Genomic DNA, 53,257 nt, shown 5'->3' on the forward strand with positions numbered 1-53,257 from the left:
ACCCGGTCCACTACACCGGCATGGCCCTGACGAACGCGATCCACCGGACGGCGCCGCTGATCACGCCGGCAGAGCTGGTGCGGCGGCGAGCCGAGGGGGAGCGGATCCAGGTCGTCGACGTGCGCTCCGCCAAGGACCGCGCCCGATCGGTGGTGCCCGACTCGGTGCACATCCCGCTCAAGGAGCTTCGCCGGCGGGCGGGCGAGCTCGACCCCGCCCTGCCCACCGTGACCTACTGCAACAAGGGCGTCACCGGGAACGCCGGCCAGAACGTCCTGCGCAACCTCGGGTTCGCGGACGTCGCGAACCTGTCGGGCGGCAACCAGAACTATCAGTCGTTCGAGGCGCCGTCGGCCTGAGGAGCCTCCGCGGCACGAGGGCCCCCAGCGCCCTCCGCAGCAGCCGCGGCATCGGCCAGCAGCCGCGCGAGCTCGGCCGGCCGGGTGAACATCGGCCAGTGGCCCGAGTCGAGGTCGACGAGGTCCACGTGCTTCGCACGCTCCAGCTCGGGCACGTCACCGGAGTCGATCCACTCCCGCGCCTGCGCGGGGGAGAACTCCGCGCACACGACGGTGACCGGGACCTCGAACCTCCGCTCGTCCGCCAGGTGCACCACGCCGCGGGCCACGCCCTCGGGCACCGGGATGGCCTTCGTGGCCATGGCCTGGCGGGTGCGCTCGTCGAGGTCCGCCGAGTTTGGTCCGTCGAACGGGCCCCAGCCGGGGAACGGCATGACGCCGTCGGTCACCTCGAAGAGGTCGGCATACGTCTTGCCGTCGTCCCAGGGGAAACCGGCGACGAGCACCGCTCCGGCGACCCGCTCCGGCCGGGCGTCGGCCGCCAGCCACGCCAGCGTGCAGGCGGCGGAGTGCCCCACCACGAGCGGCTTCCCGGCGGCGGCGTCGACCGCGGCGAGAACCGTCGCCACCTGGTCGTCGAGGGTGGCCGACGTCGTCCCGGCGCCCTGGCCGGGGAGCGTGACGGCCGTCGCCCGGTGCCCGAGCGCCTCGAGCTCGGGAACGACGTCGTCCCAGGCGGAGCCGTCGAGCCAGAGGCCTGCGATGAGGAGGATGTCCATGATCAGTGTCTTTCTCTCGTGCGGTCCGGAGGTCCTTCAAGGTCTACGCTAAAGGCGATTCCGGACGATCTACTTCCGGATCCCTAGAAAGTTGCCCTAACCTCGGAACATGGCCGCCGAGCTCAGCCCCACAGCCCGCGCGCTCCGCGCGCTCGAGCTGCTCCAGAACCGCCCCGGCACCACGGCGGACGAGCTCGCCGTCCGCCTCGGTGTGACGGAGCGGGCCGCGCGCCGGTACGTCGGCATCCTTCGCGAGGCGGGGATCCCGGTCACCTCGACACGCGGACCCCACGGTGGCTACCGGCTCGGTCGCGGTACCCGGCTGCCGCCGGTCGTCTTCACCGAGAACGAGGCGCTCGGCCTGGTCATGGCTGTGCTCGACGGCCACCCGTCCGCCGCCGACGTCGACGACCTCGTCGGGACCGCCCTGGCCAAGGTCATCACGGCCCTCCCCGAGACGGTCGGGCGGCAGGCAGCGGCGCTGCGTGAGCACGCCGCTGCTGCACCGGCCCGCTACGCGGCCCACGCGGATCCGGCGATCACCAGCGCCCTGGTCTCCGCGGTCGCTGCCCGACGGCGCGTTCTGGTCACCTACCGCAGCGAAGCGGGCGGCGAGTGGCAGGGCGAGGCCGAGCCGTGGGCCGTCGTCGTCCGCTACGGGCGCTGGTACCTGCTCTGCCGCTCGCTGCGCGCGGACGCGGTCCGCACGTACCGGATCGACCGGGTCCTCGACGTCCAGCAGACCGACCACGCCTTCGAGCCGCCGCCGGGCCTCGACCCCGTCGCCGCGCTGGAGGAGAACCTGGGCTCCGGGTGGCGGTACGCCACGCGGGTCGTGTTCGACGCCCCGCTCACCGACGTCGCGCCGTGGATCCGCCCGCCCATGGGCCGGCTCGAGGCCCTCGGCGACGGGTGCGTGCTCGTCGGGAGCACGCGGAACCTCGCGATGTACGCCCAGGAGTGGCTCGCGAGCCTGCCTTTCGTCTTCCGAGTGGAGGGTGGTCCGGAGCTGCGGGCGGAGATGGCGGCGCTCGCAGCGCGCCTCACGGCGTCGGTGGCCGACGACGTCCCGCCCGGGTCGTGAGCCCGGGCGCCGGCCGGTCCTTGCTCGGTGCGGCCGGCTGCTCAGTGCCTGCAGGTGGGCCCGCCGGGTTCCGTCGTCGGACGTGCCGGCGTACTCCTTGATGAGCTCCCGGAGCAGCGGGCCCACGCCCAGCGTGGACGGCTGGTCCACCGCCAGCGGGTCCAGCCCCCCGGGGAACCCCGACCAGGTGCAGCTCGACCCGGCCGTCAAGGAGCCCGTGTAGCGAGTCCCGCCGGTTCCGTACCTCTGTGGGCTCGGGCGGTGCTGCGCCACGCGAGCCAGGCGAGCGGGAGGAAGAGCCAGAACCCCGAGGCCGGCGTGAGGACGACGCCCCACACCCCCGTGGCCGCCAGGGCGCCGGCGAACCCGCGGGGCGCTCCCTCGCCGCGCCGCTCGGCTCGTAGCACCATCACGCCGACGAGCCCGAGGAACAGGCCGACGGTCACGTACCAGAAGGCGGCGCCGCGGAGCGTCGCCAGCTCGGGATCCTTGTCGAGCGCCCCCAGGACCCCGGCCTCGAGGATGCTTCGGAGGGAGTCGGCGTAGAACAGCGGGGCCGTGCTCACGTGGACTACCGCGAGCAGCACCGTCCAGAACCCTGAGCATCTCGCGAGGGACATCGTCTGCTCCGTTCGATCGGGGTCTCACCTAGCCACCACCGTACCATACCGTATGGTACGGTAGTCGTCATGGAGACCTTGGCGACGAGATCGTTCCGCTTGCCCGACCGTGCGCACGCCGACGCTCCGTGGCGCATCCACGAGATCGCCCCCGACTTCGACCTGGAGGACGTCTGGGCGCTCCCGACGCCCGGCGGTCCCGGAGACCTCGGGAGGCTGGTGCGCCAGTTCGCGTCCGACGACGACGACGAGATCTCGTCCGCCTTCGCCGTCCGCACCCTGTTCGCGATCCGGTGGCGCCTGGGATCCGTGATGCGCTGGGACGGCGAGCGGTCCGGCGTCGGCTCCCGGGTCGTGTCGCTGCGCGACCGGCTTCCCGACGACCTGCGCGACGGCACGAGGGGCCCGGACCTGCAGGCCGTGCCCTTCAGGTCCGTCTACCAGACCGACACGGAGTGGGTCGCCGAGCTCGCCAACCGCACGGTGCACGCGCTGCTCCACGTCGGATGGGTACCGTCGGGAGACGGGTACCAGGGCCAGATGGCGTCCCTCGTCAAGCCCGCGGGCAGGTTCGGCCGCACGTACATGGCAGGCATCAGGCCGCTTCGCCGCGCGATCGTGTACCCGCAGCTCATCCGTTCGATCGGGCGCAACTGGCCGAGGTACGCATGACGGCGCGGCGCAGGTGGCTGGACGAAGGGCTCGAGCTGCTCGCCGAGTCGGGCCCGGGCGGCCTGACGATCGACGCGCTGTGCGCGCGGCTCGGGCTGAGCAAGGGATCCTTCTACCACCACTTCAAGGGCATGGCCGGCTTCAAGACCGCCCTGCTCGAGCACTATGAGGAGCGCGGCGCCCAGGTCTTCATCGACCTGGTCGAGTCCCTGCCGATGGCTGACGGCGCCGAGAAGCTCAAGCGCCTCGTCGAGGCCGCGGTCACGGACGAGACACCCGACGAGGTCGAGACGCAGCTCCGCGCGTGGGCCAGCAAGGACGCCGAGGCCCGGGAGCACCTCGAACGCATCGACCGGAAGCGCACGGAGTACGTGCGGCGGCAGTGCCGGGCCGTGGTCGAGGACGCGGACCTGGCCGACGACGTCACCCAGCTGATCTACCTCGTTCTCGTCGGGGCGGGCTATGCCGTCCCGCCGCTCCCGGTGCGCGAACAGGCCCGGCTCTGGAACCGGCTCATCGCGTATCTCGAGAGCGAGGCCGGCCGTGCGCGATGAGGTGCCGCACACGGGTCCCGAGGAGCCCTGAAGTGCGAGCACCCGCGAAGAGGGACATGCTCGACATAACGCAGCGCGATGGTGCGCTGCGACAACAAAGGAGACTCAGATGCCTACGTGGCTCATCCTCATCCTGGTCGGCGTGGTCCTGGTCATCCTGGGAGTCGCTACCGACATCGGCCAGTTCCTGATCTGGATCGGCGTCATCGTGCTGGTGGTCAGCCTGATCATGGGCTTCATGGGCCGCCGCAGGACCTAGCCGTGAGGTGAGCGGGGCCGGGCCCCGAGCGGGTCCGGCCTCGTTCTCGTCGGGGTGGTCGCCGCGCGCGTGGCCTTCCAGCAGGACGAGCCGGTCGACGAGGTCGGGCCGGGCGCTCGCGGTGAGGAACGCGGTGTGCGCCCCCATCGACTGGCCGACGAGGCGCACCGTCTCGCCGGGGAAGAGCTGCTCGACGACGGCGACCACGTCGCCGACGAACGCGTCCCGGGAGAGGTCGCCGGGGCGGCGCGTGCTGAGGCCGTGCCCCCGCTGGTCGACGAGGAGGACGCGAAAGCGGTCGGAGAGCGCGTCGGCGGTGGGGAGAAGCTCGCGGGAGCTGCCGGCCAGTCCGTGGAGCAGCACCACGGGCGGGCCGTCACCGCCCCCGTCGACGACGGCGATGCGGGTGTCCCCGCGCCGGATCTCCGCGGTGGAGGAGGTCACGGGGTAGTTCCTGCCGCCGCGTCACCGTGCGGGGCTCCGCCGGCGCCCCTGCCGGAGTCGCCCCCGGACTCGTGGGCGTAGATGTCCCGGTACAGGCGGAGGGCGTCGTCCCGCAGCGCGGCGTGCTCCCGGCCCTCGAACCGGTCGACGGCAACCTCGCGTGGCAACGCGGGTCCGTCGGTGAGCGCGTCGGCGAGGGCGCGGGCGGCGCCGGCCGCGTGCGTGACCCAGATGGCCTGGGCGACCCATACCCCGGGCAGGTCCGGGTGTGCCCCGAGGAACGGCAGGTTGTCCGGGGTCATGGCGAACACGCCGTTGACCTTGTGCGCGGCGTCGAACCGTGCCTGCGGCCGGAGCAGCTGCTGCGCGGCTGTGATCGACGCGTCGAAGTCCGGAGACCAGGGCAGGCCTGCCCCGTGCGTGAGGGAGTCGTCCTCCACGGGGACCGGCAGGTGGTCGTACGAGCCGAGGCCGAGGCGGTCGCCGTGGACGCGGGCGTAGACATGGTGCTCCGGCCAGCGGACGAACGGCCCCGAGAGGAGCCATGGGTCCGACGCCGAGTAGACGTAGGGATGGGCGACGGGGAACAGCGGCAGCTCCAGGCCGACCAGGCGGGCCAGGTGGGCGCCCCAGACGCCGCCGGCGAGCACCACGTCGTCGGCGTCGAGCCGCTCGCGGTCGCGGTCGCGGTCGCGCTCGGCGTCGGCGTCGGCGCCGCCGCGGCCCGGGCCGGGGCCGCCGACGACGGTGAACCCGCCGTCCCGGTTGCCGACGCCGGACACCTCGTGCCCGGCCACGAACACCGCTCCGGCGGACTCGGCCTGTGCCCGCAGGGCGGCGGTCAGCTCCGTCGGCGCCGCGACGCCGTCGTCGGCGAAGTGCGTCGCCGCGAGGATCCGCGACGTGTCGACGAACGCGTCGACGCTCTGGGGGAGCTCCGTACGGGACACGGTCCGGGCGGTCAGGCCGGCTGTGCGTGCTGCCTGAGCCCGGCGCTCGATCTCGTGAGCACCCGCGTCGGACGTGGCGAGCTCCAGTCCGCCCGGGCGGGAGAACCCGGCTCGGACCGACTCGTAGACGCGTGCCGAGGCGCGCGCCAGCTCGGTGAGCACGGGGGTGTCGTTGTAGAGGCCGACGAAGCCCGGCGCGAACGTGGTGGAACCCCTGGGGCGGCCCTCGTCCCGTTCGACCACGGTCACCCGGACGCCTGGGCGCCCGGCCAGCTCCCGCGCGATCGACACGCCGACGATCCCCGCGCCGATCACCACCACCTTGCGTGCCACGACGACGACCTCCTTGTGCCTCGGCCGGCTCGTGTCCTCCGGGCCGGCTTGTGTCTCTCGGGCCGTCCACACCGTAGACGACGTCGGGACAGTTCGTGAGATTGGGGCTTGCCATGCGGGAAACCGGTTACTAGAGTCTGGGAAACCGGTTACCCGAGGTTTTTGTCTTATCTGAGTGCATCGCTCCAGCGCCGGGGCGGGCAACTTCCGCACGGCCGCTGTCGTCAAGGCCCTGGGGAGACCGGTACGGCGGACCGTTCGCCGAGACATGCATGGAAGCGCAACCACAACGTCCCGCATTCAACGAAGAGTGAGGCAACTCATGAGAACACGAGTCGGACTACGCGTCCTCGCGGCGGGGGCCACGCTGGCCCTGGCCGCCACGATCGGCATCACCACCCTGGCGTCGGCCCCCGAGGCGCAGGCGGCAACCGGTAGCGCCACGGGCTTCGCCACCGGCAACGGCGGCACCACCGGCGGCGCCGGCGGTCAGACGGTCCGGGCCACCACGGGTACCGCGATCCACGCGGCGCTGTGCGCCCGCCCCACCACGAGCACCCCGATCATCATCCAGGTCGAGGGCACCATCAACCACGGCAACACGACCGCGGTCTCGGGTCCGGGCTGCAGCACCGCCGCGGGGGTGATCGAGCTCAAGTCCATCAGCAACGTCTCGATCATCGGCGTGGGCGCCGGAGCGGTCTTCGACCAGCTCGGCATCCACATCCGCGACTCGCGCAACATCATCATCCAGAACGTGACCGTCCGGAACGTCAAGAAGTCGGGCTCGCCTCTCTCCAACGGTGGCGACGCCATCGGCATGGAGAGCAACGTCCGCAACATCTGGGTGGACCACTCCACGCTCGAGGCGTCCGGTGGCGAGTCGGAGGGCTATGACGGCCTCTTCGACATGAAGGCCAACACCCAGTACGTGACCCTGTCGTACAGCATCCTGCGCAACTCGGGCCGTGGCGGTCTCATCGGCTCCAGCGAGACCGACCTCTCGAACGGCTACGTCACGTTCCACCACAACCTGTACGAGAACATCGACTCGCGCGCGCCGCTGCTGCGCGGTGGCATCGCGCACATCTACAACAACTACTACGTGAGCCTCAACTCGTCGGGCATCAACTCGCGCGCCGGTGCCAAGGCCAAGGTGGACAACAACTACTTCAAGAACTCGAAGGACGTGCTCGGCACGTTCTACACCGACCAGGCCGGCTACTGGCAGGTCAGCGGGAACATCTTCGACAACGTGACCTGGTCGGCCCGCAGCACCGACAACAACCCCGCCGGGCCCAACCCGACGTCGACCACGACCGTCAGCATCCCGTACGCCTACTCGCTCGACGGTGCCAGCTGCGTGCCCAGCATCGTGGCCGCCACGGCCGGCGCCAACAAGGGCCTGCGGGTCTCGGACGGCAGCTGCACGCCGACCACGCCGTCGCCCACCCCGACGCCGAGCCCCACGACGCCGAACCCCACGCCCACGCCCACTCCTACGCCGACGCCGACCCCCACCCCGACGCCCACCGCGCCGACCGGCCCGAACCTGAGCCTCGGCGCCGGCGCCGACGGCTCGAGCAAGGCCGACGGGTCGAGCTACGGCAACGTGATCGACGGCTCCATGAGCACCTACTGGTCGCCGTCCAGCTCGACCGGCACCGTCTCGGTCAAGTGGTCCTCGGCCAAGACCGTCTCGAAGGTCGTCATCCGTGAGGCCTCCGGCGCCACCGGCCGGGTCGGCGCCTGGCGCCTCGTCAACTACGGCACGGGTGCCGTCCTGGCGTCCGGTACCGGCGTCCCGGTCGGCACCATCAGCTTCCCGGCGACCTCGCTGAGCAAGATCAGCTTCGTGATCACCAGCTCCAGCAGCACGCCGCGGATCGCTGAGTTCGAGACCTACGCCGGATAACGACGTCTGTCTCCACCGACGGCTGTGGGTGGTGTCCTGGGAGAGTGCGGCGCTGCCTCTCCCGGGACACCACCCACAGTCTTGTTCAGCGGTATGCGCGCCGATGAATTACTCCGAAAAGGGCCTTTCCTCACCTGGTCGTCGGGTGAAATGATCCGCGCTCCACAGAGCATTCCTGCACGTTCGCGCTTCCTCGCCTACGTTTCTCAGTGCAGGGGGGCGCATGGAACATCACGCAGTCGATGTGGGAGACGTCTTCAGCCCGCGGGGGCGGGGGAGCAGCTCGGGCGGCGGCGTCGGGTCGCCGGCAGTCCAGACGGAACGGTGGGGTCGTGTCGTCGGCCGCGAGCGCGAGACCCGGGTCATCCGGGCGTTCGCGGCAGGCTTCGACCTCGCGGCCCTTGTCGTGTCCGGCCCCGCCGGGATCGGCAAGACCGCCACCACCGTCGCCGCGCTGCGAGACCTTCACCTGCCCGGCCCGACCGTGCGCCTCGGGGGCCTGAGCGCCGGGCGGCCGCACGTGTTCAGCCTCAGCCGCCACTACGGCATCGACCTGACGGGCTGGCCGTCGGTGCGTGCCAGCACCGACGGGCAGCTCCTGACGGGGATCGACGCCGACGCCTTCCTGAGCAGGCTGGCCCGGGAGGTCGAGCGCAGGGGCGAGCGGGACCGGGCCAGGCTGCTGTTCGTCGACGACGTGGGGCACCTCACCGCCGAGAAGGAGGACGCCCTCGACACGCTCGGCGAGCAGGCCTTCGCCCACGGCTGGCGCGTCGTGGTCGCCGCGCGCGGGCGGACGAGCCAGGTCGAGCGAGACGACCTGCGGGTCCTCGAGCTCGATCCTCTGGACGGCAGCGCCGTGCGTGCCCTGCTGGCCTCGTACCTGGAAGCCCCCGTCGCGACGGACCTCGCCGACCGCGTGGCCTGGTGGAGCGCGGGCAACCCGCGACTCGCCCTGGAGATCGCCGAGAATCTCACGCCGGCGCAGCTCCAGGGCGGGGCGCCGTGGGCGCCGACGACGGTCGGCGAGGCCGCGCGGCGGGCGTACCGGCCGGTGCTCGCGAGCCTCGCCGCCGACGAGGTCGCGGTGCTGGCGGCGGCCGTGCCCGTCGCCGACTCCGGGGACGTGCCGCCGGTGGACGACGACGCCCCCGGGATCGCGGTACTGGCCGCGCGCGGCCTCCTCGAACGGAGGGAGAGCGGTTGGGCGGTGACCCACCCGCTCCTGGCGCTGCTCTGCCGACAGCGCGCCGTCGTCGGCCGGCGCGCCCGGGGCGGCAGCGCCGTGGGCGCCGTGGCGTCGCTCGCGGCGGTCACCACCCCGGCCGACGTCACCCAGGTGGTGCGCGGCCTGCACCTCGACGCGCTCGGGCCCGGTGCCCTGGCGGAGCTCGCCCGCGCCGGGTCGCCGACGGCGTACGCCCTCGCCTACCAGGCCGCTCTCCTGACCGGACTACCCCTCACGGGCGACCTCGACCTGTTCCCGGTGCTCGACCGGTCCGCCTACGACGGAAAGGGCGACGGCTGGCCCGACCAGGTCTGGTGGCGCGACCCCGGTCTCGTCGAGCCGGGCACACGGGCGGCGGGTCGGCGGCTGGCGGCCGCGCTCGCGGGACTGGAGCTGACCGGGCTGACGGCGGACCAGGGACGGCTGCACGCTGACCTGCGGGCGCTCTCCGGCACGCCCGGGCAGGACTGGGCGGGGATGCATCTCCGGGTCCGGGCGTTCCTCGCGCTGGGCGACCTCGAGGGCGCGGTCACCCTGCTGGCGGACACCGCGCGGCCGGCCGCCGGGCGAAGCGTGCTGGAACGCGTCGCCCGCGAGCTCGCCCGCGCGATGGTCGCCGCCGTGCAGTGGCGGTCGGCCGACGCGCGCCGCCACGTCGAGGCGGCCGCGATGCTCCGGCCGGCCGTGGCGGGCTGGCCGTTCGTCCGCGGGCAACGGGCGCTGGACCGGGCCGTCCACGACGGGGTCGAACCGGCCGGGGAGGCGACCCCGGACCGGGAACAGTGGTCGCCTCGTGCGTTCGGGGAGCACGCGGCCGCCGTCGGCTCGGCACACCTCGCGCTCGGCGGGGCGCGGGAGGCGCTGGCGCTCCTGACGGTGGCGCTCGAGCACTGCGCCTGGCCCTACCAGGACCGGATCCTGGTGCAGGCCGACCTTGTCGAGGCCGCCGCCGCGGCGGGCGGCCTGGCGGACGGGGTCCCCGCAGTGGTCGACGCGGTCGTCGCACCCCATGACGCCCGCCGTCGGCGTCTGGGCCGGTGGATCGCCCGCGTGCTCGGCGAGCCGGACGCCGGTCCCGAGCCCCGCAGGCCGGACGCGGTCGCGGCTGCGGCCCGTGCCCGCGCGGTCCTGGCGCCGCCCGACGACGCAGAGGGGGCCTTCGAGGCGGCACTCGCCGCCTCGCTGCCGCCCGCGACCCCGGCGGCGCGCCTCCGTGCGCTGGTCGCCTACGGCCGGTGGTGTGCCCGTCGCGGCGACCACGTCACCGCCGGGACGTTGCTGGACGAGGCGTCGGCCCTGGCGCGGATCTCCGGCGCCGCCGGCTGGGCACGCGGCGCCGGTGCCGTGCGGGCCGCGGGCCGCCCCCTGGGGCTCGGCCACGACTGGGACGTGCTGACCGGCGACGAGCGGGAGCTCGTCCGCCTCGCCACGAGCGGAGCGACCAACGCCCGGATCGCCGAGACGGTCTTCGTCTCGGAGCGCACCGTCGTGAACCGGCTCCGGAGCATCTATGCGCGGCTCGGCATCCGGGACCGCCGTGACCTCGTCCAGATCGCCCGGAGCGCACCGCCGGAGTGGCTCAGCTCCTGACGCTGCCCGGCTGGTGCGTCTCCGGGCGCACTTGCGTTCCGTTGCGTTGACGCACACTTCCCGTCACACCGCGCGGTGCCTCGGCCAGCAGTGTTCGTTGGGGCCAGGGGTTCCGCGCTGGGGGTGTGGACCTTCTTGTGTCCTGCGCAGTCTCGAACGCGAGGAGTGGTTCCAGTGGGTCGAACGTACGAGAAGACACGGCTGAGGAAGACGGGAGGCCGGCGTGCGCGACGGCCCGTCGCCGCCCTGGCCACCGCCGCGATGGTCGCGGCGGGATTCTGGGTGCCGGCTGCCGCCGACATCGACAACTTTCCCACCGACCCCTCGGAGGCCGAGGGCAGCGTCGTCGAGGTGGAGCTCACCGGTGCGGACCTCCTGGCGATCGCGCAGTCGCAGTCGGGCTACGTCTCGGCGCCCGGAACCGACACGGCGGCGATCGAGGCGGAGCTCCTCGGGCTGCCGGTGAACCTCGGCGGCGTCACCATCCCGCTGGACCAGCTCATCGCCTTCGGGCAGCTCGGCGCGCTGAGCAGCTCCAGCACCGCGTCGTCGCCCGATGACGCCATCGCCGCGTCGGGCCTGATCGGCGCCGACGGCGGCCTGTCGCTCGACAGCGCCGAGGCCGACTGGGGCAACGCCACCATCGACCTCCTGTCGCTGGCCGACGCCGCGGGCGTCGCGGGACTGACCGATCTCGCGGTCGACCAGCTCGAGCTGCAGCTCGGGGCGTTCGGCGCCGAGGTCGAGGCGATCGACGGGGTCTTCCAGGACCCGGACGGCGGGGTCACGGGCCCCGGCCAGTACGTCGCCGGTGACGCGTCCCTGCTGGTGCACTCCCCGGTCATCGAGGACGCGGCAGCGACGGTCTTCGACATCGGCGGCGCGGTCGACACGCAGGTCGAGTCGATGGTGAACGACAACCTCGGCTCCGTCGTCACGCAGCTGACCGCGCTGCTCAGCGCGGTGCCCGGCGTCCCCCAGCCGACCGTCACCGTCGACTCCAACATGCAGCAGACGCTCTTCGACCAGGTCGTGGGCCAGCCCATCACCTCGGCCAACCAGCTCGGGACGCTCGACCTCTCGACCGGGACGCTGCAGATCCACCTGGAGCACCTGGTGGAGGGCAACGACCCCTGGATGGGCGGCGACGACGCCGGTCTGAACGGCCTGGCTCCCAACACCGAGATCATCGACGACACCACGTACCCGCAGATCGCGGAGACGGTGCACGAGCTGATGCAGGAGGCCACCCGCATCATGATCGGCGCGATCGAGAACTCGCTCGACGCCGTGACCTTCAGCTTCCGCTGGCAGCAGGACCTCGGCTTCGGCGGCATCGTCGACGTCACCTGGAGCCCGTCCCTCGCGTCGCTGGTCGACGGGACCTACCCGCCGGCGGTGGACAACAGCACAGGCATCGTTGGCAGCACCACCGGTGCCCTCCTGACGACCGCCATCAACACGCTCGGCGCGGCCACCGCACCGCTCTTCCAGCCGCTGTACGACCTGATCATCAGCGACGCGGGCGACGCGATCTTCGAGCTGCTGATCAACGACCTCAAGTCGGGGATCACCTCGTCGATCGGTGCCGTTCTCTCCCCGGTCTTCGGCGTGATCACCCAGTTCCTCTCGCTCCAGGTCAACCACCAGGAGACCGTCGAGTGCACCATGCCCGACGGCACCACCGCTGCGCTCGCGGGAGTCGACGTCTCGGCCCTCTGGCTCGGTGTCCTGCCTGACGGCACCGGTGGCGCGGCCGGCGAGGTCAAGCTCGGGAACGCCGGCGCGCGCGTCGACGCCTGTGCCCTGGCGATCACCCCGGTGCTCACCGTGGACCCGGCCAGCGTGGAGGCGGGCGGCGTCACCACCGTGACCGGTACCGGCTACACGCCGGACAGCACGGCCACGGTCCAGCTGACGGACGCCGCAGGCGCTCCGGTCGGTGCCCCGGTCGTGGTCCCGACGGACGCGACCGGGTCGTTCACGACCCCGCTGACCGTCCCTGCGGGCTCGACCCCCGGGGACTACACGGTGGTGGGCACCGACGACACGACCGGCACGCCGGCCGAGGCGCCGCTGACGGTCGTCGCGGCCGCGATCACCCCGGTGCTCACCGTGGACCCGACCTCCGTCGCCCCGGGCGAGTGCACCGTCGTCTCCGGCACCGGCTACACGCCCAGCAGTACCGTGACGGTCCAGCTGACCGACGCCGCCGGCAACCCCGTGGGCGCCGCGGTCACCGCGACCACCGACGCGACCGGCGCCTTCACCGTGGACCTCTGCGTGCCCGCCGACGCCGTGCCCGGTGACTTCACCGTGGTCGGCACCGACGACACGACCGGCACGCCGGCCGAGGCGCCGCTCACGATCGTGCCGGCGGCCATCACCCCGGTGCTCACCGTGGACCCCGCCACCGTGGAGCAGGGCGGGACCACGACGGTCACGGGCTCCGGCTACACGCCGGACAGCACCGTGACGGTCCAGCTCACGGACGCCGCAGGCAACCCCGTCGGCGCGCCGATCAGCGCTCCCACCGACGCCACCGGCGCCTTCACGACGCCGCTGACCGTCCCGGCGGACGCTGCGCCCGGTGACTTCACCGTGGTCGGTACGGACGTCACGACCGGCACGCCGGCCGAGGCGCCGCTGACCGTCGTCGCTGCGACGACCCCGGCGATCACCGTCGACCCGACCTCCGTGGTCCCCGGCGCGTGCACGGTCGTCACGGGTTCGGGCTACGCGCCGAACAGCGTCGTGACGATCCAGCTCACCGACGCCGCGGGCGCCCCGGTGGGTGCCCCGGTCATGGTCACCACCGACGGCACCGGTGCGTTCACCACGGACCTGTGCGTCCCGACCGACGCGGTCCCCGGCGACTTCGCGGTCGTCGGTACGGACGAGACCGGTGGCAGCGCAGAGACCCCGCTCACGGTGGTCCCGGCCGCGATCACGCCGGTCCTCACCGTGGACCCGGCGGAGGTCGCACCTGGCCAGACCACCGTCGTGACCGGCTCCGGCTACACGCCGGACAGCACCGTGACGGTCCAGCTCACGGACGCCGCGGGCAACCCCGTCGGGGAGCCGATCAGCGCTCCCACCGACGCCACCGGCGCCTTCACGACCCCGCTCACGGTCCCGGTCGACGCCGTCCCCGGTGACTTCACCGTTGTCGGCACCGACGACACCACGGGCACCCCGGCCTCGGCCCCGCTCGCGGTGGTCCCGGCCGCGATCACGCCGACCCTCGCGGTGGACCCCACCGTCGCGGAGCAGGGCGACACGGTCACGGTGACCGGCGCCGGGTACACGCCGGACAGCACCGTGACGGTCCAGCTCACGGACGCCGCGGGCAACCCCGTCGGGGAGCCGATCAGCGTCCCGACCGATGCCACCGGCGCCTTCACGACGCCGCTGACCGTCCCGGCGGACGCCGTGCCCGGTGACTTCACGGTGGTCGGCACGGACGTCGCGACCGGCACGCCGGCCGAGGCCCCGCTGACCGTCGTCGTGGCGACCAACCCCGTCGTCACGGTCGACCCGACCGAGGTGATCCCGGGTGATTGTACGGTCGTCACGGGCTCGGGCTTCGCCCCGAACGCCACGGTGACCGTCCAGCTGACCGACGCCGCGGGCAACGCCGTGGGCGACCCGGTCACGGTCGTCACCGACGGCACCGGCGGGTTCACCACGGACCTCTGCGTCCCGCCGGACGCGGTCCCGGGTGACTTCACGGTCGTGGCCGAGGACGAGACGGGGGACAGCGCCGAGACGCCGCTCGCGGTGGTCCCGGCCGACATCACCCCGGTCGTCGCCGTCGACCCGTCCGAGATCGTGGCGGGCGGCACGACGATCGTGACTGGCACCGGCTACACGCCGGACAGCACGGTGACCGTCGACGTGTTCGACTCGTCCGGGGCCCTCGTCATGACGTTCCCGGACGTCCCGACCGACTCGGCCGGCGTCTTCACGCTGGTGCTCTTCACCGAGGCCACCGACGAGCCCGGCGAGTACACGGTGATGGGTACGGACGACCCGACCGGCACACCGGCCGAGGACACGTTCACCATCCTCCCGGCGGCGGTCACGCCGTCGCTCGTGGTGGAACCCTCCACGGTGGAGCAGGGCGGCACCGCCACGGTGACCGGTTCGGCCTACACTCCGGACAGCACGGTGACCGTCCAGGTCATCGGCGCGACCGGTGTGGTCGTCGCCGAGTACCCGGGCGTCGTCACCGATGCGGCGGGCTCCTTCACCCTCACGCTCCCGGTCCCGACCGGCTGGGCGACGGGCGCCTACACCGTGGTCGGCACGGACGACACGACCGGCGCTCCGGCGCAGGACGACCTCACGGTCGTGGCACCCACGCTGACCCCGGCTGTCGTCGTCGACCCGTCGACGGTGGAGCAGGGCGGCACCACGATCGTGACCGGTACCGGTTACACGCCGAACAGCACCGTCACCGTGATCCTGACGGCGCCGGACGGCACGATTGTCGGGTTCTTCCCGGCGATCCCCACGTTCGCCGAGGGCGGGTTCACCTACCCGCTCACGGTGCCCGCGGGGGCCGTCCCGGGCGACTACCTGGTGCTCGGCGTGGACGACCTCACGGGAGCAGGCGCCACCGCCCCGCTCACGGTGGTCCTCGCCACCTCCCCGGCCATCACCGTCGACCCCACCGAGGTGGAGCCGGGCGGGACCACCACCGTGACCGGCACCGGCTACACCCCGGACAGCACGGTCACAATCCAGCTGACCGACGCCGCAGGCAACCCCCTCGGCGGCCCGGTCACGGTGACCACCGACGGGTCGGGCGGCTTCACGACGCCGCTGACCGTCCCCGTGGGCACCGAACCGGGTGATCTCACGGTGGTCGGCACCGACGACTCGACCGGCGAGGAGGCGACGGCCCCGCTTGCGGTGGTCGCCGCAGCCATCACGCCGACGTTGTCGGTGGACCCGGCCGAGGCCGAGGTGGGCGAGATCCTGACGTTCACCGGGGCCAGGTACACGCCCGACAGCACGGTGACGATCACGATCGTCCAGCCGAGCGGCGTGGCGCTGTTCGTCCCGGGCGTCGTCACCGACTCCACGGGCGGCTTCACCATCACCTACGGCACGGCGGACGCCGAGGTCGGCGAGCACACCGTCGTCGGCACCGACGACACCACCGGCACCGCGGCGCAGGACACGGTGACGCTGGTCGCCGTTGCCGAGGTCCGCACCATCACCGTCGACCCGGCCCAGGTCAACCCCGGCGGCACGACGACGGTCATCGGTGAGTTCTTCACCGAGTCCTCGACGGTCACCCTCGAGCTGGTGAACCCGTGGGGTCAGACGATCCACGTGCTCGAGGACGTCCCGACCGACAACGTCGGCGAGTTCATGTCGGCGCTGGTCGTGCCCGGCGACACGCTGCCGGGTACGCACGAGGTGGTCGCCACGGACGACACGTCCGGCGACGTCGCCACCGCGGACCTGGCCGTCGTGCTGCAGACGGAGCCGGAGGAGATCTGCCTCCAGCCCGCGACCATCACCGCCGACCCGACCATGGTGGAGCCGGGCGGCACGACGACGGTCACCGGCACCGGCTTCACCGCCGGCGCGACGGTGACGGTCCAGCTCACGGACGTCGAGGGCAACCCGCTCGGCGAGCCGGTCGAGGTGGAGGCCGTCGGCACCGCTCCGGGCGACCTGTGCGGCGGGTTCACCGTCGTGATCACGATCCCGGAGGGCACGGAGCCGGGCGTCGTGATCATCATCGCCACCCCGGACGACGGCACCGAGGGTGACGAGACGCCGATCGCGGTCTGCGAGTGCCCGCCGGGCGGCTGCCCGGAGCTGAGCTCGTGGTTCACCCACGAGGAGCGGACGGTCGGCCAGACGCAGACCTTCACCGCGACCGGCTTCGAGCCGGGCGAGCACGTCCAGTCGTCGGTCTACTCGACGCCCATGACGCTGCCGGCGATCCCGGCCGACGCCACAGGGACGGTCTCGTGGACGTTCGTGGTCCCCGCGACCATGGAGGTCGGCGTCCACGTGGGCGTGGCGACGAGCCTCGACACGGGGATGCAGACGGCCGCCGAGTTCCAGGTGGTCGCGATCTCTGCGGCTCCGGGCGGCTCGGGTCAGGGCTCCGGCTCGGGCACCGGCGGCGCCGGTGGCGGCTCCGGCGGCTACAGCGCCCCGGGCGGCCCCCTGGCCACCACCGGCGGCGACGCCGTGGCGCCGCTGACGGCCATGGGTCTCCTGCTCCTGATCGGTACGGCCCTGGTGCTCCACGCCCGGTCCGTCCGGTCGCGGAGGGCGTGATCCTCTGACAGCCTGACGGCTGCAGGACCGGCCCGGGGAGACCGCACCGTCTCCCCGGGCCGGCGTGTCTCTCGAGGCGGTGCGCCATTCCAAGGGATCGAGGGGGTCCGGTGGGACGACGACGGCTCGTGGCCGGGCTGGGAGCGGCCGTCGCGCTGGTCGTGGCGACCGGGGTGACGATCGCTGCGGTGGCGACCGGTCCGCCGTCGGGCAGCGGGAGCGACGGGCCGGCCGCGGCGCACGACTGCGGCGACGGGGCGCTGCCCCTGGCGCGGACCCTGTCGAACGGCGCGACGTGGCAGATGTGCTGGAGCGCCGAGCCCGACGCGGGCCTCGTCCTGGAGGACGTCGCGTACGCGCCCCCGGGCGAGGCGCCGGTGCAGGTCTTCGTGTCGCTCACCCTCGGCCAGCTCGAGGTGCCGTACGACACCGGCCGGCGCACCACCGAGGACATCACCGACCAGGGCTTCGGCGGGCGGCACCTCCGCGACCTGACCGAGGCCGAGTGCCCCGGCGCACGGCTCCGCGGCTTCGTGGCCAGGCTGGGACCGGGCAGCGAGGGGTCCGAGCGGCCCGTGCTGTGCGAGGAGGTGGTCGACGGCGGGGTGGCGTTCCGCGCCGAGGAGGCCGGCCGCACCACCGTGGGCAGGAGGACGGACCTGCGCCTGTCGACGGTCTCGAAGGTGGGCTGGTACGAGTACGTCACGCAGTACACGTTCGGCGCGGACGGGTCGGTCCGCCCGGCGCTCGGCGCGACGGGCGACCTGTCGCCCGCGGACTTCACGGACGACCCCGCTCACGGGTGGCCGGTCGGACCGGGGGAGTCGGACCGTGCGGTGAGCCACGCGCACAACGTCGTCTGGCGCGTCCACTGGGGGCTCGGCGGCCCGGGCGGCGCCGCGGGGACCGCCCCCGACGCCGGGACGGCCGGCGGCCTGGTCGTGGAGCAGTACGACGCCGAGCCCACGGGGGAGACGGGGCCACGGGCCCCCGTCCTGGCGGGCGGCCTCACACGGATCGCCACCGAGCAGGTGGCCGACGCCGCGGACCGGCGCTGGTGGCGCGTCGTCAACCCGGCGGTCCGCAACGCCGACGACCACGCCGTGTCCTACGAGATCGACCTCGGCGCGACGGACTCGTTCGCGTTCACCGCCGACCACCACGACGGGCACGGCGGCTACGACGTCGCCTTCACCCAGGCCGACGACTGCCAGCGGTTCGCCACCGCGAACCGGGACGGGCACTGCGGGTCGGGCGTGCCGGACTTCGCCGCAGACGGCGAGACGCTGGACGACGTCGTCTCGTGGGTCGCCGTCGGCTTCCACCACGTGCCCCGGGACGAGGACCAGAGCCCCATGGAGCTGCACTGGCAGGGGTTCACCATGGCGCCGCGCGACCTGACCGCCCAGCGGGGCGATGTCCCGGCGGGCCATGAGCACGTCAACGGCGACGTGCTGGGTGACGGGTGAACGGGTTCCCGCGTGGTGCCCCGTACAGGACTTGAACCTGTGACCGAGAGATTATGAGTCTCTGGTTTGGTACCCTGGAGACCTCGGACGACGCTGGAAAACCGCGGAATCTAGCCGTTTTGCTAGTCCAGTTCCGGACTGGTCCGGACAGGGATAAGGTGCAGGATAAGGTAAAGGTTCGAGGCGGCGGGACTGGACCGGACAGGAGCGGACGTGGCAGCCAAGAGGGAACGGCGCGAGAAGGGCACCGGTTCGATCTTCCAGCGCAGCAGCGACAAGCGGTGGGTCGGGTACGTGACCCTGCCCGAGGGACCCGGAGGCAAGGAGCGCCGCAGGACCGTCACCGCCAAGCGGCGCGAGGACGTGGAGGAGAGGCTGCGCAAGGTGCGCCGGGACCTGCTCGTGGCCGGGGACCTGCCCACGTCGTCCCCGACCATGGCGCAGTGGTCCGCGCTGTGGCTAGCCGAGAAGAAGAAGAAGGTGAAGCCCGGCACGTACGTGTCCTACGAAGGACCCGTGCGGCGCTACATCGTGCCCGCCATCGGCAAGGTGCGCCTGGACAAGCTGACGACCGCCAGCGTGACCAAGGTCCACGACTACATCACCGAAGACCTGAACCTCTCGTCCACCACGGCGCTCGGCGCACACCGCATCCTGGCCAAGTGCCTCACCGACGCCATGCGCCAGGGCCGCGTCACCCGCAACGTCGCCACCCTCGTCGACGCACCACAGAAGGCCGTGGGCACGCGCGGCGCGTACAGCGCGCAGCAGGCGATCACGCTCCTGAAGCACGCGGCCAAGGACCCCTACGGCGCCGTGCACTGGTCCCTCGCGCTGGCTGCCGGGCTCCGGCAGGGTGAGCGGCTCGGGCTGACCCGCGGCGCGATCGACCTCGACGCGGGACTCATCACCGTGACGTGGCAGCTTCAGCGCCTGCGGTGGGAGCACGGGTGCCTGGAGGCGGGCAAGCCCGCGCCGGCCAAGGGGCAGCCGTGGCCGTGCGGGCGCAAGCGTGGCGGGTCGTGCCCGTCGCGCCACCACGCCATCCCCCCGGGGCACGAGGTCGTGCAGGTGGAGGGCGGGCTGTACCTCACGCGGCCGAAGAGCCGCGCAGGCTGGCGTGAGGTGCCCATGACGCCGCTCGTGTCCCAGGTGCTCACGCGCCACCTGGAGGCGGTCCCTGCGGGCATGTGCGGTCTGGTCCTGCACCGCGGTGACGCGAGCGGGCGACCTATCGACCCGTCGGACGACTCCACGGCCTGGCACCGGGCCGTCGCGGCGGCTGGCCTTCCGGACGTGCCGTTGCACGCCGCCCGGCACACCACTGCCACGCTCCTGCACGCGCTGAAGGTCCCGGAGCAGACGCGCATCGCGATCATGGGGCACTCGTCAGCCACGGTCACGGCCGGTTACACGCACGTCGCGGGTGCCGAGACCATGGAGGCGATGCAGAGCCTCGGGACGCTGCTCACTCTCGAGGAGTGACGCGATCCGAACTTCGCCGGGTGAAACTCCTTGAATCGTCGTCACACTCGCCCGCCGGCAACAGTCATAGTGGGTAGAGGTGGCGGCGCTGGAGCAGGGGGGAGCGCCGCCCCCTCCGGACCTCAAAGGAGAGATGTCGCATGGCCGACCAGCCTGCCTGTCCCGAGCAGTTCTGCCCCATCGTCGGATGCCCCTTCAACGCCGCCCCCGCCCCCGACGTCCCCGCGGTCGGTGACTGCCCGAGGCCCGCGCCGGCGTTCGTCCGGCTCCGGTTCAAGAGCCAGGTCGGCGCATCCGCGTGAAGATCTCCACCATCACCCCGTCGTCAGTCAGGTGCAGGAGCTTCGCCGCCGCGTAGATGATGTCCGTGCTGAGCTCGCGGGTCCCGTTGGTCCGCTCGCTCACGTAGGCACGGGACCGCGCGGGTCCCAGCACGTCCGCCACCTGGTCGAGCGTGATCCCGTGGTCGCTCAGAAGTTCGCGTAGCGCCTTGCCCATGCGCACGCCGAGGTCTGAGGTCTGCCGCGGCGGCTTGTCAGTCACGGGTATAGAGAGTAGCAACCGCCGTCATAAATACGGCGGGTCACAACTAATTTTGGACTTGCGCCCGTCGGATATCCGACGCTAGAGTCAGCGTCATGAGCATCACTGAGGAGCTTGCAGACCGGAGGCGGCACACCGCCGCCCGGGTCGCCACAGCCCGCGGCGCTCTGGGGTGGACTCAGGAGCAGGCCGCCGAGTCCATCGGGATGCCGCTGTCCACCTACCGCACCAAGGAAGCCGACAAGAGCGGCTGGACGCCGGCACAGCTCGCGATGCTGGAGCAGGCGTTCGGGCTCCAGGAGGCCGAGCTGTTCCGCACGGACGGGTTCATCCGTGTTCCGGTGCGTCGGATATCCGACGCCACGCCGGAGGGGGACGCGTCGTGAGCGAGACCATCGCCGTCCCTCGCCCCCAGGCAGCCGCGCTCGTAGGGCTGTCCGACAAGGAGCTGAAGCGGGCCATCGACGACGGGGAGATCCGCGTCCGGTACCGCGGGCGTAAGTGCCTCGTCGACTACTCGGACCTTCGTGCCTGGTTCGACGCGCTCCCGGCGCAGAAGCCGGGCGCAGACGCGACCCTCTGAGGCCGCACACAGCAGGACAAGGCAAGCGCCCGGCAGCGGAAACAACCGACCAAAGCCGATCCGCACCGGGCGCTCTACACCAAGGAGTATCCCATGAACCCCCTCTCCCGTCTGCTCGCCGCGGTGGACGACTGGCTGTATGCCGTCGGCCGCGCGGTCGGAGCGACGAATCCGACCCCCGCCGAGGACTTCGCGGCTGACGAGCCCGTGCCGTTCGTGCCCGTGGACCACACGGAGCCCACGCCGCTGTACGACCGCACGAAGGACCGTGCGTACATCGAGGCCGAGTTCGCCGACAAGGTCGAGCGCGACCTCGCCGAGTGGACCCGTCAGAGCCAGGACGGGGGCCTGTCATGACCGCCACGACCGAGCGCCTGTCCGTGACCGCGTTCACGGCTGCCCTGCGCGAGATGGCCGACTGGCTGGATGCCGAGGCGCTGGAGTACCAGGACGTCCTGTCGCAGCGGGGGCACCCGGGACAGGACGTGGGCATGACGCTCATCCTGGACTCTCGTGAAGCGGTCGAGCAGTTCGCCGAGCGAGCGGGCGTCGAGGTCGACAACCTCGGCGACCAGGTGTGGGCAACCAAGGGTTTCGGCGTAGGAAGCGACCCGCGCCACGGCATCGACGCCTACTCCAACGCGCTGACCGTGCGGGTCGCCTATGTCGCGCCCGTCACCGACGACGAGGCGGAAGCCGAGGTGTCGTCATGACCGCCATCCACGAGCACATCACCACGGACCTGCGTCACGAGGTCGGTGAGCGGCTCACCGTCAACGGGCACGCCGTCGTCGTCCTCGTCGTCCACCCGCACGGTGCGGGCTGGCGTCACGAGGTCGAGCCCGTGGCGCTGCCCGAGGTGCCGATCGCTCGTCCGCTCCAGAGGCACGACACCGTGCTGTACATCGGCCCGATCCCGGAGCTGGAGGGCCAGGTCGGCACCGTCGGGTACACGCGGCCGGACGTCTCCGCCGTCGGCGTCACGTTCCCTGACGGTGAGTGGTCGATCCCGGGCGGCAGCCTTGTGCGCGTCGAGCCCGCTCCCGAAGTGGACCCCGTCGGCCCGCTGGCCGGCGAACCGTTCGGCAAGGGCTCGTCCGAGATCCTGCGCCGCGCCGGGCTGGACACGGACGTCCTGGACGGTCAGCGCATCAGTGCCGCCATCTGGGCACTGGCCGACGCGGTCCGCGACTGGGCGCACCGTCCGGCCGGGGCCGCGCGGGACGGCGACCTGCGCGCGTCGTTCATCACGTTCAGCGAGCGGGTGCCGTCATGAGGCGCACCATCTCCGACGCCGAGCTGACGACGCCTCGCGAGCGCATCGACGCGAGCAACGACCCTGACCGTCTCCTGGAGGCGTTCGCGGGACTCCTGCGCGGTGCTGCCACCGCGACCGGTACCGAGGACGTGATGGCGGACGTGTCCGCGATCATCTCCGACGGCGAGGTGTACGGCACCGACCGCGAATGGGTCGAGTGGGCACCGTGCGGCTGCCAGGACGGACGCCACGAGTTCGGCAAGGGCTCGTACTGGGGGCGCGGCTGGTGGCGTGACGACGAGAAGTCGGCACGCGAGGCAGCGGCGCAGATGTCCGCAGTCGCCCCGGGAGCGAAGGTCCGGCCGCACGTGGTCCGCCACGTGCACGCCGAGACCGCCGTGGAGGTGGCCCCGTGAACGCCATCGCACTCACCGTCCGGGACTGGAAGTCCCTCATCGCCAAGGTGAAGCCGCACGCCTCCCGGGGTGAACTGCCGCTCCTGTCGTCGGTCCGCCTGTTCGAGCACAAGGGCCACCTGGCCGCACTCGCCACCGACCGCTACACGCTGGGTGTCGCGTACGAGCGGGGCGTCACGGTGCCCGAGGGCTTCGACGCGGTGATCCCGCTCGACGCCATCACCGAGGCCGAGCGCATGGCCCGCATGCCCGCCCGGATGGCTCACGGCCACCACGTGACGATCGAGGTGGACGGCGGCAACGTCTCCATCTCGGTCACCCGCGTGGCCGGTGGGTCCCTGTCGCTGACCACCACCACGCGCGAGGGCTACCCCGACGTGCTGCGGCTGATCGCTGGCTTCGACGAGGGTGGCGACCCTGCACCGCTGACGTTCGACGCCCGGCACGTGGCGAAGTTCCAGAGCGCCGGCGCAGCGCTGGTCTGCGAGCGGCGCGGGAAGTTGGTCCTGATCCGCACCAACGAAGACTTCATCGGCCTGCTGGTGCTCATGTCAGGCGGCGGCGAAATCCGCGACGCCTGGGACGACCTCCTGGCCGGGGGTGCGAAGTGATCCCCGCCGACCTCGTCCTCTTCTTCCTCGCCGTGGTCCTCGTGTCCGCCGCTGTCGGTCTCGCGGTCGGTCTGATCCACGGCCGTGACTGGTCCGTCTCGCGGATGGACCCGGACCACCTCGCCGCCGCCCTGTACCGCGCCGACTGCCCCGGTGGTCACTGGCTCCTGCTGTCCGAGGTGGCCCGCACCAAGTACCGCGAGTTCGCGCAGACCCTCATCACCGACCTGTCCGGAGGACTCTGATCATGAACGTCACCCAGCAGATGAACGCCGTCCCGGCTGAGCGGCGGCGGTTCCCCGGTGGCCCCTCGGTCGCCCTGCGGACCTACGCCAAGAAGGCTGGCGTGCGCATCCGCACCCGGAACGCGCCCGCCACCGTCGAGTCCTCCTACGAGGTGGACGGCGAGTTCGTCGTCGTCAAGGACGGTGAGCAGTCGTGACCCAGCGCCTACACAGCCACCCCGACGCCAAGGCCGCGTTCCTTGCGTCGCTGGAGTACGGCATCAACCCCCTCGTGCGCTACGAGCGACGACGGCCCCTGCGCTCCCTCACCCGCGACGACATCGCCCAGATCCGACGCGAGCGGGCCGCACAGTCCGCGCGACGGAAGGGGCAGACGGCGTGAGGGCCCCGAAGCCCGGTTCCGCCGAGTGGCTGCGGTACATGACCGCATCCAAGGTCGCCGCCGTCGTCGGCACCAGCCCGTACGAGTCCCGGTTCTCCCTCTGGCACCGCATGCACGGCGACCTCGAACCCCAGCCCCAGTCCGCCGAGATGTCCTACGGGCACTACCTGGAGCCCGTGCTGCTCCAGTGGTTCGCGGACCAGCACCCCGAGCTGATCGTGAAGCCCGGCGAGTGGGCCGAGGTCGACGGCTGGGCCGGCGCCTCGCCCGACGGTCGCGTCTTCGGCAAGACCAAGCGTGATCAGGCGGTCGTCCAGTGCAAGACCTCGCGCCTGGCCTACGAGTGGGAGACCGGCGTACCGCCCGGCTACTACGACCAGGTCCAGTGGGAGATGTGGGTCACCGGTGCCCGCCGCGCCTACGTCGCAGCCGACGTCGCGATGGAGTTCCGCGAGTACCCGATCGATCGGGACAACGACCGCATCGACCACCTCGTGACCGAGGCCCGGGCGTTCATGGACTCCCTCGCCGCGGGGACCCCGCCCCCGCTCGACGGGTCCTCCCACACCTACCAGGCGATCCGAGCCCTGCACCCGGAGATCGACCCCGAGTCGGTCGAGGTACCCGCGGCCCTCGCCGTGCGCTGGCTCGACGCCCGCGAGGTGGTCGCCGAAGCCACCGAGGCCGAGACGCTCGCGAAGAACGAGATCGCCGCCCTGATGGGCAACGCGCAGCGCGCCGTCTGGGACGGCACCACCCTGCTCACCCGCCAGGCACGCAACGGCGGCACCCCGTACGTGGTCGCCGCCCGCGGCCTGCCCAGCACCCGAAAGGCCGCATCATGAGCGCCGACGTCGTAATCCGCCAGCACGCCACCGAACTGACGAGCGTGCTCCCCTCCCACCTCGCCGAGAAGGGCGACGGGTGGCTCAACGCCGCCGTCGCCGCAGTCCGCAAGGACCGCAACCTCTGGAACGCAGCGAACAGCGACCCCGGCGCCGTCATGAACGCCCTCGCAGAAGCCGCCCGCCTCGGACTCCAGCCCGGGTCCAAGGAGTACTACCTGACCGTGCGCGGCGGGAAGGTGCTCGGCATCGTCGGCTACCAGGGCGAGATCGAGCTGATGTACCGCGCCGGCGCCGTGTCCTCCGTGATCGTCGAGCCCGTGTTCGAGCGCGACGGATTCGAGTACACCCCCGGCGTGGACGACCGCCCGAAGCACCGCATCGACTGGGACGCCGACGACCGCGGGCCCATCCGCCTGGCCTACGCCTACGCCGTCATGAAGGACGGGGCCGTGTCGAAGGTCGTCGTCGTCAACAAGACGCGCATCAGGCGGGCCAAGGACGCCTCGGCGACCGCGGGCAAGTCGCACTCCCCGTGGACCTCGGACGAGGTCGCCATGTGGATGAAGACGGCTGCGCACGACCTCGCGAAGTGGGTGCCCACCTCGGCGGAGTACATCCGCGAGCAGCTTCGCGCCGTCAAGGAGGTCGAGGCTGAACCCGCCCGTGCGAGCGACCCCCGGCCCGAGCCGGTGCACATCGTGGAAGCCCAGATCCTCGACGAGGACCCCTTCCCGAACGCGCCCGAAGACGGTGCGGCGTGAGCGGGCTGAGCGTGGGCGCCATGTTCGCCGGTTACGGCGGGCTGGAGCAGGGCGTCTCGCAGGTTTTCGACACCGAGACCGCATGGGTCGCCGAGTTCGATGCCGCCCCGTCCAAGATCCTCGCCACCCGCGAGCTCGACCCCACCCCACCCGGCCCGCCCATCGACGGCGACCAGCCAACCCTCGACCTGGAGGACGCGTGACCCCCTACTACACCGACGACACGGTGACCCTCTGGCACGGGGACTGCCTCGACGTGATGCGCACCCTGCCCGACGGCTCGGTCGACGCGATCGTCACGGACCCGCCCTACGGCCTCGAGTTCATGGGTCGCGAGTGGGACGGCGCCGACGGGTTCAGGCGCTCGCTCAACGCCGCCGACGCTGGACGCGACAACCCATTCGGCCGCGCCTCGCGCACGTCGCCGGAGTACCGCGCTGGCTCGATGTTCCAGGAGTGGTGCGAGCTGTGGGCCACCGAGTGCCTGCGGGTCCTCAAGCCGGGCGGGCACATGCTGGCGTTCGGTGGCTCGCGCACCTGGCACCGTCTCGCGTGCGCTGTCGAGGATGCCGGGTTCGAGATCCGCGACTCGATCGCGTGGCTGTACGGGTCCGGGTTTAGCAAGGGCGGCCTGCTCGGCAATCGGCCCGGCGTGTTGTGGTGCGAGTGTGGGGGGAACCCAATACCATATGACCATGCCGGTAACCCTGATCTGCCCCGAGTGCGGCAAGACGTTCACGCGCCCCCCGTCCCACGCGGCGAGGGTCAAGACCCCGTTCTGCTCGCGCCAGTGCAACGGCCAGGCGCGAGGCAGGGAGTGGGCGAAGCACGGGGGCAAGGGCCGGGCGGCATGGTCGCCGGAAGCCGTAGCGTCAGCCGCGGAGAAGATGCGCGGGGAGCGCAACCCGTCGTGGAAGGGCGGCAGTTACATCGAGCCGGAGAAGGGCTACCGCATGGTGCGGAAGCCGGGGCATCCGAGGTCGAGGGCGAACGGCTACGTGGCGGAGCACCTGTTGGTCATGGAGCGGATGATCGGCCGCCCAGTGGTGCCGCCGGAAGAGGTGCACCACATCAATCGGGACCGGGCGGACAACCGGCCGGAGAATCTGGTCCTGTATCCGGATCACATGTCGCACTGGATGACGGAGCACTTCGAGGACGTGCAGAGTGCCCGAGATGCGGCGGCCTCGACCCGGCATTCCGAGGATTCTCCACAACCCTAAAGCCCGCTTTCGAGCCCATCGTCGTCGGCCGCAAGCCCCTCGTCGGCACCGTCGCGGCGAACGTGATCACGCACGGCACCGGGGCGCTGAACATCGACGGGTGCCGGGTGGGGACGTCGAAGGACGTTCCCACCTCGCCGAGCCCCGGCGGGCAGCACGGCGCCTACTCGCCGATCGGCGCGCTGTCGGACAGGGGCGGCATGGATCCCAACACCGGCCGCTGGCCCGCGAACGTCGTCCTCGACGACACCCAGGCGGCCGAGCTCGACGCGCAGACTTCGCATCTGCACCTAGCGGGAAACAAGGGCGGAACTCCGCGCGACCTTCGAAACTTCTCGGCAGGCGAGCGCGGGACCACCAACCGCATCGATGAGATGCCTGCATCTCCGATGGACCAGCAGGTCGGCGCATCCCGGTTCTTCCCGACGTTCCGCTACGAGGCCAAGGCCCCGACGGCCGAGCGACCCCGCGACGGCGAGACCGCACACCCCACCGTGAAGCCCCTGGACCTCATGCGCTGGCTCGTCCGGCTCGTCACACCGCCTGGCGGAGTCGTGCTCGAACCGTTCGCAGGGTCGGGGACGACCGCGGAGGCGTGCGTCATCGAGGGGTTCCGGTGCATCGCGATCGAGAGGGAGGCCGACTACCTGCCGCTCATCGTCTCCCGGCTCAGCAAGCCGCTGCAGCTCGGGCTCGACCTCGGGGAGGCGTCATGACCCACTACCAGCGGGGCCGGCGCCTGGAGTGGGACGTCCAGCACGACCTGGCCGCCCACGGCTACATCACCCTGCGCGCCGCCTCCTCCAAGGGCGCCGCCGACGTCATCGGCTTCAAGCCGGGGCAGGTCGTGTTCGTCCAGGCCAAGACCAACGGGCTCATCCCGCCCGCCGAGAGGGTCGCCCTCCTGCACCTGGCAAGCCTCATCCCCGGGGCCCTCGCCATCGTCGCCGCACGACCCACCACCACCTACCGACGCCTCACCGGACCCGGCCCCAAGGACTGGGTGTCGTGGACGCCGGACGAGCTTGAGGAAGTGACCGCATGACTAAGCGGACCACGACGCTCCCGGAGATCAGGACGGTCGCGAGCTTCACCGCCGACGAGAAGGAGCGGGCCCTGTGCGCGCAGATCGGCGCGTGGGCGGGTGACGTCTGGTTCCCCGAGGTCGGCGAGTCGACCCGCGAGGCCGTGCGCGTGTGTGCCTCGTGCCCGCTGACCCGGCTCGAGGACGGTGGCAACGGCCGCTGCCTGGAGGTGGCCCTGGCGAACAACGAACAGCACGGCGTTTGGGCCGGGCTGTCGCCGAACGAGCGTCGGTCGCTGCGGCGTGACGAGATGGGGAAGGCCGCATGAAGTCGACCCCCCTCGCCTGGACCCTGGCCTGGCTGCTGGCTGTCCTGCGCGTCGGCCTGGACCACCTCGGATTCCGCGGTAACGACGGCTTCACCCGGCCTGAGAGGCGCGTGCTCGCCGAGCGGTACCGGGCACGCATCGAGCGGCCCCTGACTGACGAGGAGCGCGCCGCTGTCGCACGGTGGCGGGTCGAGCGTGCGCGGGACGTCAAGCGGGCGGGAGGTGCGTCGTGAGCATCACCTTCATCGGCGAGAACCGCACTGGGCGCCTGACGTGCGGCACCGAGCACCTGCCCGGCTGCTACAACCCCGGCATCAACCTCACCGCCTGCATCTGCGGGCAGGTGTGGTGGGTCGGTCAGGTCGGTACGTGGCACTCCACCGCCCGCCGCGAGCCTGCGCCCGCGATGCCCACGCTCGGCGTCGGCATCGGAGCGCCTGGCCTGCGCGAGGCAGACCGGAAGCTTCTCGGCTGGGACACGTACTACTTCCACGCCGACGACTGCCCGAACCGTGACGCCCGCAAGCCGTGCCACCCGTGCGGCGGCAGCGAGCCGACCGACTACCACACCGCCGCGAAGGCCGCGCGAGGGGAGGCATCGTGATCCGCCTCAACGTCCGCCACCACCTGACCGGCTCGCTGCACCAGGTCGCCGAGTGCGACGTGAGCGGGTGCGTGGAGTCCATGTACCTGCCCGCGTCCGAGCAGGCGAGCACGCTCATCTACCTCCGGCGTCTCGGCTGGGGTGTCGGCGACGTCGAACCCGAGTGGCGCGACCGGCCGGCGACCTGCCCCACGCATTCCGCACCGCAGCCCCCGCAGCCCGACACCGAACCCAAGCGGGCGCTGTGGATCGGGCGCGTGAAGGACGCGCTCGGGCGACGGGACATCGGCGCGCTCGTCACCGCGCTGGCCGACGGGTACGCCATCCCAGACGAGGAGAGGTCCACACCATGAGGTCTCGCTGGGGCAAGCTGTACGGCTCCCTCCACTCGTCCGTGAAGTGGCGTCGCGCGTCCAAGGGAGCGCGCGCGCTGTGGGCGACGGCGTTCAGTTGGAGTGTCGCTCAAGGTACGGACGGGTATGTCCCGAAGGACATGCTGAGGGGACTAGACGGTACGCGTGCTGAGGCTGCGCGACTCGTCGAGGTGGGCCTGTGGGAGGTCGCCGAGGGTGGGTGGATGTTCCATGAGTGGCTGGGTCACAACCGGTCTGACCAGCAGATTCAGGAGGGACTGACCAAGACTCGCGAGCGCGTCGCCAAGCACCGCGAGCAGAAGCGTAACGCGTTACAGGGTGACGAGGTAACGCGTTACTCCGAAACCGGTAACGCGCACGGTAACGGCGTAAGACAAGACAAGACAAGAGAAGAAGAAGGTTTGGAGGTAAAGGTCACCAGCGGCGGCACCGAGAAAGAGCCGCCCCGACTGGAGACCAGCATCCCGAGACACGTCATCGACAGCACGTGGGGACCACAGAACCGGCACCGCGCCTACTGCGCCACCAACGGGCTCAACCTCGCCCGCGAGACCGAACGCTTCCGGGCCGACGCCAGGTCCAAGCGCAAGGCGCGCATCGACTGGGACGCCGAGTTCGACCTGTGGCTCTCCCGGTCTGCCGAGTACGCCGAGAAGGACGCCAAGGCCGACGCACGCCCCGGCTCGTCCGTCTGGGACCGCGACGTCACCGGGCAGGGGGCGCGCGCATGAGCGACACCGCCCGGTACGCCGACCAGGAGACCGCCATCGTCGGGCTCGCCATGCGCGACGCCACCGTGATCGACGACGCGCACCTCGTCGGCGCGGACTTCGCAGCACCACAGCTCGGCGCGCTCTGGGACCTCATGACCCGGCTGCGTCGCGACGGGCAGCCGTGCGACCCGGCGACCGTCGTCGCCAACCTCGGGCGCCTGGAGGTCCGCGGCATCGACGCGGCCGACGTCGCCGCCCTCTACGGCGACGCACCCGGCGCCGGGGCAGACCACTACGCCGGGCTCGTGTCCGACGCAGCGACCCGGCGCCGGCTCGCGATGTCGGGGCTCCGTGTGCAGCAGATCGCCGAGGCCGCAGACACCGCGGCCGAAGCGGTCGAGATGGCCCGCGCGGAGATCGACGCGTGCTCACGGTCCGTCGCCGGGCTGCACATGCTCGGCGACGAGATCCGGGCCACGCTCGAACGGCTCGACCACCCCGACACCGCGATCCCGACACCGTGGGCCGACCTGAACCACCTCATCGGCGGTCTGCGTCCCGGGAGGCTGTACATCGTCGGAGCCAGGCCCGGCGTCGGTAAGTCGCTCATGGCGAACGGTCTCGCCGTCGGGCTGTCCGCTCACGGCGGCGTCGCGGTCAACAACCTGGAGATGTCCCGGCACGAGGTTCACGAACGGCTGCTGTCCGCCGAGTCGGGTGTGCCGCTGTCCCGGATCATCACCCGCCGCCTGGACGGTGAGCACCGGCTGGCCCTCGCCGCCGCAGAGGTGGAACTCGAGCGGCTGCCCATCTCGATCGACGACCGCGCGTTCGTCAGCATCACGGACGTCCGCTCGCACGCCCGGTCCCTGTCGCGGTCCGCGTTCGGGCTGTCGGGCGTGATCGTCGACTACCTCCAGCTCATGTCGACGCCGCGGGGTGACAAGCGGCCCCGGCACGAGGTCGTCGGCGACATGTCTCGCGGGCTGAAGGTGCTCGCGAAGGAACTCGACGTCCCGGTGGTCGCCCTGTCGCAGCTCAACCGTGGCTCCGAGGCGCGCACGGACAAGCGGCCGACGATGGCGGACCTTCGCGAGAGCGGAAATCTGGAGCAGGACGCCGACGTGATCGTGCTGCTGCACGTCGAGGAGGACGACCCGACGACGATGCACGTCGCCGTGGCGAAGAACCGGTCCGGCATGACGGGTGTGCTGAAGCTGAGGCGGCAGGGTTCGTTCGCCCGCCTGGACAACCCGACGTGGGCGCCGGCGAGAGGAGCGGCCTGATGCGTGTCGAGATCCTGGGCGGTCCGGACGACGGGGAGGTGGTGATCGTGCCCGAGGGCGCGGTGTGCCTGCCTCGCACGGTGGTCCTGCCCGACCCGCCGACATTCTTCCGTAAGCCGCCGAGCCGCACGCGTGCGCACCTGCTGCGGATTGAGCACTGGCCTGATCGTGCACTGCCCGTCGCGGTGTGGCGTGAGCCGAGCGACGAGACGACACCCACCACCACCGAGGAGACATCGTGACCGAGCACACCGACCCCCGCACCCCGACCGCCTACAGCATCATCCCGCCCGAGGTGGCCCGCGGCTCCGAGGAGGCGCACCGAGCCTGGCGCGCGTCCCGTGGCGAGACCGTGGACGCCGAGCCCGAGAGGATCACCGTGAGCGCCCCTTATGAGCCCGAGACCCTGCCCGAGGACAGCGACGACGGGACGATGCCTGAGAACGTCGCCACCCTCGCCGAGGCGGTCGTCGGACACCGCATCGTCAGCGTCGTGACCGAGCGCGTGCCGACCCAGTGGGGCGGCACCGAGGAGGCCACGGTCATCACGCTCGACTCCGGCCGCCGGGTGCACCTCGCCGACACCGACGACTGCTGCGCCCACACCGAGCTCAAGGCGTCGTCACCTACGCGCCCCCTGGCCTGGTCGCCATCCGCCTGCGGCAGTTGCTCGCCCCGCTGACCACCGACCCCGAGGAGACCCCCGATGGACGCTGACCAGGTACCCGAGGACATCCTGGAGACGGCCCGCGCTGCGCTCCTGCAAGGTGGCCCGGCCTACGGCGCCGAACTGCGCCCCGACGGCACCGAGGACCCGAGCATGGCGGCGTGGGTCGAGGGCTGGCACGACGCCTGGGCGCACCTGCCCGACGTGCTCGCCGCCGTCTGGCCGCTGATCGCCGCGCAGGTGCTCCAGGAGGCGACTGCTGCGCTCAAGGTGGCCTACAAGGAGCCGCCGACCACCGTCCTGACGGAGCCGCAGCGCGCTGGCTGGCAGATCGGCATGGCGCGGGCTCACCGCATCGTCCGAGACCAGTCCCGCGCCGCCGCCCTCCGCAGCCCGGACGCGGACGGGGGTGGGGAGCGTGGCTGAGGCCCGCTGCGCCTGCGAGTGGGGCGAGCAGCCCTGCGACCGCTGCCTGACCACCACCACCCCGACCAAGGAGACCCCATGAGCATCGGAACCGCGCCCATCGTCATGTGCGACGACCTGGGCGGCTGTGACCAGTGGAGCGTCGACCACTACGCCGCGACCACCCACTCCGTGAACGGCGTGCGGATCACCGCGACCAAGCGCGCGCCCGGCTGGACCCGCCGCGACATCGACGGCATGGCCTGGGACTTCTGCCCCGAGCACACCCCGACCGAGGAGGGGCCCCGATGAGCTTCCCCGCCCGCTACCGAGGCGCGTGCGGCGCGTGCGACGAGCCGATCGAGCCGGGCCAGGACGTGGAGTACGGCGACCTGGAGTTCCACCGCGAGATCGTGCACGCCGTCTGCCCCGACCCCGTGCGCTACGAGGCCCCCGTCTGCCCCGGATGCAACCTGACCCTGCCGTGCGAATGCGAGGACGACTGATGAGCGAGCAGACCTGGACCCGCCAGGCCCTGGAGAAGGCGATCCGCGAGCAGCACACCGACGGGGCGGCCTGGAACCACGAGACGCTGGCGGACGCCATCCTCTCCGGACCGCCCGCACCCCAGCCGATCGCACCCGGCACCGTGGGCACCGCGACCTGGGTCACCGTCGAAGGCGTCGTGCCGATGGACGAGGTGGTGGAGGGGTTCGTGGCCGATGGCACCGCTGAGGAGCGGGACAGGCTCGGTGAAGCTGCGTTCGCGGCGATCAGGACGGCAGGCGCGCACCACGACGGCGCCCAGACGTGGCAGGCGTACTTCCGGCCCATGACGTTCCCAGCGTGGGACGTGGCCGTGTCGAACGCCGTCAAGGCAGTGCGTCGTGACGTGCGGCTCGCCGAGGACCAGTCCGACCGGTGGCAGGAGCGCGCCAAGGCTGCCGAGGCCCGGCTGGCGTCGATCCTGGCGCTGCTGGACAACCCCGGCCCCGACGTCTCCTGCGCCGACCGGAACCTCACCACGCCCGGGTGCTTCGCCGTCGACCTCGCATCCCGGATCCGTGCCCTAGCCGGACCCGAGACGACGGGAGCGGGCCAGTGAAGCGGCTGACGATCGGCCGGCTCCAGTTCGCCGCCGTCGGGAACACGTTCTTCGCGGACTGGCGCATGGCCGAGGCGGGCAACCGGTGGCGGCTCGCCATCGGACGGCACCCGCGCTGGCGACCGCTCTTCGACGCTGCACCGCGCCGCTGGACCGTGCTCGGGCTCGACATCGACTGGTACGCGAAGGGCGTCGAGCGGGCTGAGCCGGTGGCCGCACGCGCTCGCCTGGCGTCCGGCGGCTGGATCACCGTCCCGCCCGCGTGGCTGGAGGCCATGAAGCACGGGCCGATCTGCGACCTGAAGACCGGGATCTGGTACGCGCTGATCGAGAAGGACGGCAAGGAGGAGGGGCCATGACGAACCGCTACCTGGTCAAGCTCTGGAGCGGAACCCAGACCGTCGAGGGGTACATCAGCGTCGTGTCCGGCGCGCTCGTGGTCCGGGCGAGCGTGTACGCGCCGCCCCACCTGATCATCGCGGCCGGCTCCTGGACGCGTGCGGAACTGATCACGGAGGAGGGCGAGGGGCGATGACCACCACGAACCCGTGCGCGTCCGGCTGCCGGATCCGAGACGAGCACAAGACCGACTGCCCCGGCGACGAGTGCCGCGGATGCCTGCCCCGACCCGCGAACCGGGGCACCCTCTGTGACACGTGCTACCTGCACCTGACGACCGACCTCGGCGACGTGCCAGCGCTCATGGAGCACCTCGGCGAGGTCGCACGGCTCGCCATGGTCGCCAGCGCCAAGCCGCTCACGACCGACCCCGTGCACCGGGGAGACGCCGCCGCACAGACCGTGCTGCCCGCCGCCTACCTCGCCGCCGACGAACTGTGGTCCCTCGTCGTCTCATGGGCGCAAGTCGTCCTCGAGGAGCACCCGGCGAACCTGCGCGGCCCCAACGCCCGACCGTGGCACGGTGATGTGGTCGCATGGATGCTGCCCCACGTGGAGTGGATCGCACGGCAGGAGTGGGCCAAGGAGATGAAGCGCGAGCTGGCCCGCGACGTCCGCACCCTGCGCGCACGCTGGCCCATGCCCGAGGACCGGGAGAACGACCGGCCCGTACCCGACGTGCGCTGCCCCCGCTGCGACGTCGTGGCGCTGCGGTACTTCCCGCCGGCTCACTACCGGCAGCCGTTCGCCGTGGCCTGCACCGAGTGCGGGCGACTGTTCAGCGAGGACGAGTGGGAGCGGCTGGTCAGCCTGCTCGCACGGACCGAGAGGAAGAGCGCATGAGCTGGATGGACGAACTCGGCGAGTGGGCAGCACGCGCGCAGCCTGGCGATCAGGTCGTCGTGCACGACTGCCGATACGACCGCGAGTACACCGTCACTCTGGGCGAGCACAGACCGCCAGCCAGTGACCTGCGCATCCTCGTGCCGCACGACCACGAGTGGGTCAGCGACATGGCGGCGACCGATGCCGAGGCCATACACTCACCTGCCGTGAGGACGAGGGTGAAGGGGCGAAGCCATGAGCCAGCGTGTGATCGACACCGAGGGTGTGGAGTGGCTGACCTACGCGCAGGCGTCGGCCCGGTTCCGGCTTCCGCAGGCGACGATCAGGTCATGGGTGCACCGAGGCGTGATCCACCCCGAGGACGTCAAGCGCTGGAAGGGGCGCGTGACCGGGGTGGCCGCTTCGGCGGTCGCCAGGGCTGAGGTTCACCTGTACCGCAACGGCGCGAAGCTGGCCGCTGGTCATCGGCGTGGCGCGCCGAAAGCGCGTCGGAGCGACGTGCAACAATAGGCGCAACTGGCAGACCTATCCCCGAAACGCCCCGGACCGCCCCCAGGTCTGGGGCGTTCGGCACGCGGGGAGACCTAGGCTGACGGCACCTGCTGTTCGAGCTCAGCACGCAGCGCCTCGAACGCCTCCCGGTCCCGCTTGCGGAACGTCACCACCAGCGACTCACGGTTCACCCGGTTAGGCTGCCGGTCACCGTACGACCACAGCCGCTCGGTGGACGCGTCCCTCACGTGCAGCCGCACCTGACCGTTCACGAGCGCGGACGCAGGCTTGAACTCCACCCGCTCCACGTCGGCGACCGGCACACGGATCACATCCGCGCCCGCTATCTTCGCGGACACCTTCCCCGGGTAGATCGTGACGAACTCGCCACCGTCGTACTCCAGGTCGGCACCGTAACCTCTCGCTCTCATAGTGTTCATGCTAGATATAGAGCCCTGACCCTGCGCGGGTGATACATGAGCGACCGTTCACGCTACGGATACGCACACCGCAAGGTGCGCAAGCAGTGGGAGCCGATCGTCGCTGATGGTGGCGTCGACTGCGCGAGGTGCAACCAGCCCATCGAGCCCGGCACACCCTGGGACCTCGGCCACGTGCCAGGTTCCGCCACCGAGTACGCAGGGCCGATGCACCAGGGCTGCAACCGGAACACGATGGCCGAACAGCGAGCGCTTGTGGCGGCTGTGAGTGAATACCGCTGGTTCGTGTAAAACCGCAGGTCAGAGGCCTGGAATCTTTAAGAACTGCGTGCCCGAAATGACCGCGCAGTCACCAATTTTTTTTCGCGCGCGAGCGTCGGGGGTTTTCGCCATGGACTCGACCGGCGACAGGCTCCGAGCGCTCGCGACCGACGAGACGGACGCGCGCACGCTGGCACTGCTCACCGAGGCCGCGAGGATCGCCGACAGGCTGGACGACCTCGACGACATCATCGCCGGCAAGGGCGTCCTGCAACTGCTCAGGTTCCGCCTGGTTGACGACGAAGGCCGGGTGGCTGAGGTCAAGTTCGACGGGGTTCTCGCCGAGTCTCGCCAGCAGGCGACGGCTTTGCGCGGGATCCTCGCGCAGCTCGGAGTCCCGAAGGTGGAGGCAGTGAAGCCGGAGCGGAGGTCGGGACTTGACCAGCTCCGCGCTCGCCGTGAAGCCCGCGCTGCTGCCCAAGGGTCAGCAGACGCCGCGGGTTCTGCATCGCCCTGAGTTCGACAGCGAGGACGACGCGCGTGACGCGATCGACCTGATGGAGTTGTGCGGGCAGATCCTCGACGTGTGGCAGTGCCTGCTCGTGTGCATGACGCTCGCGACCCGGGGCGGCCGGCTGGCAGCCTCGACGGTCGGGGCGCTCGTTGCCCGGCAGAACGGCAAGGGCGGCTGGCTCGAAGCGGTGGCCGTGTGGTCCCTGTTCGAGGCGCACCTGACCGGTCGGCAGTTCGGCACGAACCCGAAGCAGCCCGGCCGGAAGAACTTCACGCTGTGGACCGCGCACGAGCTGAAGACGTCCGACGAGGCGTACCTGCGCGTGAAGGCGCTCATCCAGGCGAACGACGACCTGGCCGCCGAGGTGGTGCGCTGGGACGGTGGGCTCACCGGGCAGCACGTCATCGAACTCCGCGACGGCTCGCGCCTCGCGTTCCTGGCCCGCTCGAAGTCGTCCGGTCGTGGCTTCTCGCCGCGCCGCGTGATCTTCGACGAGTCACAGCAGTTCTCCGCTCTGGCACACCGCGCGATGCTGTACGCGACGTCGGCGCAGGGCACGAACCGGCAGCTCATCTACACGGGCACCGTGCCGTCGGAGGAGAACGACTCCGAGGTCTGGACGGGCATCCGGGACATCGGCCGCAAGGGCGTCTCGGAGCGGGCGGCATGGGCAGAGTGGACCCCGGTCGGGAGCGACGACCCGGCCGCGAAGATCGACCCCGAGTCGTGGGATGTCCGGGCATCCTCCAACCCGGCGCTCGGCACGGACAGGCTGCTGCACGAGACGATCGACGCCGAGTGGGAAGCGGCGCAGTCGGACATCGACGGCTTCCTTCGCGAGCGCCTGTCGGTGTGGCCGTCGCTCGACGCGGGCACGGGCGTCATCAGCGCTCAGGCGTGGGCCGACTGTCAGGGCGCCCTGGTCGAACCGACCGGCCCCGTGACCCTCACCGTCGAGACGCAGCTCGACCGGCAGGCTACGGCGCTCATCCTGGTGGGCGCCGGTGACGACGGGGTTCCTCAGGTGCGCGTCGCCGTCCAGGCTCCCGGCGTCAGCTGGGTGCCCGAGATGGTGGCCGACATCTGCGACGCGCAGCCGTCCGTTAGGGCGGTCGTGCTCGACGGGAAGGGTCCGGCGGGTCCGCTCGAGGACGACATCGCCGAGGCGCTCGACGCCGCGGGCCTGGACGTCGACCTCGTCATCGCGACGACGTCCGACTTCGCCGAGGCGTGCGCGATGGCTGAGGACGCGATCAACGAGCGGGCCATCCGCCACGACGACGACCCGGTGCTGAACGCCGCGGTCCGGGGGGCGGTGAAGCAGACGATGGGCGACGCGGACAAGTGGTCCCGGCGCAAGGGCGGTGCGTCTGTCGTGGCGCTGGCGGGCATGTCCCTCGGCCTGTGGCAGTACCGGCGCCTGGCGGCGATGGAGTACGACCTGATGGATTCCGTGCTGTGAGGGAGGCGCCGTGAAGCTCTCGGAGCGCATCGCCTCCCTGTTCTGGCCGCCTGCTGCTGCGGCGCGGTCCATGTCCGGATGGGCGGAGTGGGAGGCGGGCGGTCCGTCGCCCGGCTCCCGTCAGGACGCGACGCACCTCGTGCCGTTCTTCGGCGCGGTGCGTCACATCGTCGACTTCATGTCGACGCTGCCGGTGGACGCCTACCGCAAGGACGGCGACTCTCGGGTACGCGCCCCACTGCCGCGCCTGGTGACCCGCCTCGACGAGCCGGGAGACATCGGCTTCGGCCAGTGGGTCGGGCAGTGGGCGTACGGCCAGGCGGTGCACGGCAACTCGGTCGGCTGGGTGACCGCGACGGACGGCTTCGGCTTCCCGATCGCGATCCGGTGGCTGAACCGGTCGGACTGGTCGCTGAACGAGACGACGAAGATGTGGACGATCTACGGCGAGCAGGTGCCGTACGGGTCGTCCCGCATCGTGCACTCGCCGTGGATCGTGCCCGCCGGCTGCATCCTCGGTGTGTCCCCGCTGGATCACTTCCGCACCTTCTGGCAGGCGGGCCGCTCGGCGCAGGAGTACGCCGACCTGTCGCGTGGTGGGGGCCTGCCCCCGGCCACGCTGAAGAACACGGCGAAGACGCTCGACGCCGCGGTGGCGCAGCGCATCCAGGCGCGCGCGGCGAAGTCGTTCGCTTCGGGGCTGCCGTTCGTGACCGGCAGCGACTGGGAGCTCAACGTCACCGCGGTCCCGCCGAACCAGGCGCAGTTCCTGGCGACGATGCAGTTCACCGCCAACCAGACGGCCGCGATCTTCGGTATCGACCCGCGCGAGATCGGCGGCAGCGCGACCGAGTCGCTGACGTACGCGACCGACGAGTCACGCTCGCTGAACCGGGCGAACAACATGCGGCCCTACCTGGTCCGCTTCGAGCAGCTGATCGCGCGCATGCTGCCCGAACGGCAGTACCTGAGGCTCAACGTCGACGCGACCATCCGCACCGACATCAAGACGCGGACCGAGGTCATCGGCGCCCAGCTCAAGGACGGCCGCCTGAACCTCGACGAGGCTCGCGCGCTCGAGGACCGGCCCCCGCTGCCGAACGGCCAGGGCCAGGCCTACAACATCCCCCGGCCGAACGGCGCGCCGGTGATCCGGAACGGAGACGAACCATGACTGAGGCTGAGCGGCGGTTCACGTCGGTCGCGGTGGAAACCCGCGCCGGCAAGACGAACGCCATGACGATCGGCGGCTATGCCGCGAAGTTCGACCGCATGTCGCAGAACCTGGGCGGGTTCGTCGAGCGCATCGCACCGACGTTCTTCAACAAGTCGCGTGGCGACGGCTGGCCGGGTGTCATCGCCCGGTACAACCACGACGACAACATGGTTCTCGGCACGTCCCGGGCGGGCACGCTGCGGCTGGGTCTCGACGAGATCGGGCTCGCGTACGACGTCGAGCTGCCGAGCTCGCGCGCGGACGTCTACGAGCTCGTCCAGCGCGGCGACGTCGCACAGTCGTCGTTCGCGTTCATCGTCTTCGAGGACGACTGGACGCAGTCCGACCAGGGCTTCCCGCTGCGCACGCTCGTCAGCGGGCGGCTGCTCGACGTCGCCCCGGTGAACACCCCGGCGTACGAGGACACCTCGGTCGTGACCCGCGGCGCGCTGGACTCCCTGGCGCGCAAGTTCGACGCCGACCCGGCCGAGGTCCGCCAGCTCGCGCAGGCGAACGAGCTCAGCCGGTTCTTCAAGCGCACGGACGCCCCGAGCGACCAGGAGCGCAGGCGTTCCGCTCAGGCGGCCCTCGCCAAGGTGATGAGCCTGCGCTAGACCGACCACCGCTTGACCGAACGGGCAGGGCGACCCCACCCGTTTCAAGCGGTTCCGCAACACCCGCAATCCGGCAGGGCGACCCCCACCGGGACTCAACCAGATCCACGAGTCCCCAGAAGGGGGAGACTGTCATGACCAGCATCGCAGACACCCTGATGGAGCGCCGCGCGGCGCTCATCACCAAGGCCCAGGAGATCGCCACCAAGGGCGTGACCGAGGGCCGTGACCTGTCGGTCGAGGAGCAGACCGATTTCGACCAGATGATCGCCGAGGCGGAGACGCTCGCGAAGCGGGCGTCGGCCATCGCCGAGGGCGAGCAGCGAGGCCGTGAGCTCGAGGAGTCGTTCCGCTCGGTCACCGGGCGCGACCCGCAGAAGGCGTCCGAGGGCAAGTCGTCCGAGTTCGAGACGTGGGCGCGCAACGCCCGTGTCGGCGACGGCTACGACATCGCGCCCGTGCGCGGTGCCGAGGCTCGCGCGATCCGCAACCGCGGGGCTGAGACCCGTGACATGTCCGCCACCGGCGGCGTCGGCCCCAACGGGGTCTACGGCCAGCTGTGGGAGTACGCGGTCAGCACGACGCAGCTCCTCCAGGCCGGTGTGGACATCATCAACACCGCGGACGGCAACACGCTGCCCATGCCGCGCGCTACCGCGCACGCGGCGACGGACGGCGCTGCTGTCGCGGCCCACGGCGCGATCGTCGAGTCGGACTCGACGATCGACACGGTGAACCTGTCGGTCGCGAAGTACGGCTTCCTGACGGACGTCCCGACCGAGCTGGTTCAGGACGTGACGTTCGACCTGGAGGGCTACATCGCCCGCAACGCCGGGCGCGCGCTCGGCCGCCGTATCAGCCAGGTCGCGGCTGCCGCCGCCATCGCCGGCTTCACCACGGCCGGTGTCACCGGCCCGGTGGGCACGTCGACCACCCTCGGCAGCCAGACCACCGCGGGGCAGGGTTCCGACCTGCTGGTGGACCTGTTCCACTCGGTGCTCAACGACTACCGCAACGGGGCCGCGTGGGTGATGGGCGACCCGACGGCCGCCATGATCCGCAAGCTCAAGACGAGCACCGGCGAGCTGGTGTGGCAGCCCGCGCTCACGGCCGGTGACCCGGACCTGGTCCTGGGCAAGCCGGTCTACATCGACTCGTTCTTCGCCACCCCGGCGGCGAACGCGAAGTCGATCTTCTTCGGCGACTGGTCGGCGCTGAAGGTCCGCATCGCCGGCGGCCTGCGCTTCGAGCGGTCGGCGGAGTACCACTTCGGCAACGACCAGGTGACGTTCCGTGCGCTGGTGCGCACCGGCGCCGTCGCCATCGACCCGAACGCCGTCAAGTTCTTCGCCCACTCGGCGACCTGATCTTGACACCGGGTGGGGGCGCCCCTGGGTGAATCCCGGCGCCCCCCACCCACCACCCGGCCCGACGGTCACAGGAGGTTCGTCATGAAGGTTCGAGTGAAGGTCCGTCCTTCGGGTCTCATCAACGGCCGCGTGTGGCCCGAGGTCGGCGAGACGATCGACCTGCCCGACTCCGTCGTGGTCGGCATGCTGAACGCGGGCCAGGTCGAGGCGGTCAAGGCCGCACCCGCCGAGCCGGAGAAGGCCGTGCCGGTCGCCGACGACGTCGAGAAGGCAGTACCGGCCCCGGCGAGGCGCCGCGCCACGCGGAAGCGGTGACCCGGTGGCCTTCATCACCACCGCCGACGTGCAGGCCGCGCTGGGCAGCGTCCAGGCGTCCAAGCAGGGCGACCTGGCGCTCTTGGTCGACACGGCTCAGGAGGTCGTCGAGTCGATCGTCGGCAAGGTGGAGGTCGGCACGGCGACGCATCCGGTTCCTACCGGGCACCGCACCGCGTACCTTCCGCTGAACGCGCGCAACGTCACGGTCACCGTGGACGGCGTCGCGTTCGCCGCCGACGTCGACCTCGCAGCGGGCATCGTGTCCGGTCTGCCGTCGTCAGGGGTCGTCGTCGTCTCGTACCAGGCGGGCTGGGCGGCGGCGGACATCCCCGCCACCGTCAAGCTCGCCGCCGTGGAGATGGCCGTGCACCTGTGGAAGTCGGGACGCCAGACCGTCAACCGTGGCGCGCCCGGCCCGTCCACCGACGCCACCACCCCGTACGGGTTCGCCATCCCGCGCCGCGTGCGCGAGCTCTGCGCCACCGTCTCGGACGACCCCGGGTTCGCCTGATGCCCACGTCCACCGCCACGCTCGGCCACGACTTCAAGGCCGCGATGCTCACGGCGATCCGCTCCCTCGTCGACCCGGCGCAGGTGTTCACCTCGTGGGGTCACCCTGGCGTGGCGGGTCAGAGCTGGGACGACGTCATCGCCGTGGACGAGGTCGAGATCGAGCAGGCCGTCGCCACGATGGGGACGAACCGTTCCCGCGAGGAGACGCTGCGGCTCACCGTGTGGATCGCCTGCTTCCGCGCGGGCAACAACGACGACCTGGAGAAGGTCTGCGCCGACCGCGCCGTGGACCTGCTGCGCCTCATCGAGCACCACGTCCGCCAGACGGACACGACTCTGGGCGGCGTCGTCCGGCACTGCTTCCTGACCGGCTACCGCGAGCGCGGCGACTCCCGTGAGGCGCTGCTGGCGGACGGCCGCCGTGTCGAGGTCGAGGCCACGTTCACCGCCCAAGCACGAGTCACCGGCCCGTAGCGCCAGAAGGGGTCATCCGCCACGAGGGCGAATGACCCCTTCCAGAGGCGGCGCCGCTGAGCTAACCGCCACACCGAGCTCTTTGCGGCCCCGGGACCGCCGCAGCTTGCGCCGCTACTGAGCATCCAGCCTACATCACCGGACCCTGACCAGGAGCCAGTCATGCCCAAGATCAAGAACGTCTCCCGCTTCGGTGCGCTCGACGTGCCGCTGCTCGGGCGCATCGTCGACGCCGACGAGGTGATCGAGGTGACCGACGAGCAGGCTTCACGGCTGCTCGACCAGGCCGACAACTGGCGGCCGTTCCACCCGACCGACGAGAACGACCCGCTGCGCGGACAGGCGCTCGACGAGGCGCTCAAGGCGGCGGGCCTGCCCATCACCGGATCTGCCGACGAGAAGCGTCAGCGCCTCGTCGACGCTCGCCGATAGGAGACGGCCATGACCACGCAGCTCGACTGCTCGATTGGACTCAAGAAGGAGACGACGTACGGCACGCCCGTCACCGTCGACCAGTTCCTCGAGTTCGAGTCCGAGAGCCTGAACCGTACCGCGGAGTTCGCGCAGGGCGAGGGTATGCGGGTTGGCTCGCGCATCCCGCTCGCGAACCGCAACTTCCTCGGCCGTGAGCAGGTCGACGGCGACATCAACCTCGTCGCGACGACGAAGGCGCTCGGCGGCATCCTGGAGGCCGCGTTCGGCACCGTGACGAACACCCCCGTCCCCACGCAGGCAGGCGTGTTCCAGCAGGTGCACACGCCCGCGACGACGGACCCGCTGCCGTCGTACACCATCCAGAAGGGCGTCCCGCCCGTGGGTGGCGGTGCGACTGTGCCGCTGACGTTCGCGGGCATGATGTGCAACCAGATCCAGTTCTCGGCCGACCCGGGCGGGCTGTTGCAGATCGGCACCACGTGGACCGGTCGCGAGGTGCTGCTGACGGGCACGCCGTACGCGGCGCCGTCGTACCCGGCGGGCCTGGACGTGTTCTCGTTCGTGCACGGCGCGATCGTGCTGGGCGGCACCGTCACCGCGGCGACGGCCGACGCGCTCGCCTCGGGCGGCACCGTGCTGGGCAACATCCGGTCGTTCAGCCTCCAGTGGAACCAGGGCCTCGACGACAACGTCCCGACCCTGGGCGCTCAGGGGCGCCGCAGCCGGCGCAACGTCGTCGGGCGGGGTGAGCTCTCCGGCTCGATCACGGCCGAGTTCACCGACACGAGCCTGCTCACCGCGCAGATGAACCGGTCGAACCTCGCGCTGCTGCTGACGTTCACGCACACGTCGACGATCGGCACGTCGGCGAACCCCGTCGTCCAGATCCACGTGCCCGTCGTCAAGCTCGACAACGCGCTGCCGCAGTCGAACGGCGGAGACGTCATCGCCACGCAGATTCCGTTCGTCGGCCTCCAGCCCGACGCGGGCCCGGCCATCCGTGTCGTCTACCGCACGACCGACCTGACGCCCTGATGTCCGAGTTCGACATCCGGTCGAACCTGCGGCAGTTCCTCGCGGACCTCAAGGAGTTCGAGCCGGCTCTCGCGCGGGACGTGCGCCGACGGATGCGCCGCTCGGGCGACTCGGCCATCGCCGAGATGGGCCGGATCCTCGACGACTATCAGGGCGCGACCGACGTGCGGCACCCGCTCGGGTCGGCGCGCGAGGAGATCAAGTCGGGGCTGCGTCTGCGGGTCACCGCGGGCAAGACGCGCACCACGGTGCGGCTCGTCTCCACGAGGGGCGCGATCGCGAAGCCGATGAACATGCGCGAGTGGCGGCACCCGGTGTTCGGCCGCGAGGACACGTGGGCCGAGCAGGAGGGCACGGGCTATTTCAGCCTCGGTGCCGTGTCGCAGTCGGACGACCTCAAGCGCGAGCTGGAGGCCGCCATCAAGGTCGGCCTGGACGCGCTCGCGTCCAGGAACCCTGTCGTCGAGTAAGGGGCACATCGTGGCACGTGTGAAGTTCCTGGGGCCCGCGGGCGCCCCGTTCGTCGGCGTCGAGACCAGCCTCGTCCGTGAGGGCGAGGGCAAGATCGGCGACATGGCCGACATGCAGCGCCAGACCGGCATGCGCATGAAGGACATCCAGGCCGAGCTGGAGCGGAACGAGTCGTTCGGCTTCCAGGTGGCGCTGTTCCTGACGCTGCGGGCGGCCGGGCACAAGGTGTCCTTCGACACCGCGGGCAACTTCGCCGAGGCCGATCTCGAGATCGTCGAGGATCCGGGCGACCAGCGCGACGACGATGCCGAGGACGTCCCGGAGGCGGAGGACCCTACGTCAGCCCCGACGGCTTCCGGTCGGGGCGACGTCGACGCCGAGGAGCCGACGGCGGCGGCGCCGGGCGCGCGCTCCCGGAGCAGGCAGCAGAGCCCTGGATCGAAGAAGCGGTCTACAAGCGGCTCGTGACCATCTGCCACGTGTGGCCGGGGATCACCCCGCGCGGCGTGTGGGACCTGACGTTCAACGAGTGGGTGCTGTTCGCGCGCGCTGCCGACGAATGGCAGGCGCAGCAGGAGAAGTCCGCAGCGCAAGCCAAGTAGGCGGCGACGTCCCCGAGGCAGAGAGCGAGGTGACGTCGTGACCACGACACAGCTCGTCTTCGACATCCTTGCCAGGGACCGCGCGTCGGGCACGCTCGACAACGTCGGCCGGCGCGTCGATGACAACCGCGGCCGGTGGGAGAAGCTGGGCGGCGTCGTCGCGGGCATCGGCATCGGCGCGATGGTCGGCAAGTTCGCGAAGGATGCCGTCGGTGCCGCCTCGGACATGACCGAGACGGTGAACAAGTCGACGGTCATCTTCGGCGAGAACGCTGCGGAGATCCAGAAGTGGTCCGACGGCGCGGCGAAGAACTTCGGCCTGTCGAAGTCCGCCGCGCTCAGCGCCGTGTCCGGGTTCGGTGACATGTTCGCCCAGCTCAGGTTCACGGGCGAGCAGGCGGCGAAGACGTCGACGAACGTCGTCGGGCTCGCGGCCGACCTGGGCTCGTTCCACAACCTCGACACGGACGACGTGCTCGACAGGATCTCGGCGGCGCTGCGTGGCGAGTACGACTCGTTGCAGGCGCTCATCCCGAACATCAGCGCCGCGCGTGTCGAGCAGGAGGCGCTGGGCGCGACGGGCAAGAAGTCGGCGGCGGACCTGACGGCCGCGGAGAAGGCGTCCGCCACGCTGGCCATCGTGCAGCGCGACGGCGCGGCGGCGGCCGGTGACTTCAAGGAGACGTCCGACGGGCTCGCCAACTCGACGAAGATCGCCAGCGCGCAGTTCGCCGACATGCAGGCGAAGGTGGGCACGCTGCTGCTCCCGGCCATGGCGGACCTGGTCGGCGTGGCGATCTCCGCGGTGACGTGGATCCAGAACAACTCGGGGGCGGCGACGGCGCTCGGTATCACGCTCGGCGTGGCTACGGCGGCGATCATGGTGGCCGCTCACTGGCAGGGGATCTACCGGACGGCGACGACGATCGCGACGGCGGCGACGTGGCTGTTCAATGCCGCCCTGCGCGCGAACCCGATCGGCATCGTCATCACGGCGATCACGGCGCTCGTCGGCGCGATCGTGTGGCTGTACAACAACAACGAGACCGCGCGCAAGATCATCGACGGCGCGTGGAAGGGCATCAAGTCCGCGGTCTCCGCGGTCGGTGACTGGTGGACGAAGACGCTCGTCCCCGGATTCTCCAAGGGCATCGACGCCATCAAGAACGGCTTCTCCACCGCGGGCGAGAAGATCGCCGAGGTGTGGGCGGGCATCAAGAGCGCCGCCGCCAGGCCGGTGAACTTCGTCCTGGGCACCGTCTACAACGACGGGATCCGCAAGTGGTGGAACACGATCGCCGGCGACGTCGGGCTGGACTCGCTGAAGCTGCCTGAGGCGGCGCTGGTGAAGTTCGCCCAGGGCACGGAGGACCACCGCGCGCAGATCGCCCCCGCGGGGGCGTGGCGCGTCTGGGCCGAGCCGGAGACGGGCGGCGAGGCTTACATCCCGCTCGCGCAGTCGAAGCGCGGCCGAAGCACGTCGATCCTGGCGGCGGTGGCCGAGCGGTTCGGCTTCGGGCTCACCCCGATGGCGAGCGGCGGCATCCTCGACTGGATCGGCGACACGGTCGACCGGGTCGTCTCGGGCGTGGGTACGGCGGCGCGCGTGCTGTCCGACCCGGCGGGTGCGATCCGTGCGGCGGTCGGGTCGTTCGCGACGGGCATCGCCGGGAACCCGCTCGGGCGGGTCCTCGCGACCCTGCCGACGAAGTTCGCGGGCGGGCTCGTGGACCGGGTAAAGGAGTTCCTGTCGTCGGGCGGACCGGACGCAACGCCCGGTGCTGGTGTCGTCGGCTGGCGAGCCATGTCGCAGATGGCTCAGGCGCTCATCCCGGGCGTGCGGATCACGTCCGCGTTCCGGCCGGGCGCGAGGGTCGCGGGCTTCGGCGTGCAGTCCATGCACGCGCTCGGGCGGGCCGTGGACCTCGCGGGCGGGCCTGGCCTGATGGCGATCTTCCGGGCGATCAACGCGGCCTACGGCGGACGCTCGCAGGAACTGCTCTACTCGCCCGCCGGCGGGAACCAGATCCTGCGCGGCGGCCGTCGTGGGAACACGAGCGGCGTCACCCGGGCGAACCACTTCGACCACGTCCACTGGGCGATGGCGAACGGCGGGCTGCTGCCGCCGCGGCTCATGGACCAGGGCGGCATCCTGCCGCACCGCGGCGTCGCGGTGAACCTCTCGGGCCGCAACGAGCGGGTGCTGCCGAACGACGGGGCGATCGACCTGTCGGAGGACACGCTGCGGCGGATGGCGCAGCAGTTCATGGCCGTCGCCTCCGCCGAGGTGGCAGCCCAGATCGAATCTCTGCTCGAAGGGCGGTGACACATTGGCCGTCCTGCGCACCAACGTCGTCACGGACCCACGGGCCACCGTCGCAGCCAACTGGACGTCGGTGGCGGGCACGGGCGGCGTCGTGTCCGAGACGATGGTTGTCGGTGCCACGGACGGGCCGACGCTGCCCGACGGCACGAAGGCGACGACCTACGCTCGCTACACCTACACCACCGCGAACACGGGCGGGGTGTCGTCGTTCGGCTACTCCATCCCGAACGTCAACCTCGGCTCCTGGCCGTCGGGCACGCCGTTCGTGGCGGGCATCTGGGTGCGGACCTCGGTCCCGGTGACCCTGGGCCGCGTGGCCGGGTACCAGCAGACGGCGGCGTTCTCCGAGAGCAGCATCAACGGGCCGTCCGTCGCCATCCCGGCGAACACGTGGACCTACCTGGCCGCCGCCTTCGTGTCGACGGTCGTCGCGGGCGCGTTCGGCTCGCGGTTCGGCTCGCCGAGCCAGATCTTCCCGCTCGGCGCCACGGTCGACGTGACGTGCGCGCTCGCCGAGCCGGACACGTCCGTCGTCGGCGCGTACATCGACGGCGACACGACGGACAGCCCCGACCGCCGCTACGACTGGACCGGCCCGCCGCACGCGTCGACGTCGACCGAGTCGACCCGCCTCGACCTGGAGGTTGTCGAGACGACCGAGCCGAAGCCGGTGCGCATCACCACCGAGACGCTCGTCGCCGGTACGCGGTACCGGCTCGTGGGCGTCACCGCCGACGGCCAGGTGTGGGACGTGCCCGGCGGCACGTTCACCGCGGCGTCGGCCGCGACCGTCACCCTGGTCGACAACCGGACCGCCCTGAACGCCGTCGTCACCTACCGGATGCTCAGCGCGTCCGACGGCGTCGTGCTGCTGGAGAGCGTCGGATCGGTCGTCATCGACTGCGAGTCGGACATCGTGCTCCAGTCGCTCGACGGGGCGGCCGTCGCGTTCGTGGACCTCGCGAACCTCGACCTCAGCCGGACCGGTCAGCCCCGGTTCCACGAGTCCGACGTAGCGGGCCGCCGTGACCGGCCTGCCCGCTACGACGTCGCGCTCGCCGACGACCAGGTGTTGGTGGTGGAGGCGGAGGGGGCGCAGACGCTCGCCGTGCAGGCGATGCTTGTCGCCGGCGGCCCGATCGTCATGCGGTCCACGCCCGGCATCGGCGGGCCGCTGTTCCCCGCGTCGCAGCTCGTGCGGGCGGCGTCGTGGTCGTCGAGGCGCATCGGCTTCTCGAGCCTGTACCAGTGGTCGCTGACCGTCGCCGGGACGTCGGACCCCGAGCCGTCTCGGGCGGTCGCGCTCAACTCGTGGGCCGACTTCAACGCCGCGATGGTCCGGCTCGGCTGGGACTACACCCAGCTGAACGACTTCCTCGCCGGGCTGGGCGACTGGGAGTCGTTCAGCACCGTCGACTGGAAGACGCTGTGAGGGTCGTCGAGGAGCCCGAGCGCCTCGCCGAGGTGCTCGGCGGGTCGGCCGGATGGTCACCCCGGGTGGCGTCGTGGTCTGCGGACGGGCGGCTGCTCGCGTCCGACGTGCCGGTGTCCCGTGGCTCGATCACGTACGCGGTTTCGTCGGACAAGATCTGCGAGCTCAGTCTCGTCGTTCCGCGCCGGGTGGACGGCGTCGACTGGTCGCCGCGCGGCAACCCGGACCACCCGCTGGCACGGTTCGGCCAGCGCCTGGACGTGTCGGTGATCGTCACCTCGAAGCTCGGTGGCGTGTGGACGCTGCGCCAGGGCCGGTTCCTGGTCACCGGGTGGCAGGAGAGCCCGAGCGCGATCACGGTCACCGGTGAGGGCATGCTGCGCCTGGCGAAGGACTCGGCGACGGCGAGCCCGGTGCAGCCCACCGCGGGGGAGACGTTCGCCGCCCTGGCGCGGCGCCTGGCACCGGCGGGCGTCTCGGTCGCGTTCGACGACGCGCTCGTGGACCGCGCGGTCCCGTCGGCGGCGATCACGAAGTCGGGACGGCTCGAAGCACTCGCCGAGCTCGCGGACGCGTGGCCCGCGCTGCTGCGGTCGGACGACTGGGGGCAGGCGCTGTTCCGTGCCCCGCTGCCGGAGGTTCCCACGCCGGTGCTGGAGTTCACCGACGGGCTAGTCACCGGCGCCCGCGGCACGGTCGTCAGCGCCCCGTTCAACGACAACCGCGACGGGTACAACGTGGTTCGTGCGAGGTCGTCCGCGCCCGGCCTGGAGAACCTCTACGCGGAGGCCCGCACGACGTCGGGGCCCATGGCGGTCGACACCTACGGCGAGGTCGTGCAGGAGTGGTCAACGCCGCTCGCCACCACCCGGGCGGCGTTGCAGACGTCCGCCGAGTCGCTGCGTGCCCGGTCCGTGCGTCCGTCCAGGTCGAGGACCGTGACGCACGCCCCCGATCCGCGCATCGAGCTCGACGACCCCGTGTCCGTGCACGTGGACGGCGCGCGGGAGTGGGGCTACGTCACCGGCTACAAGCTGCCGCTGACCGTCGAGGACGGCGACATGACCACGACCGTCGCGGTGGCGGCGTGAGGGGGGCGTCGTGGTTGCTGACCTGAGATGGGCGGGGCGGCTCAAGCGTACGCAGCCGCAGGGCCCGCCGCCCGGGGCCGACCCGACCCCGACGTCCCTGGCCTACGTGCACGCCGTGGACGTCCCCGGCAAGCGTGTGCAGGTGCGCGTCCGGGACGCGGCAGTGTGGGTGCCCGCGCTCGCCGCGCAGTACGTGGTGGGCGGCCAGGCCGTCGTCCTGTGGGACGTGGTCGCCGGGCGCCCGGCGTATGTGATCGGCACCCAGGGACCGGCCGAGCCCGCGCCGCTGGCGACCGTCACCGCGGTGGCTGGGACGACCGTGACCGTGACGTGGAACGGCGCCGCGACCCCGCTGCCCGCCATCCCGGGGACGTACACCGTCGGGCAGACGGCACGCGTCCTGACGGACGCGTGGGGGCTGCCGTACCTCGCGCTCGGACCGTCGTCGGTGGCGGCTGCCGGACCTTCGCCGGAGTCGCCGTCGGAGCCGTCGACCGCACCCAGGACGGTCAAGGCGACCGTGACCCTGGCCGCGACGTGGTCCGGGTCCTGGCGGGCGTCCGGCACCGTCGGCTGGAACACCTGGAACGTGGGCCGCTACGGCTGGCCGGCGACCATGTGGCAGGGCAACGGCCGCGGGTCGGGTCCGATGACCGGGCTGGCGACGTGGGGCAACCTCGTCACCAACCTGGGCGCTACCGAGATCCTCGTCGCCCGCCTGAACGCACGGCGCAACGACGGCGAGTACGGAGCGAGGACCCTCACCGTGCAGGGATCCCCGCACGGGTCCCGCCCCGCAGGTGCACCTACCGGCTCGGGCGGCACGTTCTCCGACGCCTCGGACGGCTCCGACGGATGGTCGCACATCGGCCTGGACAGCACCACCTGCGAAGGGCTGCGCACCGGCGCGGTTCGCGGGTTCCGGACCGCGGGCGGCGACTACTCCGGATGGACGGACGCCTCACTGACCCTGACCTTCCTCCGGCCCGCCTGAGAAGGGACCCGCCGTGCACATCGTTTGCAGCGTCTGCGGTGCGATCACCGGCCTGTGGGACGTGCACATCGCCTGGCACATCGCCAAGGGCGACCCCGCCCCGGTGAACGCCAACACCGCAGCGATGGAGCCCAAGCCCGTCGAGAAGCCGATCTCCGAACCACCAGGCGGGCGTACCTGATGCCCTGTCCCCCTCCCGGAAAGGAGTGACCGATGGCTCTGAACGTGTACGGCCACGACATCCCGCCGACTGTCGGCGTCACGCCGAACATGCAGAACGCGCTGGGCGCGTTCTCGGCGAGCGTCCGGGACGTGAAGGTCGCTGCGAACCTGACCGCCCGCGCGCAGCTGGTGTCCGACATCCAGGCCGCCGGCGGCGTGATCGACGCCGCGCACCCGCTGTACGTGCACCGCGTGGACGCGGGCACGGGCGCCGAGCTGGAGCGCACCATCGACGGCACCACCTGGGTGACGATCTTCTCCGAGGTGGGCCGGTCCTACACCGACGACGGAGCCGGCGGCGGCAACGTGACGGCCGCGCCCACGTGGGCCGTCGCCACCGACCCGGCGCAGATCGTGCTGCCCGCGGGGAAGTTCCTCGTCACCGTGTCGGCCGCGTTCACGCTGTCGCCGGGCGCCGCGACCCGCATCGACGTCGGCATCTCCACCGTCAACGGCGTCACCGGCTTCGGCGCACAGGCGACCCTCTCCCTCACGGACATCGGCGGCGTGCAGAACTCCACCGTCGACTTCACGCGCCTCGTCGAGCTGGCGACCCCCACGACCCTGTCCATGCGCTGCCGCACGGCGACGGCTGGTGGCACGCAGGCGATGGGGATCCAGACCATCTCCGCCATCCGGGTGGGGTGACCTGATGAGCACCGAGCACCCCCAGCCCCCGCAGACCGGGCGCCTGAGCGGCAGCGAGATGCAGATGCTCATGCAGATGCTCTCCGACGTCCGCTCTCTCGTGCAGGGGGTGGACCACAAGCTCAACGGCATGATCCCCCGGCCGGAGTTCGTGCAGTACCAGAACGCGATCGACCGTCGCTTCACCGGCCTGGAGGCGCAGGTGGCGGAGAAGCGGGCCGATCACAGCGTCCTCGAGCAGAAGATCCAGATGGTGGACGACAAGGTCGACACGCACGAGGAGAAGCGAAACGAGAACTACCGCTCGCTCAACACGAAGGCGTGGTTTGCCCTCGCGAGCGCGGTCATGGCAGGGGCGGTCAGCCTGGCCGTCGCGATCATCACGAACGTCATCGGCTAGGAGGGCTCCACATGGCCCGATACGCATGCGCCGAGTGGGAGCCCATCGGCTGGATGAACGCGCTGCGCCAGTACGACAAGACGCAGCTCTCGTTCCACATCACGGCCGGGACCGGCGACCCGCGCACGATCGCTTCGTGGCGTGACGGGCGCGCCGGCTCGAACTTCGTCATCTTCCGCGACGGCCGCACCGTGCAGCTCTCGGACTCGACGTGCAAGAGCGCCGCGGACTACGGCGCCGTGCACATCATCTCGGTGGAGATCGTCGGCGCCTGGGGTCCGCCGACCGAGGCGCAGATCCGCGCCATGGTCGCGCTCGCCCGCGAGGCGCACCGGCGTGACGGCGTGCCGCTGCGTGCGGCGCGGTTCTCCGGCGACGCGGGTATCGGGTACCACCGCCTCGGCGTGGACGGGAACTTCCCGCGCCACGAGCGCTACGGCGGTCGCCTGCAGCGCACCCCGGTCAGCGTGAAGACGTCGGGCTCGTTCGGGAAGGCGTGCCCCACCGACCCGACCATCGACGTCGTCTTCGACCGCGTCCTGCCCGCCGTGGCCGGTCCCGAGTGGACCGGTGCGCTCGGGTGGCCCGTGCTGCGCGAGGGCGACGGGGCCACGGACGTCGAGGCGCTGCAACGCATCCTCGTCGACCTTGGCTACGACCTCGGTGATGCGGGCGTCGACGGCGACTTCGGTCCCGCGACGCGTCTCGCCGTCGAGCTGTTCCAGGCCGCCGTGGGGCTCACCCCTGACGGCGTCGTGGGCGAGAAGACCCAGGCCGCCCTCAGGACGGCACACACCCTGAACCAGGAGGACGACATGCTCATCATCCGACGCGCCTCGGACGGCGCTTCGTTCATCGTGCTCGGCGGCCGTGGCGCGAAGGTCGTCAACACCGCCGACCTCTCTGCGTTCCGGGCCGCCGGTGCCCAGACCGCGAACCTGTCGGACGCGGGGTACTCCGAGGCGTTCGCCCGCTACTACACCGTCGACACCCCGGAGGGCTGACCTATGATCTACGCCTCCCTGTCGTTCTGGAAGGGTGCCGCCGAGCGCGCGATCGCCACGGGCGCGCAGTTCTGCCTGCTCGTGCTCGGCGTCGGCGTCGGCGCGGGCGCGCTGCCCGGCGAGACGGCCCAGATCGTGAACGCGCTGACGCTGAACTACGTCACGCTCGGCGGCGCGTTCCTCGGCGGAGCGCTGGTGTCCGTGCTGACGTCGCTGGCACGGCCCGACTTCGTAGCCGGTGCGCCCGGTGCGTCGCCGGTGCCACTCGCGCGACACTGACCCCAGGAGCGGAACACGAAGCGCCCCACCTC

At 71.4% G+C, this 53,257-nt stretch carries 71 protein-coding genes, 1 tRNA gene and 2 pseudogenes (1 of these 74 running past the window's edge); 67 read left to right on the forward strand and 7 right to left on the reverse strand.

Translation table 11 applies throughout. From position 1 onward, the window contains the following. On the forward strand, positions 1-359 hold the 3' portion of the coding sequence (locus D1350_RS16620) for an FAD-dependent oxidoreductase (protein ID WP_206074574.1). The gene continues 1,342 nt to the left of window position 1, outside the view; only the last 359 of its 1,701 coding nucleotides appear in the window; its start codon lies beyond the left edge, outside the window; the stop codon is at positions 357-359. On the opposite strand, the gene D1350_RS16625 is transcribed toward D1350_RS16620, so the two are convergent. Beyond that, positions 332-1,078, reverse strand: coding sequence for an alpha/beta fold hydrolase (locus tag D1350_RS16625; protein WP_125777139.1), 747 nt, complete (start codon positions 1,076-1,078; stop codon positions 332-334). The genes D1350_RS16620 and D1350_RS16625 overlap by 28 nt on opposite strands. Positions 1,079-1,187: 109 nt before the next feature. Here D1350_RS16625 and D1350_RS16630 point away from each other — a divergent pair, with 109 nt between their 5' ends. Together D1350_RS16630 and D1350_RS24765 are read left to right on the forward strand one after the other, a co-directional pair. Beyond that, a complete protein-coding gene (locus D1350_RS16630) occupies positions 1,188-2,162 on the forward strand; it encodes a helix-turn-helix transcriptional regulator (RefSeq protein WP_125777140.1) in 975 nt (324 codons plus the stop codon). Positions 2,163-2,262: 100 nt separating this feature from the next. Next, entirely contained in the window at positions 2,263-2,385 is a 123-nt protein-coding gene (locus D1350_RS24765; protein ID WP_276313763.1) for a hypothetical protein, read from the forward strand. Here D1350_RS24765 and D1350_RS16635 read toward each other — a convergent pair. Next, positions 2,369-2,782 (reverse strand): DUF6463 family protein, encoded by a 414-nt coding sequence (locus D1350_RS16635; protein ID WP_125777141.1) that lies wholly within the window; start codon positions 2,780-2,782, stop codon positions 2,369-2,371. The two genes, D1350_RS24765 and D1350_RS16635, sit on opposite strands and share 17 nt — an antisense overlap. 69 nt (positions 2,783-2,851) lie before the next feature. Here D1350_RS16635 and D1350_RS16640 point away from each other — a divergent pair, with 69 nt between their 5' ends. From D1350_RS16640 to D1350_RS24515, 3 genes are all read left to right on the forward strand, one after another. Continuing rightward, on the forward strand, positions 2,852-3,454 hold the full coding sequence (locus D1350_RS16640; RefSeq protein WP_125777142.1) for a DUF2867 domain-containing protein: 603 nt from the start codon (positions 2,852-2,854) through the stop codon (positions 3,452-3,454). Next, positions 3,451-4,008, forward strand: coding sequence for a TetR/AcrR family transcriptional regulator (locus D1350_RS16645; protein ID WP_125777143.1), 558 nt, complete (start codon positions 3,451-3,453; stop codon positions 4,006-4,008). Before D1350_RS16640 ends, D1350_RS16645 begins: the two co-directional genes overlap by 4 nt. Before the next feature lie 109 nt (positions 4,009-4,117). Beyond that, positions 4,118-4,267, forward strand: coding sequence for a hypothetical protein (locus D1350_RS24515; protein WP_240644163.1), 150 nt, complete (start codon positions 4,118-4,120; stop codon positions 4,265-4,267). Here the strand turns inward: D1350_RS24515 and D1350_RS24520 are convergent. Together D1350_RS24520 and D1350_RS16655 are read right to left on the reverse strand one after the other, a co-directional pair. Next, positions 4,244-4,711, reverse strand: a pseudogene (locus D1350_RS24520) (alpha/beta fold hydrolase); the annotation flags it as partial. The gene D1350_RS24515 and the pseudogene D1350_RS24520 sit on opposite strands and share 24 nt — an antisense overlap. Then, positions 4,708-5,994 (reverse strand): NAD(P)/FAD-dependent oxidoreductase, encoded by a 1,287-nt coding sequence (locus D1350_RS16655; protein ID WP_125777145.1) that lies wholly within the window; start codon positions 5,992-5,994, stop codon positions 4,708-4,710. The gene D1350_RS16655 and the pseudogene D1350_RS24520, both read right to left, overlap by 4 nt. Before the next feature lie 322 nt (positions 5,995-6,316). Between D1350_RS16655 and D1350_RS16660 the strand changes: the two genes are divergently transcribed. The 4 genes from D1350_RS16660 to D1350_RS16675 all read left to right on the forward strand — a co-directional run bounded on the left by D1350_RS16660 (position 6,317) and on the right by D1350_RS16675 (position 18,505). Further along, positions 6,317-7,909 carry a pectate lyase family protein gene (locus tag D1350_RS16660; protein ID WP_125777146.1) on the forward strand — a complete coding sequence of 531 codons (1,593 nt, stop codon included), beginning with the start codon at positions 6,317-6,319 and terminating at the stop codon, positions 7,907-7,909. A gap of 223 nt (positions 7,910-8,132) precedes the next feature. After that, positions 8,133-10,727, forward strand: coding sequence for a helix-turn-helix transcriptional regulator (locus D1350_RS16665; protein WP_125777147.1), 2,595 nt, complete (start codon positions 8,133-8,135; stop codon positions 10,725-10,727). 174 nt (positions 10,728-10,901) lie between these two features. After that, on the forward strand, positions 10,902-17,036 hold the full coding sequence (locus D1350_RS16670; RefSeq protein WP_125777148.1) for a choice-of-anchor G family protein: 6,135 nt from the start codon (positions 10,902-10,904) through the stop codon (positions 17,034-17,036). A gap of 110 nt (positions 17,037-17,146) precedes the next feature. Next, on the forward strand, positions 17,147-18,505 hold the full coding sequence (locus D1350_RS16675) for a copper amine oxidase (protein ID WP_125777149.1): 1,359 nt from the start codon (positions 17,147-17,149) through the stop codon (positions 18,503-18,505). Between the two features lie 13 nt (positions 18,506-18,518). Here D1350_RS16675 and D1350_RS16680 read toward each other — a convergent pair. Further along, positions 18,519-18,589: transfer RNA gene (locus tag D1350_RS16680), tRNA-Met, on the reverse strand. 129 nt (positions 18,590-18,718) lie between these two features. Between D1350_RS16680 and D1350_RS16685 the strand changes: the two genes are divergently transcribed. After that, positions 18,719-19,990 (forward strand): tyrosine-type recombinase/integrase, encoded by a 1,272-nt coding sequence (locus D1350_RS16685; RefSeq protein ID WP_125777150.1) that lies wholly within the window; start codon positions 18,719-18,721, stop codon positions 19,988-19,990. 273 nt (positions 19,991-20,263) lie between these two features. Here the strand turns inward: D1350_RS16685 and D1350_RS16690 are convergent, their stop codons facing one another. Beyond that, positions 20,264-20,533, reverse strand: coding sequence for a helix-turn-helix domain-containing protein (locus D1350_RS16690; RefSeq protein WP_125777151.1), 270 nt, complete (start codon positions 20,531-20,533; stop codon positions 20,264-20,266). A 95-nt stretch (positions 20,534-20,628) separates the two neighbouring features. Here D1350_RS16690 and D1350_RS16695 point away from each other — a divergent pair, with 95 nt between their 5' ends. From D1350_RS16695 to D1350_RS16855, 33 genes and pseudogenes are all read left to right on the forward strand, one after another. Further along, entirely contained in the window at positions 20,629-20,919 is a 291-nt protein-coding gene (locus D1350_RS16695) for a helix-turn-helix domain-containing protein (protein ID WP_125777152.1), read from the forward strand. Continuing rightward, positions 20,916-21,116, forward strand: a complete 201-nt coding sequence (locus D1350_RS23800) for a helix-turn-helix domain-containing protein (RefSeq protein WP_164545197.1) — start codon at positions 20,916-20,918, stop codon at positions 21,114-21,116. The genes D1350_RS16695 and D1350_RS23800 overlap by 4 nt, the downstream gene beginning before the upstream one ends. A 93-nt stretch (positions 21,117-21,209) precedes the next feature. Then, the gene (locus tag D1350_RS16705) at positions 21,210-21,473 is read left to right on the forward strand and encodes a hypothetical protein (RefSeq protein WP_125777154.1); all 264 of its coding nucleotides are present in this window, start codon (positions 21,210-21,212) and stop codon (positions 21,471-21,473) included. Further along, positions 21,470-21,829: a hypothetical protein gene (locus D1350_RS16710; protein WP_125777155.1), complete on the forward strand. Its 360-nt coding sequence runs from the start codon at positions 21,470-21,472 to the stop codon at positions 21,827-21,829. The genes D1350_RS16705 and D1350_RS16710 overlap by 4 nt, the downstream gene beginning before the upstream one ends. Next, on the forward strand, positions 21,826-22,392 hold the full coding sequence (locus tag D1350_RS16715; protein ID WP_125777156.1) for a hypothetical protein: 567 nt from the start codon (positions 21,826-21,828) through the stop codon (positions 22,390-22,392). Before D1350_RS16710 ends, D1350_RS16715 begins: the two co-directional genes overlap by 4 nt. Further along, positions 22,389-22,790: a hypothetical protein gene (locus D1350_RS16720; protein WP_125777157.1), complete on the forward strand. Its 402-nt coding sequence runs from the start codon at positions 22,389-22,391 to the stop codon at positions 22,788-22,790. The genes D1350_RS16715 and D1350_RS16720 overlap by 4 nt, the downstream gene beginning before the upstream one ends. After that, positions 22,787-23,401, forward strand: a complete 615-nt coding sequence (locus D1350_RS16725) for a hypothetical protein (protein WP_125777158.1) — start codon at positions 22,787-22,789, stop codon at positions 23,399-23,401. Before D1350_RS16720 ends, D1350_RS16725 begins: the two co-directional genes overlap by 4 nt. After that, the gene (locus D1350_RS16730; protein WP_125777159.1) at positions 23,398-23,646 is read left to right on the forward strand and encodes a hypothetical protein; all 249 of its coding nucleotides are present in this window, start codon (positions 23,398-23,400) and stop codon (positions 23,644-23,646) included. The genes D1350_RS16725 and D1350_RS16730 overlap by 4 nt, the downstream gene beginning before the upstream one ends. Positions 23,647-23,648: 2 nt before the next feature. Then, complete coding sequence (locus D1350_RS16735) at positions 23,649-23,843, forward strand: hypothetical protein (RefSeq protein WP_125777160.1); 195 nt, start codon at positions 23,649-23,651, stop codon at positions 23,841-23,843. Further along, positions 23,840-24,028, forward strand: coding sequence for a hypothetical protein (locus tag D1350_RS16740; protein ID WP_125777161.1), 189 nt, complete (start codon positions 23,840-23,842; stop codon positions 24,026-24,028). The genes D1350_RS16735 and D1350_RS16740 overlap by 4 nt, the downstream gene beginning before the upstream one ends. 38 nt (positions 24,029-24,066) lie before the next feature. Continuing rightward, positions 24,067-24,873, forward strand: a complete 807-nt coding sequence (locus D1350_RS16745) for a YqaJ viral recombinase family nuclease (protein WP_125777162.1) — start codon at positions 24,067-24,069, stop codon at positions 24,871-24,873. Beyond that, the gene (locus D1350_RS16750) at positions 24,870-25,637 is read left to right on the forward strand and encodes a recombinase RecT (protein ID WP_125777163.1); all 768 of its coding nucleotides are present in this window, start codon (positions 24,870-24,872) and stop codon (positions 25,635-25,637) included. The genes D1350_RS16745 and D1350_RS16750 overlap by 4 nt, the downstream gene beginning before the upstream one ends. Next, positions 25,634-25,840, forward strand: a complete 207-nt coding sequence (locus D1350_RS16755; protein WP_125777164.1) for a hypothetical protein — start codon at positions 25,634-25,636, stop codon at positions 25,838-25,840. The genes D1350_RS16750 and D1350_RS16755 overlap by 4 nt, the downstream gene beginning before the upstream one ends. A gap of 122 nt (positions 25,841-25,962) precedes the next feature. Next, positions 25,963-26,187 (forward strand): annotated as a pseudogene (locus D1350_RS24525) (hypothetical protein); the annotation flags it as partial. Positions 26,188-26,332: 145 nt separating this feature from the next. Next, entirely contained in the window at positions 26,333-26,860 is a 528-nt protein-coding gene (locus D1350_RS24530) for an HNH endonuclease (RefSeq protein WP_240644169.1), read from the forward strand. A gap of 62 nt (positions 26,861-26,922) precedes the next feature. Continuing rightward, the gene (locus tag D1350_RS24535) at positions 26,923-27,576 is read left to right on the forward strand and encodes a DNA methyltransferase (RefSeq protein ID WP_240644170.1); all 654 of its coding nucleotides are present in this window, start codon (positions 26,923-26,925) and stop codon (positions 27,574-27,576) included. Then, entirely contained in the window at positions 27,573-27,905 is a 333-nt protein-coding gene (locus D1350_RS16775) for a PDDEXK family nuclease (RefSeq protein WP_125777165.1), read from the forward strand. Before D1350_RS24535 ends, D1350_RS16775 begins: the two co-directional genes overlap by 4 nt. Beyond that, the gene (locus D1350_RS16780) at positions 27,902-28,213 is read left to right on the forward strand and encodes a WhiB family transcriptional regulator (RefSeq protein WP_125777166.1); all 312 of its coding nucleotides are present in this window, start codon (positions 27,902-27,904) and stop codon (positions 28,211-28,213) included. The genes D1350_RS16775 and D1350_RS16780 overlap by 4 nt, the downstream gene beginning before the upstream one ends. After that, entirely contained in the window at positions 28,210-28,446 is a 237-nt protein-coding gene (locus D1350_RS16785) for a hypothetical protein (RefSeq protein WP_125777167.1), read from the forward strand. The genes D1350_RS16780 and D1350_RS16785 overlap by 4 nt, the downstream gene beginning before the upstream one ends. Beyond that, positions 28,443-28,817: a hypothetical protein gene (locus D1350_RS16790; protein WP_125777168.1), complete on the forward strand. Its 375-nt coding sequence runs from the start codon at positions 28,443-28,445 to the stop codon at positions 28,815-28,817. The genes D1350_RS16785 and D1350_RS16790 overlap by 4 nt, the downstream gene beginning before the upstream one ends. Further along, on the forward strand, positions 28,814-29,170 hold the full coding sequence (locus D1350_RS16795; RefSeq protein ID WP_125777169.1) for a hypothetical protein: 357 nt from the start codon (positions 28,814-28,816) through the stop codon (positions 29,168-29,170). Before D1350_RS16790 ends, D1350_RS16795 begins: the two co-directional genes overlap by 4 nt. A 224-nt stretch (positions 29,171-29,394) precedes the next feature. Then, on the forward strand, positions 29,395-29,922 hold the full coding sequence (locus D1350_RS16800) for a hypothetical protein (protein ID WP_125777170.1): 528 nt from the start codon (positions 29,395-29,397) through the stop codon (positions 29,920-29,922). After that, positions 29,919-31,190, forward strand: coding sequence for a replicative DNA helicase (locus D1350_RS16805; RefSeq protein ID WP_125777171.1), 1,272 nt, complete (start codon positions 29,919-29,921; stop codon positions 31,188-31,190). The genes D1350_RS16800 and D1350_RS16805 overlap by 4 nt, the downstream gene beginning before the upstream one ends. Then, positions 31,190-31,432 carry a hypothetical protein gene (locus D1350_RS16810; RefSeq protein WP_125777172.1) on the forward strand — a complete coding sequence of 81 codons (243 nt, stop codon included), beginning with the start codon at positions 31,190-31,192 and terminating at the stop codon, positions 31,430-31,432. Before D1350_RS16805 ends, D1350_RS16810 begins: the two co-directional genes overlap by 1 nt. Beyond that, a complete protein-coding gene (locus tag D1350_RS16815; protein WP_125777173.1) occupies positions 31,429-31,872 on the forward strand; it encodes a DUF7448 domain-containing protein in 444 nt (147 codons plus the stop codon). Before D1350_RS16810 ends, D1350_RS16815 begins: the two co-directional genes overlap by 4 nt. A gap of 24 nt (positions 31,873-31,896) precedes the next feature. Continuing rightward, entirely contained in the window at positions 31,897-32,283 is a 387-nt protein-coding gene (locus D1350_RS16820; RefSeq protein ID WP_125777174.1) for a hypothetical protein, read from the forward strand. Between the two features lie 78 nt (positions 32,284-32,361). Further along, the gene (locus D1350_RS16825) at positions 32,362-32,574 is read left to right on the forward strand and encodes a hypothetical protein (RefSeq protein WP_125777175.1); all 213 of its coding nucleotides are present in this window, start codon (positions 32,362-32,364) and stop codon (positions 32,572-32,574) included. After that, positions 32,571-32,768: a hypothetical protein gene (locus D1350_RS16830; protein WP_125777176.1), complete on the forward strand. Its 198-nt coding sequence runs from the start codon at positions 32,571-32,573 to the stop codon at positions 32,766-32,768. The genes D1350_RS16825 and D1350_RS16830 overlap by 4 nt, the downstream gene beginning before the upstream one ends. Continuing rightward, positions 32,768-33,367: a hypothetical protein gene (locus tag D1350_RS16835; RefSeq protein WP_125777177.1), complete on the forward strand. Its 600-nt coding sequence runs from the start codon at positions 32,768-32,770 to the stop codon at positions 33,365-33,367. Before D1350_RS16830 ends, D1350_RS16835 begins: the two co-directional genes overlap by 1 nt. Further along, positions 33,364-33,726 (forward strand): hypothetical protein, encoded by a 363-nt coding sequence (locus D1350_RS16840; RefSeq protein ID WP_125777178.1) that lies wholly within the window; start codon positions 33,364-33,366, stop codon positions 33,724-33,726. The genes D1350_RS16835 and D1350_RS16840 overlap by 4 nt, the downstream gene beginning before the upstream one ends. Beyond that, positions 33,723-33,902, forward strand: coding sequence for a hypothetical protein (locus tag D1350_RS16845; protein ID WP_125777179.1), 180 nt, complete (start codon positions 33,723-33,725; stop codon positions 33,900-33,902). The genes D1350_RS16840 and D1350_RS16845 overlap by 4 nt, the downstream gene beginning before the upstream one ends. Further along, positions 33,899-34,609: a hypothetical protein gene (locus D1350_RS16850; protein ID WP_125777180.1), complete on the forward strand. Its 711-nt coding sequence runs from the start codon at positions 33,899-33,901 to the stop codon at positions 34,607-34,609. The genes D1350_RS16845 and D1350_RS16850 overlap by 4 nt, the downstream gene beginning before the upstream one ends. Before the next feature lie 237 nt (positions 34,610-34,846). Further along, entirely contained in the window at positions 34,847-35,122 is a 276-nt protein-coding gene (locus tag D1350_RS16855) for a hypothetical protein (RefSeq protein WP_125777181.1), read from the forward strand. Between the two features lie 74 nt (positions 35,123-35,196). Here D1350_RS16855 and D1350_RS16860 read toward each other — a convergent pair whose 3' ends face one another. Then, positions 35,197-35,535 carry a DUF4429 domain-containing protein gene (locus D1350_RS16860; RefSeq protein WP_125777182.1) on the reverse strand — a complete coding sequence of 113 codons (339 nt, stop codon included), beginning with the start codon at positions 35,533-35,535 and terminating at the stop codon, positions 35,197-35,199. Between the two features lie 45 nt (positions 35,536-35,580). On the opposite strand from D1350_RS16860, the gene D1350_RS16865 reads away from it, so the two are divergent. The 23 genes from D1350_RS16865 to D1350_RS16965 all read left to right on the forward strand — a co-directional run bounded on the left by D1350_RS16865 (position 35,581) and on the right by D1350_RS16965 (position 53,225). Continuing rightward, positions 35,581-35,835: a hypothetical protein gene (locus tag D1350_RS16865; protein ID WP_125777183.1), complete on the forward strand. Its 255-nt coding sequence runs from the start codon at positions 35,581-35,583 to the stop codon at positions 35,833-35,835. Positions 35,836-35,935: 100 nt separating this feature from the next. Continuing rightward, entirely contained in the window at positions 35,936-36,322 is a 387-nt protein-coding gene (locus D1350_RS16870) for a hypothetical protein (RefSeq protein WP_125777184.1), read from the forward strand. Next, on the forward strand, positions 36,243-37,781 hold the full coding sequence (locus D1350_RS16875; protein WP_125777185.1) for an RNA-binding protein: 1,539 nt from the start codon (positions 36,243-36,245) through the stop codon (positions 37,779-37,781). Before D1350_RS16870 ends, D1350_RS16875 begins: the two co-directional genes overlap by 80 nt. A 10-nt stretch (positions 37,782-37,791) precedes the next feature. Next, positions 37,792-38,955 (forward strand): phage portal protein, encoded by a 1,164-nt coding sequence (locus tag D1350_RS16880; RefSeq protein ID WP_125777186.1) that lies wholly within the window; start codon positions 37,792-37,794, stop codon positions 38,953-38,955. Beyond that, a complete protein-coding gene (locus D1350_RS16885; RefSeq protein ID WP_125777187.1) occupies positions 38,952-39,611 on the forward strand; it encodes an HK97 family phage prohead protease in 660 nt (219 codons plus the stop codon). The genes D1350_RS16880 and D1350_RS16885 overlap by 4 nt, the downstream gene beginning before the upstream one ends. A gap of 134 nt (positions 39,612-39,745) precedes the next feature. Further along, a complete protein-coding gene (locus D1350_RS16890; protein WP_125777188.1) occupies positions 39,746-40,978 on the forward strand; it encodes a phage major capsid protein in 1,233 nt (410 codons plus the stop codon). Positions 40,979-41,062: 84 nt separating this feature from the next. Further along, entirely contained in the window at positions 41,063-41,296 is a 234-nt protein-coding gene (locus D1350_RS16895; protein ID WP_125777189.1) for a hypothetical protein, read from the forward strand. 4 nt (positions 41,297-41,300) lie between these two features. Next, on the forward strand, positions 41,301-41,810 hold the full coding sequence (locus D1350_RS16900) for a hypothetical protein (protein WP_125777190.1): 510 nt from the start codon (positions 41,301-41,303) through the stop codon (positions 41,808-41,810). Beyond that, the gene (locus D1350_RS16905; protein ID WP_125777191.1) at positions 41,810-42,286 is read left to right on the forward strand and encodes a hypothetical protein; all 477 of its coding nucleotides are present in this window, start codon (positions 41,810-41,812) and stop codon (positions 42,284-42,286) included. The genes D1350_RS16900 and D1350_RS16905 overlap by 1 nt, the downstream gene beginning before the upstream one ends. A 162-nt stretch (positions 42,287-42,448) precedes the next feature. Continuing rightward, positions 42,449-42,718: a hypothetical protein gene (locus tag D1350_RS16910; RefSeq protein ID WP_125777192.1), complete on the forward strand. Its 270-nt coding sequence runs from the start codon at positions 42,449-42,451 to the stop codon at positions 42,716-42,718. A gap of 9 nt (positions 42,719-42,727) precedes the next feature. Continuing rightward, positions 42,728-43,756 (forward strand): phage tail tube protein, encoded by a 1,029-nt coding sequence (locus D1350_RS16915; RefSeq protein ID WP_125777193.1) that lies wholly within the window; start codon positions 42,728-42,730, stop codon positions 43,754-43,756. Continuing rightward, positions 43,756-44,226, forward strand: a complete 471-nt coding sequence (locus D1350_RS16920; protein ID WP_125777194.1) for a hypothetical protein — start codon at positions 43,756-43,758, stop codon at positions 44,224-44,226. The genes D1350_RS16915 and D1350_RS16920 overlap by 1 nt, the downstream gene beginning before the upstream one ends. A 10-nt stretch (positions 44,227-44,236) precedes the next feature. Then, positions 44,237-44,695 (forward strand): hypothetical protein, encoded by a 459-nt coding sequence (locus D1350_RS16925; protein WP_125777195.1) that lies wholly within the window; start codon positions 44,237-44,239, stop codon positions 44,693-44,695. Further along, positions 44,692-44,829 carry a hypothetical protein gene (locus D1350_RS23805; protein ID WP_164545198.1) on the forward strand — a complete coding sequence of 46 codons (138 nt, stop codon included), beginning with the start codon at positions 44,692-44,694 and terminating at the stop codon, positions 44,827-44,829. Before D1350_RS16925 ends, D1350_RS23805 begins: the two co-directional genes overlap by 4 nt. Before the next feature lie 37 nt (positions 44,830-44,866). Then, positions 44,867-47,155, forward strand: a complete 2,289-nt coding sequence (locus D1350_RS16930) for a phage tail tape measure protein (RefSeq protein ID WP_125777196.1) — start codon at positions 44,867-44,869, stop codon at positions 47,153-47,155. 4 nt (positions 47,156-47,159) lie between these two features. Further along, on the forward strand, positions 47,160-48,587 hold the full coding sequence (locus D1350_RS16935) for a hypothetical protein (RefSeq protein ID WP_125777197.1): 1,428 nt from the start codon (positions 47,160-47,162) through the stop codon (positions 48,585-48,587). After that, on the forward strand, positions 48,584-49,678 hold the full coding sequence (locus D1350_RS16940) for a hypothetical protein (RefSeq protein WP_125777198.1): 1,095 nt from the start codon (positions 48,584-48,586) through the stop codon (positions 49,676-49,678). Before D1350_RS16935 ends, D1350_RS16940 begins: the two co-directional genes overlap by 4 nt. A 10-nt stretch (positions 49,679-49,688) precedes the next feature. Continuing rightward, positions 49,689-50,672 carry a hypothetical protein gene (locus tag D1350_RS16945; RefSeq protein WP_125777199.1) on the forward strand — a complete coding sequence of 328 codons (984 nt, stop codon included), beginning with the start codon at positions 49,689-49,691 and terminating at the stop codon, positions 50,670-50,672. Between the two features lie 13 nt (positions 50,673-50,685). After that, positions 50,686-50,853 carry a hypothetical protein gene (locus D1350_RS23810; protein WP_164545199.1) on the forward strand — a complete coding sequence of 56 codons (168 nt, stop codon included), beginning with the start codon at positions 50,686-50,688 and terminating at the stop codon, positions 50,851-50,853. A gap of 32 nt (positions 50,854-50,885) precedes the next feature. Then, on the forward strand, positions 50,886-51,542 hold the full coding sequence (locus D1350_RS16950; RefSeq protein WP_125777200.1) for a hypothetical protein: 657 nt from the start codon (positions 50,886-50,888) through the stop codon (positions 51,540-51,542). Positions 51,543-51,546: 4 nt separating this feature from the next. Further along, entirely contained in the window at positions 51,547-51,942 is a 396-nt protein-coding gene (locus D1350_RS16955; RefSeq protein WP_125777201.1) for a hypothetical protein, read from the forward strand. 11 nt (positions 51,943-51,953) lie between these two features. After that, positions 51,954-52,946: a peptidoglycan recognition protein family protein gene (locus tag D1350_RS16960; protein ID WP_125777202.1), complete on the forward strand. Its 993-nt coding sequence runs from the start codon at positions 51,954-51,956 to the stop codon at positions 52,944-52,946. A 3-nt stretch (positions 52,947-52,949) separates the two neighbouring features. Then, positions 52,950-53,225, forward strand: a complete 276-nt coding sequence (locus D1350_RS16965; RefSeq protein WP_125777203.1) for a hypothetical protein — start codon at positions 52,950-52,952, stop codon at positions 53,223-53,225. Positions 53,226-53,257 lie beyond the last annotated feature (32 nt).

It is taken from the genome of Antribacter gilvus (assembly GCF_003946865.1).
GTDB lineage: Bacteria > Actinomycetota > Actinomycetes > Actinomycetales > Cellulomonadaceae > Antribacter > Antribacter gilvus.

Coding starts and splice junctions, on each gene's coding strand:
- D1350_RS16625 (WP_125777139.1), bottom strand. CDS start 1,078: ATGGACATCCTCCTCATCGCAGGCCTCTGGCTCGACGGCTCCGCCTGG.
- D1350_RS16630 (WP_125777140.1), top strand. CDS start 1,188: ATGGCCGCCGAGCTCAGCCCCACAGCCCGCGCGCTCCGCGCGCTCGAG.
- D1350_RS24765 (WP_276313763.1), top strand. CDS start 2,263: ATGAGCTCCCGGAGCAGCGGGCCCACGCCCAGCGTGGACGGCTGGTCC.
- D1350_RS16635 (WP_125777141.1), bottom strand. CDS start 2,782: ATGTCCCTCGCGAGATGCTCAGGGTTCTGGACGGTGCTGCTCGCGGTA.
- D1350_RS16640 (WP_125777142.1), top strand. CDS start 2,852: ATGGAGACCTTGGCGACGAGATCGTTCCGCTTGCCCGACCGTGCGCAC.
- D1350_RS16645 (WP_125777143.1), top strand. CDS start 3,451: ATGACGGCGCGGCGCAGGTGGCTGGACGAAGGGCTCGAGCTGCTCGCC.
- D1350_RS24515 (WP_240644163.1), top strand. CDS start 4,118: ATGCCTACGTGGCTCATCCTCATCCTGGTCGGCGTGGTCCTGGTCATC.
- D1350_RS16660 (WP_125777146.1), top strand. CDS start 6,317: ATGAGAACACGAGTCGGACTACGCGTCCTCGCGGCGGGGGCCACGCTG.
- D1350_RS16665 (WP_125777147.1), top strand. CDS start 8,133: ATGGAACATCACGCAGTCGATGTGGGAGACGTCTTCAGCCCGCGGGGG.
- D1350_RS16695 (WP_125777152.1), top strand. CDS start 20,629: ATGAGCATCACTGAGGAGCTTGCAGACCGGAGGCGGCACACCGCCGCC.
- D1350_RS16705 (WP_125777154.1), top strand. CDS start 21,210: ATGAACCCCCTCTCCCGTCTGCTCGCCGCGGTGGACGACTGGCTGTAT.
- D1350_RS16710 (WP_125777155.1), top strand. CDS start 21,470: ATGACCGCCACGACCGAGCGCCTGTCCGTGACCGCGTTCACGGCTGCC.
- D1350_RS16715 (WP_125777156.1), top strand. CDS start 21,826: ATGACCGCCATCCACGAGCACATCACCACGGACCTGCGTCACGAGGTC.
- D1350_RS16720 (WP_125777157.1), top strand. CDS start 22,389: ATGAGGCGCACCATCTCCGACGCCGAGCTGACGACGCCTCGCGAGCGC.
- D1350_RS16735 (WP_125777160.1), top strand. CDS start 23,649: ATGAACGTCACCCAGCAGATGAACGCCGTCCCGGCTGAGCGGCGGCGG.
- D1350_RS16745 (WP_125777162.1), top strand. CDS start 24,067: ATGACCGCATCCAAGGTCGCCGCCGTCGTCGGCACCAGCCCGTACGAG.
- D1350_RS16750 (WP_125777163.1), top strand. CDS start 24,870: ATGAGCGCCGACGTCGTAATCCGCCAGCACGCCACCGAACTGACGAGC.
- D1350_RS24530 (WP_240644169.1), top strand. CDS start 26,333: ATGCCGGTAACCCTGATCTGCCCCGAGTGCGGCAAGACGTTCACGCGC.
- D1350_RS16775 (WP_125777165.1), top strand. CDS start 27,573: ATGACCCACTACCAGCGGGGCCGGCGCCTGGAGTGGGACGTCCAGCAC.
- D1350_RS16780 (WP_125777166.1), top strand. CDS start 27,902: ATGACTAAGCGGACCACGACGCTCCCGGAGATCAGGACGGTCGCGAGC.
- D1350_RS16785 (WP_125777167.1), top strand. CDS start 28,210: ATGAAGTCGACCCCCCTCGCCTGGACCCTGGCCTGGCTGCTGGCTGTC.
- D1350_RS16800 (WP_125777170.1), top strand. CDS start 29,395: ATGTTCCATGAGTGGCTGGGTCACAACCGGTCTGACCAGCAGATTCAG.
- D1350_RS16805 (WP_125777171.1), top strand. CDS start 29,919: ATGAGCGACACCGCCCGGTACGCCGACCAGGAGACCGCCATCGTCGGG.
- D1350_RS16810 (WP_125777172.1), top strand. CDS start 31,190: ATGCGTGTCGAGATCCTGGGCGGTCCGGACGACGGGGAGGTGGTGATC.
- D1350_RS16820 (WP_125777174.1), top strand. CDS start 31,897: ATGGACGCTGACCAGGTACCCGAGGACATCCTGGAGACGGCCCGCGCT.
- D1350_RS16825 (WP_125777175.1), top strand. CDS start 32,362: ATGAGCATCGGAACCGCGCCCATCGTCATGTGCGACGACCTGGGCGGC.
- D1350_RS16830 (WP_125777176.1), top strand. CDS start 32,571: ATGAGCTTCCCCGCCCGCTACCGAGGCGCGTGCGGCGCGTGCGACGAG.
- D1350_RS16835 (WP_125777177.1), top strand. CDS start 32,768: ATGAGCGAGCAGACCTGGACCCGCCAGGCCCTGGAGAAGGCGATCCGC.
- D1350_RS16845 (WP_125777179.1), top strand. CDS start 33,723: ATGACGAACCGCTACCTGGTCAAGCTCTGGAGCGGAACCCAGACCGTC.
- D1350_RS16850 (WP_125777180.1), top strand. CDS start 33,899: ATGACCACCACGAACCCGTGCGCGTCCGGCTGCCGGATCCGAGACGAG.
- D1350_RS16855 (WP_125777181.1), top strand. CDS start 34,847: ATGAGCCAGCGTGTGATCGACACCGAGGGTGTGGAGTGGCTGACCTAC.
- D1350_RS16860 (WP_125777182.1), bottom strand. CDS start 35,535: ATGAGAGCGAGAGGTTACGGTGCCGACCTGGAGTACGACGGTGGCGAG.
- D1350_RS16865 (WP_125777183.1), top strand. CDS start 35,581: ATGAGCGACCGTTCACGCTACGGATACGCACACCGCAAGGTGCGCAAG.
- D1350_RS16870 (WP_125777184.1), top strand. CDS start 35,936: ATGGACTCGACCGGCGACAGGCTCCGAGCGCTCGCGACCGACGAGACG.
- D1350_RS16885 (WP_125777187.1), top strand. CDS start 38,952: ATGACTGAGGCTGAGCGGCGGTTCACGTCGGTCGCGGTGGAAACCCGC.
- D1350_RS16890 (WP_125777188.1), top strand. CDS start 39,746: ATGACCAGCATCGCAGACACCCTGATGGAGCGCCGCGCGGCGCTCATC.
- D1350_RS16895 (WP_125777189.1), top strand. CDS start 41,063: ATGAAGGTTCGAGTGAAGGTCCGTCCTTCGGGTCTCATCAACGGCCGC.
- D1350_RS16905 (WP_125777191.1), top strand. CDS start 41,810: ATGCCCACGTCCACCGCCACGCTCGGCCACGACTTCAAGGCCGCGATG.
- D1350_RS16910 (WP_125777192.1), top strand. CDS start 42,449: ATGCCCAAGATCAAGAACGTCTCCCGCTTCGGTGCGCTCGACGTGCCG.
- D1350_RS16915 (WP_125777193.1), top strand. CDS start 42,728: ATGACCACGCAGCTCGACTGCTCGATTGGACTCAAGAAGGAGACGACG.
- D1350_RS16920 (WP_125777194.1), top strand. CDS start 43,756: ATGTCCGAGTTCGACATCCGGTCGAACCTGCGGCAGTTCCTCGCGGAC.
- D1350_RS16950 (WP_125777200.1), top strand. CDS start 50,886: ATGGCTCTGAACGTGTACGGCCACGACATCCCGCCGACTGTCGGCGTC.
- D1350_RS16955 (WP_125777201.1), top strand. CDS start 51,547: ATGAGCACCGAGCACCCCCAGCCCCCGCAGACCGGGCGCCTGAGCGGC.
- D1350_RS16960 (WP_125777202.1), top strand. CDS start 51,954: ATGGCCCGATACGCATGCGCCGAGTGGGAGCCCATCGGCTGGATGAAC.
- D1350_RS16965 (WP_125777203.1), top strand. CDS start 52,950: ATGATCTACGCCTCCCTGTCGTTCTGGAAGGGTGCCGCCGAGCGCGCG.